At 69.6% G+C, this 54,881-nt stretch carries 44 protein-coding genes, 1 tRNA gene and 5 pseudogenes; 25 read left to right on the forward strand and 25 right to left on the reverse strand.

Annotated elements, in window-relative coordinates:
• Positions 1 to 325: 325 nt before the first annotated feature.
• Together ACFVV1_RS38205 and ACFVV1_RS38210 are read right to left on the reverse strand one after the other, a co-directional pair.
• Complete coding sequence (locus tag ACFVV1_RS38205; protein WP_389999498.1) at positions 326 to 610, reverse strand: WYL domain-containing protein; 285 nt, start codon at positions 608 to 610, stop codon at positions 326 to 328.
• A 43-nt stretch (positions 611 to 653) separates the two neighbouring features.
• Positions 654 to 881 (reverse strand): annotated as a pseudogene (locus ACFVV1_RS38210) (alpha/beta hydrolase); the annotation flags it as partial.
• A 389-nt stretch (positions 882 to 1,270) separates the two neighbouring features.
• Between ACFVV1_RS38210 and ACFVV1_RS38215 the strand changes: the two are divergent.
• The 5 genes from ACFVV1_RS38215 to ACFVV1_RS38235 all read left to right on the forward strand — a co-directional run bounded on the left by ACFVV1_RS38215 (position 1,271) and on the right by ACFVV1_RS38235 (position 5,521).
• Entirely contained in the window at positions 1,271 to 3,238 is a 1,968-nt protein-coding gene (locus ACFVV1_RS38215; protein ID WP_389999501.1) for an ATP-binding protein, read from the forward strand.
• 7 nt (positions 3,239 to 3,245) lie between these two features.
• Positions 3,246 to 3,680, forward strand: coding sequence for a roadblock/LC7 domain-containing protein (locus ACFVV1_RS38220; protein WP_389999504.1), 435 nt, complete (start codon positions 3,246 to 3,248; stop codon positions 3,678 to 3,680).
• A 2-nt stretch (positions 3,681 to 3,682) separates the two neighbouring features.
• Positions 3,683 to 4,054: a DUF742 domain-containing protein gene (locus ACFVV1_RS38225; protein WP_389999507.1), complete on the forward strand. Its 372-nt coding sequence runs from the start codon at positions 3,683 to 3,685 to the stop codon at positions 4,052 to 4,054.
• A 322-nt stretch (positions 4,055 to 4,376) separates the two neighbouring features.
• Positions 4,377 to 4,937 (forward strand): ATP/GTP-binding protein, encoded by a 561-nt coding sequence (locus ACFVV1_RS38230; protein WP_389999595.1) that lies wholly within the window; start codon positions 4,377 to 4,379, stop codon positions 4,935 to 4,937.
• Complete coding sequence (locus ACFVV1_RS38235) at positions 4,934 to 5,521, forward strand: GAF domain-containing protein (protein WP_389999510.1); 588 nt, start codon at positions 4,934 to 4,936, stop codon at positions 5,519 to 5,521. Before ACFVV1_RS38230 ends, ACFVV1_RS38235 begins: the two co-directional genes overlap by 4 nt.
• A 6-nt stretch (positions 5,522 to 5,527) precedes the next feature.
• Here ACFVV1_RS38235 and ACFVV1_RS38240 read toward each other — a convergent pair whose 3' ends face one another.
• The 5 genes from ACFVV1_RS38240 to ACFVV1_RS38260 all read right to left on the reverse strand — a co-directional run bounded on the left by ACFVV1_RS38240 (position 5,528) and on the right by ACFVV1_RS38260 (position 13,799).
• Positions 5,528 to 7,438 carry a DUF2264 domain-containing protein gene (locus tag ACFVV1_RS38240; protein WP_389999512.1) on the reverse strand — a complete coding sequence of 637 codons (1,911 nt, stop codon included), beginning with the start codon at positions 7,436 to 7,438 and terminating at the stop codon, positions 5,528 to 5,530.
• A 39-nt stretch (positions 7,439 to 7,477) separates the two neighbouring features.
• Positions 7,478 to 9,910, reverse strand: a complete 2,433-nt coding sequence (locus ACFVV1_RS38245) for a polysaccharide lyase 8 family protein (RefSeq protein WP_389999514.1) — start codon at positions 9,908 to 9,910, stop codon at positions 7,478 to 7,480.
• 22 nt (positions 9,911 to 9,932) lie between these two features.
• The gene (locus tag ACFVV1_RS38250) at positions 9,933 to 11,333 is read right to left on the reverse strand and encodes a M60 family metallopeptidase (RefSeq protein ID WP_389999597.1); all 1,401 of its coding nucleotides are present in this window, start codon (positions 11,331 to 11,333) and stop codon (positions 9,933 to 9,935) included.
• Positions 11,334 to 11,494: 161 nt separating this feature from the next.
• Positions 11,495 to 12,589: a LacI family DNA-binding transcriptional regulator gene (locus ACFVV1_RS38255; RefSeq protein WP_389999516.1), complete on the reverse strand. Its 1,095-nt coding sequence runs from the start codon at positions 12,587 to 12,589 to the stop codon at positions 11,495 to 11,497.
• A gap of 223 nt (positions 12,590 to 12,812) precedes the next feature.
• Positions 12,813 to 13,799, reverse strand: coding sequence for a hydroxyacid dehydrogenase (locus ACFVV1_RS38260; RefSeq protein ID WP_389999518.1), 987 nt, complete (start codon positions 13,797 to 13,799; stop codon positions 12,813 to 12,815).
• Positions 13,800 to 14,138: 339 nt separating this feature from the next.
• On the opposite strand from ACFVV1_RS38260, the gene ACFVV1_RS38265 reads away from it, so the two are divergent.
• The 5 genes from ACFVV1_RS38265 to ACFVV1_RS38285 all read left to right on the forward strand — a co-directional run bounded on the left by ACFVV1_RS38265 (position 14,139) and on the right by ACFVV1_RS38285 (position 21,493).
• Complete coding sequence (locus ACFVV1_RS38265; RefSeq protein ID WP_389999520.1) at positions 14,139 to 15,152, forward strand: ABC transporter permease; 1,014 nt, start codon at positions 14,139 to 14,141, stop codon at positions 15,150 to 15,152.
• Positions 15,153 to 15,234: 82 nt separating this feature from the next.
• A complete protein-coding gene (locus ACFVV1_RS38270) occupies positions 15,235 to 16,095 on the forward strand; it encodes a carbohydrate ABC transporter permease (protein ID WP_389999599.1) in 861 nt (286 codons plus the stop codon).
• 48 nt (positions 16,096 to 16,143) lie between these two features.
• Positions 16,144 to 17,817: a hypothetical protein gene (locus tag ACFVV1_RS38275; protein ID WP_389999523.1), complete on the forward strand. Its 1,674-nt coding sequence runs from the start codon at positions 16,144 to 16,146 to the stop codon at positions 17,815 to 17,817.
• The gene (locus tag ACFVV1_RS38280; protein WP_389999526.1) at positions 17,814 to 19,280 is read left to right on the forward strand and encodes a M1 family metallopeptidase; all 1,467 of its coding nucleotides are present in this window, start codon (positions 17,814 to 17,816) and stop codon (positions 19,278 to 19,280) included. Before ACFVV1_RS38275 ends, ACFVV1_RS38280 begins: the two co-directional genes overlap by 4 nt.
• Positions 19,277 to 21,493 carry a right-handed parallel beta-helix repeat-containing protein gene (locus tag ACFVV1_RS38285; RefSeq protein ID WP_389999528.1) on the forward strand — a complete coding sequence of 739 codons (2,217 nt, stop codon included), beginning with the start codon at positions 19,277 to 19,279 and terminating at the stop codon, positions 21,491 to 21,493. Before ACFVV1_RS38280 ends, ACFVV1_RS38285 begins: the two co-directional genes overlap by 4 nt.
• 45 nt (positions 21,494 to 21,538) lie before the next feature.
• Here the strand turns inward: ACFVV1_RS38285 and ACFVV1_RS38290 are convergent, their stop codons facing one another.
• Complete coding sequence (locus ACFVV1_RS38290) at positions 21,539 to 22,561, reverse strand: LacI family DNA-binding transcriptional regulator (protein ID WP_389999530.1); 1,023 nt, start codon at positions 22,559 to 22,561, stop codon at positions 21,539 to 21,541.
• Between the two features lie 273 nt (positions 22,562 to 22,834).
• Here ACFVV1_RS38290 and ACFVV1_RS38295 point away from each other — a divergent pair, with 273 nt between their 5' ends.
• Genes ACFVV1_RS38295 through ACFVV1_RS38305 form a run of 3 tightly spaced genes read left to right on the forward strand, consistent with a single transcriptional unit; the run spans position 22,835 to position 25,593 of the window.
• On the forward strand, positions 22,835 to 23,698 hold the full coding sequence (locus ACFVV1_RS38295; protein ID WP_389999533.1) for an ABC transporter permease: 864 nt from the start codon (positions 22,835 to 22,837) through the stop codon (positions 23,696 to 23,698).
• 48 nt (positions 23,699 to 23,746) lie between these two features.
• On the forward strand, positions 23,747 to 24,766 hold the full coding sequence (locus tag ACFVV1_RS38300; protein WP_389999536.1) for an ABC transporter substrate-binding protein: 1,020 nt from the start codon (positions 23,747 to 23,749) through the stop codon (positions 24,764 to 24,766).
• Entirely contained in the window at positions 24,763 to 25,593 is an 831-nt protein-coding gene (locus ACFVV1_RS38305; RefSeq protein ID WP_389999539.1) for an ABC transporter ATP-binding protein, read from the forward strand. Before ACFVV1_RS38300 ends, ACFVV1_RS38305 begins: the two co-directional genes overlap by 4 nt.
• A gap of 80 nt (positions 25,594 to 25,673) precedes the next feature.
• On the opposite strand, the gene ACFVV1_RS38310 is transcribed toward ACFVV1_RS38305, so the two are convergent.
• The 4 genes from ACFVV1_RS38310 to ACFVV1_RS38325 form a co-directional block, all read right to left on the reverse strand.
• The gene (locus tag ACFVV1_RS38310) at positions 25,674 to 26,531 is read right to left on the reverse strand and encodes a sugar phosphate isomerase/epimerase family protein (protein ID WP_389999542.1); all 858 of its coding nucleotides are present in this window, start codon (positions 26,529 to 26,531) and stop codon (positions 25,674 to 25,676) included.
• 15 nt (positions 26,532 to 26,546) lie between these two features.
• Positions 26,547 to 30,038 (reverse strand): ThuA domain-containing protein, encoded by a 3,492-nt coding sequence (locus ACFVV1_RS38315; protein WP_389999544.1) that lies wholly within the window; start codon positions 30,036 to 30,038, stop codon positions 26,547 to 26,549.
• A 226-nt stretch (positions 30,039 to 30,264) separates the two neighbouring features.
• On the reverse strand, positions 30,265 to 31,167 hold the full coding sequence (locus tag ACFVV1_RS38320) for a transketolase family protein (protein WP_389999547.1): 903 nt from the start codon (positions 31,165 to 31,167) through the stop codon (positions 30,265 to 30,267).
• Positions 31,168 to 31,202: 35 nt separating this feature from the next.
• Positions 31,203 to 31,904, reverse strand: coding sequence for a transketolase (locus ACFVV1_RS38325; RefSeq protein ID WP_389999550.1), 702 nt, complete (start codon positions 31,902 to 31,904; stop codon positions 31,203 to 31,205).
• Between the two features lie 128 nt (positions 31,905 to 32,032).
• Between ACFVV1_RS38325 and ACFVV1_RS38330 the strand changes: the two genes are divergently transcribed.
• Positions 32,033 to 32,106 (forward strand) — tRNA-Pro (locus tag ACFVV1_RS38330).
• 101 nt (positions 32,107 to 32,207) lie between these two features.
• Here ACFVV1_RS38330 and ACFVV1_RS38335 read toward each other — a convergent pair.
• A pseudogene (locus tag ACFVV1_RS38335) lies at positions 32,208 to 32,692 on the reverse strand (tyrosine-type recombinase/integrase); the annotation flags it as partial.
• A 353-nt stretch (positions 32,693 to 33,045) separates the two neighbouring features.
• On the opposite strand from ACFVV1_RS38335, the gene ACFVV1_RS38340 reads away from it, so the two are divergent.
• Entirely contained in the window at positions 33,046 to 34,686 is a 1,641-nt protein-coding gene (locus ACFVV1_RS38340) for a cytochrome bc complex cytochrome b subunit (protein ID WP_389999553.1), read from the forward strand.
• 9 nt (positions 34,687 to 34,695) lie between these two features.
• Here ACFVV1_RS38340 and ACFVV1_RS38345 read toward each other — a convergent pair whose 3' ends face one another.
• Together ACFVV1_RS38345 and ctaD are read right to left on the reverse strand one after the other, a co-directional pair.
• Positions 34,696 to 35,085 (reverse strand): cytochrome c oxidase subunit 4, encoded by a 390-nt coding sequence (locus tag ACFVV1_RS38345; RefSeq protein WP_389999556.1) that lies wholly within the window; start codon positions 35,083 to 35,085, stop codon positions 34,696 to 34,698.
• On the reverse strand, positions 35,082 to 36,725 hold the full coding sequence (ctaD, locus tag ACFVV1_RS38350; RefSeq protein ID WP_389999601.1) for a cytochrome c oxidase subunit I: 1,644 nt from the start codon (positions 36,723 to 36,725) through the stop codon (positions 35,082 to 35,084). The genes ACFVV1_RS38345 and ctaD overlap by 4 nt, the downstream gene beginning before the upstream one ends.
• Positions 36,726 to 37,243: 518 nt before the next feature.
• Between ctaD and ACFVV1_RS38355 the strand changes: the two genes are divergently transcribed.
• On the forward strand, positions 37,244 to 37,501 hold the full coding sequence (locus ACFVV1_RS38355; protein ID WP_389999559.1) for a hypothetical protein: 258 nt from the start codon (positions 37,244 to 37,246) through the stop codon (positions 37,499 to 37,501).
• A 286-nt stretch (positions 37,502 to 37,787) separates the two neighbouring features.
• Here the strand turns inward: ACFVV1_RS38355 and ACFVV1_RS38360 are convergent, their stop codons facing one another.
• Complete coding sequence (locus tag ACFVV1_RS38360; protein ID WP_389999561.1) at positions 37,788 to 38,567, reverse strand: hypothetical protein; 780 nt, start codon at positions 38,565 to 38,567, stop codon at positions 37,788 to 37,790.
• A 182-nt stretch (positions 38,568 to 38,749) separates the two neighbouring features.
• On the opposite strand from ACFVV1_RS38360, the gene ACFVV1_RS38365 reads away from it, so the two are divergent.
• Together ACFVV1_RS38365 and ACFVV1_RS38370 are read left to right on the forward strand one after the other, a co-directional pair.
• On the forward strand, positions 38,750 to 40,096 hold the full coding sequence (locus tag ACFVV1_RS38365) for a hypothetical protein (protein ID WP_389999564.1): 1,347 nt from the start codon (positions 38,750 to 38,752) through the stop codon (positions 40,094 to 40,096).
• 74 nt (positions 40,097 to 40,170) lie between these two features.
• Positions 40,171 to 40,332, forward strand: coding sequence for a hypothetical protein (locus ACFVV1_RS38370; protein WP_389999566.1), 162 nt, complete (start codon positions 40,171 to 40,173; stop codon positions 40,330 to 40,332).
• Between the two features lie 221 nt (positions 40,333 to 40,553).
• Here the strand turns inward: ACFVV1_RS38370 and ACFVV1_RS38375 are convergent.
• Both ACFVV1_RS38375 and ACFVV1_RS38380 read right to left on the reverse strand, forming a co-directional pair.
• A pseudogene (locus tag ACFVV1_RS38375) lies at positions 40,554 to 40,856 on the reverse strand (TerD family protein); the annotation flags it as partial.
• A 108-nt stretch (positions 40,857 to 40,964) separates the two neighbouring features.
• Positions 40,965 to 41,207: a hypothetical protein gene (locus tag ACFVV1_RS38380; RefSeq protein WP_389999568.1), complete on the reverse strand. Its 243-nt coding sequence runs from the start codon at positions 41,205 to 41,207 to the stop codon at positions 40,965 to 40,967.
• Between the two features lie 473 nt (positions 41,208 to 41,680).
• Between ACFVV1_RS38380 and ACFVV1_RS38385 the strand changes: the two genes are divergently transcribed.
• Both ACFVV1_RS38385 and ACFVV1_RS38390 read left to right on the forward strand, forming a co-directional pair.
• Positions 41,681 to 42,964, forward strand: coding sequence for a phosphatase PAP2 family protein (locus ACFVV1_RS38385; protein ID WP_389999571.1), 1,284 nt, complete (start codon positions 41,681 to 41,683; stop codon positions 42,962 to 42,964).
• 528 nt (positions 42,965 to 43,492) lie between these two features.
• Positions 43,493 to 43,850: pseudogene (locus tag ACFVV1_RS38390) on the forward strand (transposase); the annotation flags it as partial.
• Between the two features lie 181 nt (positions 43,851 to 44,031).
• Here ACFVV1_RS38390 and ACFVV1_RS38395 read toward each other — a convergent pair.
• Positions 44,032 to 44,436, reverse strand: a complete 405-nt coding sequence (locus tag ACFVV1_RS38395) for a nuclear transport factor 2 family protein (protein ID WP_389999573.1) — start codon at positions 44,434 to 44,436, stop codon at positions 44,032 to 44,034.
• Between the two features lie 425 nt (positions 44,437 to 44,861).
• Positions 44,862 to 45,041 (reverse strand): annotated as a pseudogene (locus ACFVV1_RS38400) (transposase); the annotation flags it as partial.
• Positions 45,042 to 45,370: 329 nt separating this feature from the next.
• Here ACFVV1_RS38400 and ACFVV1_RS38405 point away from each other — a divergent pair.
• Positions 45,371 to 45,820 (forward strand): hypothetical protein, encoded by a 450-nt coding sequence (locus ACFVV1_RS38405; RefSeq protein WP_389999603.1) that lies wholly within the window; start codon positions 45,371 to 45,373, stop codon positions 45,818 to 45,820.
• A gap of 154 nt (positions 45,821 to 45,974) precedes the next feature.
• Here ACFVV1_RS38405 and ACFVV1_RS38410 read toward each other — a convergent pair whose 3' ends face one another.
• The 5 genes from ACFVV1_RS38410 to ACFVV1_RS38430 form a co-directional block, all read right to left on the reverse strand.
• Positions 45,975 to 46,760 carry an SDR family oxidoreductase gene (locus ACFVV1_RS38410; RefSeq protein ID WP_389999576.1) on the reverse strand — a complete coding sequence of 262 codons (786 nt, stop codon included), beginning with the start codon at positions 46,758 to 46,760 and terminating at the stop codon, positions 45,975 to 45,977.
• A gap of 88 nt (positions 46,761 to 46,848) precedes the next feature.
• Positions 46,849 to 47,922 (reverse strand): acyl-CoA dehydrogenase family protein, encoded by a 1,074-nt coding sequence (locus tag ACFVV1_RS38415; protein ID WP_389999578.1) that lies wholly within the window; start codon positions 47,920 to 47,922, stop codon positions 46,849 to 46,851.
• Positions 47,919 to 48,914, reverse strand: coding sequence for an acyl-CoA dehydrogenase family protein (locus ACFVV1_RS38420; protein ID WP_389999581.1), 996 nt, complete (start codon positions 48,912 to 48,914; stop codon positions 47,919 to 47,921). The genes ACFVV1_RS38415 and ACFVV1_RS38420 overlap by 4 nt, the downstream gene beginning before the upstream one ends.
• A complete protein-coding gene (locus tag ACFVV1_RS38425; RefSeq protein ID WP_389999584.1) occupies positions 48,914 to 50,083 on the reverse strand; it encodes an acyl-CoA dehydrogenase family protein in 1,170 nt (389 codons plus the stop codon). Before ACFVV1_RS38425 ends, ACFVV1_RS38420 begins: the two co-directional genes overlap by 1 nt.
• Positions 50,083 to 50,931 (reverse strand): enoyl-CoA hydratase, encoded by an 849-nt coding sequence (locus ACFVV1_RS38430; RefSeq protein ID WP_389999586.1) that lies wholly within the window; start codon positions 50,929 to 50,931, stop codon positions 50,083 to 50,085. Before ACFVV1_RS38430 ends, ACFVV1_RS38425 begins: the two co-directional genes overlap by 1 nt.
• Positions 50,932 to 50,979: 48 nt before the next feature.
• On the opposite strand from ACFVV1_RS38430, the gene ACFVV1_RS38435 reads away from it, so the two are divergent.
• The 4 genes from ACFVV1_RS38435 to ACFVV1_RS38450 are packed head-to-tail and all read left to right on the forward strand — an operon-like array spanning position 50,980 to position 54,763.
• Positions 50,980 to 52,146 (forward strand): acyl-CoA dehydrogenase family protein, encoded by a 1,167-nt coding sequence (locus ACFVV1_RS38435; protein WP_389999589.1) that lies wholly within the window; start codon positions 50,980 to 50,982, stop codon positions 52,144 to 52,146.
• Positions 52,143 to 52,928 carry an SDR family oxidoreductase gene (locus tag ACFVV1_RS38440; RefSeq protein WP_389999591.1) on the forward strand — a complete coding sequence of 262 codons (786 nt, stop codon included), beginning with the start codon at positions 52,143 to 52,145 and terminating at the stop codon, positions 52,926 to 52,928. Before ACFVV1_RS38435 ends, ACFVV1_RS38440 begins: the two co-directional genes overlap by 4 nt.
• Before the next feature lie 56 nt (positions 52,929 to 52,984).
• Complete coding sequence (locus ACFVV1_RS38445; RefSeq protein ID WP_389999606.1) at positions 52,985 to 53,572, forward strand: TetR/AcrR family transcriptional regulator; 588 nt, start codon at positions 52,985 to 52,987, stop codon at positions 53,570 to 53,572.
• Between the two features lie 33 nt (positions 53,573 to 53,605).
• Positions 53,606 to 54,763: an acetyl-CoA C-acetyltransferase gene (locus ACFVV1_RS38450; protein WP_389999593.1), complete on the forward strand. Its 1,158-nt coding sequence runs from the start codon at positions 53,606 to 53,608 to the stop codon at positions 54,761 to 54,763.
• Positions 54,764 to 54,881: the final 118 nt, after the last annotated feature.

Consider the following 54,881-nt stretch of genomic DNA (forward strand, 5'->3'; position numbering starts at 1 on the left):
TGCGGTGGAGCCATGAATCCCACCGCAAGACCGCACGAGCCAACACCGTCGAGGACTACATCGCAGCGTAATCAACCGGCCACCCGACAGGCTCTTAGGCGGGGATTCCGGCTGACGGCCCCGAGTGCCTGCCGGCCCGGGGTATTTCGACGTCAAGGCGGCCAATCACTTTGCGGGCGGCTTCCGCGAGTTCGGGCGGGCCTTCGACGGTGAAACGGCAGTTGAAGGTGACCAGGAAGCCGATGAGCGCCGACCACGACCAGGCGCCCATCTGAATCCGGGTGATCCGCTCGTCGATCGCTTCGAAACGTGCCGCGCCCGGAGCTCATTTCGCCACCAGTGTCGCGGGACACTCCATCAGTACGGTGCCCCAGCAGGGCCAGGCGTCGGGGGTATCACCGCGATCGGTTTGGCTGTGGACGAAGCGGGTGATGTCCGCCTCGGGAACCTCCCGCTGGCCGAATCGCCAAGCGGTGAGGACCAGGTGTCTGATGCGGTCGAGCCGGTAGCTATGCCAGGAGTTCCTGTGCTGGTCGTAGGCCACCATGTACCAGCGTCCGGACCAGACGACGAGCCGGTGGGGTTCGGCCAGGACCTCGCTGTCCTCCACCGGGTCGAGGTTGATGGACCGCCGACTTGGTCAGCGGCATGTGGAGGCTGGGGCCGGCGGGTCCGCCGTCGTTGAGCAGCAGCGGGCCGACGCGGTGGGCGGTGTCGGTGGCCCTCAGGCGAGATATGGCGACGGTGATGGTGCGACCGCCGGGGGCGGCGCAGTCAAGCGGCACGGTGATGTCGGCACAGTCGGCGCCGGCGGCGTCCAGCTTCTGGCCGAGCTCGTCGCCGGCGCCGAGGGCGCAGGCGGCCCGGTGCGCCGTACGCACCAACACACGGGGAACACGCGGACAACCGCACCCGCGGAGCCTGCGGAACATGTCTGACGGCTCGGCCCGTCCGGTACGACCGGACGGGCCGAGCCGTTCGCTGCGCTCAGGAGCCGCTGCCGTAGGCCGTTCGGGTGTTCGCCGACCAGGTGTCAATGTGGCGTAATCGGTCTCTCGTACGAGAGGTCATACCAAAGCGGGACGAATGGTGGGCAAGTTCGACAACTGCCCGTCGCGCCTGCGTGATGGACGACTACCGTGTGTGCCCGGCGGTCAACGGTGGGCTCATGCCTTGCGAGCCTGCCGGACCGATGAACCGAGCCTGACCAAAACCGTAGGTGCCACCGCATGAACGCCGATTCCTGGTGCGCCACGTACCGAGGACACTGATGTCTCAACTTCGCGCACCCGAAGAGCGACCGGAACGCCGAGAGGGCGGCCGGCACGGCCGACCGGGTGCCCGTTCCCACTCGGCCACGGCCAGGCCGCGCGCCGCCCAGCCGTCCCCCGAGGCGCGTATACGCCCCCAACTCCTGCGCACCGCGGTGCTGCCGGCCGTCGCCACGGCGCTGAGCGGAGCCGCAGCGGTCATCTTCACCGTCCGCTCCACCGGAGCCCGGCCGTCCACCGAACTGTGGATCGGGCTGGGCGGGGCCGGCGCGCTGGCCCTCGCCGCCGTGCTGGCCGCGTATCTCGCGGCCAACCGCGTCGCCACCACCGTCTTCGGCCGCTGTCTGGCGCTCCGCCGCGCCAGCGCCCGCGGCCAGGCCGAACTGCAACGGGTGGTGGAACAGCTCCGCAACGGCGAACCCGTGCCCGCACGGCGGCCCGCGCAGCCCGCCGTTCCCGGCAGCGACTCCTTCGAGCTGCTCGCGCAGGAACTCGACCGCCAGCAGGAAGTCGCCGTGGCCGCGGTCGTGCAGGCGTCCCGGCTCTGCGACCACACCGGCGAGGACCAGAAGGTCGAGGTCTTCGTCAACCTCGCCCGCAGGCTCCAGTCGCTCGTCCACCGCGAGATCCAGCTGCTCGACGAGCTGGAGCACGAGGTCGAGGACCCCGATCTGCTCAAGGGCCTCTTCCACGTCGACCATCTCGCCACCCGCATCCGCAGGCACGCGGAGAATCTCGCCGTCCTCGGTGGCGCCGTCTCCCGGCGGCAGTGGAGCAACCCGGTCACCATGACCGAGGTCCTGCGCTCGGCGATCGCCGAGGTCGAGCAGTACCCGCGGGTCAAACTGGTACCGCCGATCGACGGCACACTGCGCGGACACGCCGTAGCCGATGTGATCCATCTGCTGGCCGAACTGGTCGAGAACGCCACGGTGTTCTCGGCCCCGCACACCCAAGTGCTGCTGCGCGCCCAGCAGGTCACCGCCGGGCTGGCCCTGGAGGTCGAGGACCGGGGCCTCGGCATGCCGGGCAATGAGCAGAAGCGGATGAACGCCCTGCTCGCCGACCCCGACCAGGTCAACGTGGCCCATCTGCTCCAGGACGGGCGGATCGGCCTGTTCGTCGTCGCGTCGCTGGCCCGGCGGCACGGCATCGCGGTCCGGCTGCAGAGCAACATCTATGGCGGCACGCAGGCCGTACTCGTCCTCCCGCAGTCCCTCCTGGGCCTGGACGGTGACGTTCCGGCCGGGGGCGACGCGGCCCCCGTCCCGCCCCCCGGTCCCGTGTACCGGCCACCGGCCGAGGGCGCCACCGGCGGCCACCGCAGGCCGAACCCGGACCGGGGTCTCGGTCCCGGGCCCGACCGGGGTTCCGCCCCGAGTCCGCAGCCGAGCACCGACCGCCAGCCCTACGTCCCCAGCCAGCCGCTGCGCCTGCATCAGCCGGCCCAGCAGGCAGGACGCCAGGGCGAAGCCCCACCGCTCCCGTTGCGTGCGGAGCGCCTCGACCGCCCCGCCCCGGCCGAGGCCGGTCCCGGGAACCGGGGCACCGACGACGCACCCGAGGCACTTCACCCCGAGCCCGGCGTGGTACGCGGCACCATGGCCCGCCCCCAACTCCCGAGGCGGGCCCACCAGGAGCACCTCGTCCCACAACTCAGGGAGGCACCGGCCCCACGCAGCGAGGACGAACAGGCCCTGCACGACCCGGGAATCATGGCGGCCTTCCGGCGCGGCATCGAACTCGCGGAGGCCCGTACCGAATCCGAGGCGGACACCGCCCAGGCGGCGGACACGAGCCCCGGAACGGCGCCTGCCCCGCAGGCCAGGCAGCCCCGGGCCCCGCTCGAACCGCTGCCGGTACGCGGACTCACGGCAACCGTCGCCCCGTACCCCCGGGCCCAGGCCCCGGACACGAACGCGGCCGGGACCAGCGACCCCCTCGAAACGAACACCTCCAAGGAGTAGATGCACCATGGCGACCGATATGCCGTCCGGTCAGGTCTCGGACCTCGACTGGCTGCTGAGCGGACTGGTCCAGCGCGTCCCGTACACACGCAGCGCAGTCCTTCTCTCCGCCGACGGGCTGGTGAAATCCCTCCACGGCATGGACGCCGACAGCGCCGACCACATGGCGGCGCTGGCCGCCGGCCTGTACTCGCTCGGCCGTAGCGCCGGCGCGCGCTTCGGTGACAGCGGCGACGTACGCCAGGTGGTCGTCGAGCTCGACTCGACGCTGCTGTTCGTCTCCACCGCGGGCTCGGGCACCTGCCTCGCCGTCCTCGCCGGCCGTGAGGCGGACGCGGCGGTGCTGGGCTACGAGATGACGATGCTGGTCAAGAGCGTCCGGCCCTACCTGATGACTCCGGCGAGACAGACGGCCGGGGCCCCGAGCACCACGGGGCTGTGAGGGTGTCGGTTCCGCAGGACACGCCGTTGCTCGACGACGCGGCCGGCCGGCTCATCCGCCCGTACACCGTGAGCAACGGCCGGACCCGTCCGACGGCCGTGCTCGATCTGCTCTCCCTGGTGATGGCTACGGGGACCGAGCCACAGGTCCCTCTCGGTCCCGAACACTCCGTCGCGCTGGGGCTGTGCGGCGGCCCCACCTCGGTGGCCGAGATCGCCGCCCATCTGCGGCTGCCCGCAGTCGTCGCCAAGGTGCTCGTCTCCGACCTGGTGGACTGCGGAGCAGTCACCGCGCACCCGCCCGCCTTCCATGACATGCCCACCGACCGATCTCTGCTGGAGGCAGTGCTCGATGGCTTACGACGACAGCTCTGACGGCTTCGGCAGCCCAGCCGCGTACGAGAACAGCGCACGCCCCGAAGGCTTCGGAAGTCTCGGAAGCCATGGAGACCACGGAAGCCACGGGAGCCGTGGAAACCACGGCTGTCCGGAAGGCTATGGCGGTTCCGGCGGTACGTACGGCTCCGACAGTTCCTATGACTCCGACGGTTCCTACGGCTCCGATGGTTCTTATGACGCGGGCGGTTCCTACGGCTCCGGCGGTTCCTACGGCTCCGGCGGTTCCTATGACGTCGTCGGCGGCGGCCATGACTCCGCCGGGCCCGACGTCTCCGAGGGCTTTCCCGTCGCGCTCAAGGTGCTGGTGGCAGGCGGGTTCGGTGTCGGCAAGACGACCTTCGTCGGCGCGGTCAGCGAAATCGCGCCGCTCAGCACGGAAGAGCTGCTGACCCAGGTCAGCGCCGCGACCGACAGCCTCGACGGCATCGAGTCCAAGACCTCCACCACCGTGGCGATGGACTTCGGCCGCATCACCCTCGACGAGAAGCATGTGCTCTATCTGTTCGGCACCCCCGGCCAGGAACGCTTCTGGTTCATGTGGGACGAGCTCTCCCAGGGCGCGCTGGGAGCGGTCGTGATCGCGGACACCCGCAGGCTCGCGGAGTGCTTCGCCGCCGTCGACTTCTTCGAGCGGCGCGGCATCGGTTTCATCGTCGCGGTGAACGAGTTCGACGGCGCCTACCGTTACGGCCCCGAGGAGGTACGGGCCGCACTCGATCTGGGACCGGACGTGCCGGTCGTGCTCTGCGACGCCCGGATCGCCAGCTCCGGCACCGGGGCCCTGGTCACATTGGTCCAGCACCTGATCAACGTCACTTCCGCCCCGGCCCCGTTGACCGCCTTCGGAGCCCGCACGTGACCCGGCATGCCGCCGGCCGGCTGCTGCTCACGCCCGTCGACCGCGACGCCCTCGTCCGTACCCAACGGCTTCGGACCCTGGGCCTGGTGGAACGTGCCGACGCCTCGTTCGACAACTTCGATGCCTTCGCCGACCGGGTCGCCGAAGTGACCGACGTGCCCTTCTCGATGGTCAACTTCATCGACGGGAACCGGCAGTTCTTCGCCGGACTGCACACCCCGGCCGGCACGCACAGGGGCTCCCACCTGGGCGCCACGGCCGCGGGCAGTGGCCGCGCCGGCCGGTACGTGGCCCTCGACCGCGGCTACTGCCCGCATGTCGTCGTACGGCGCAAGGCGCTCGTCCTGGAGGACGTCTGCGACTACCCGCGGTTCGCGGGGAATCCGGTGGTCGACGACATAGGCATCCGCTCCTATCTCGGCGCGCCCCTCATCGATCGCACGGGCATCGCCCTGGGCGCCGTATGCGCGGTCGACACCGTGCCCCGCCCGTGGGGCAGGGCGGGGCTCGACACGATCAAGTCCCTGGCGCGGGAACTCGTCGGGCACATCGACCGGCGGGAGGGGTACAGCATCGGCAGCTGACCGCGGTCAGACCTCGACCGTCGTACCGTCCAGGAACGTCAGTACCACCGACTCCGACCCCGCCCGCACCCGCACCGAGTCGCGCAGTGCCGCCGGATGCACGGTGTCCCGGGAGAGGGCGACCAGCGAGACATGGATGCTCCGCCCGCCCGGGTGCGGTCGGCTGCGCAGATACGGGATCGCGGAGCGCGGACCGTACGCGTTGGACTGGACGTCACGCGCCACAGCGGCCCCTTCGGCACCACCGTCCCAGCCGTACAGCGCGACCAGGGCGCTGCTCAGACCGTCGGCGGTACGGGCCAGCGCCCAGTCGGGACCCGACAGGGCGAACGGACTCTCCGCGTGAGCGACCGCGTGACCGCCCTCCCGCACCACCGCACCCTCGGGCGCCTCGACCCGGTGCACCCGGATCTCCCACGGGCCGTGCAGCACACTCGTCGTCTCGATCCGGTACGGATGATCGTCGCCGGGCAGCCGGGCCGCGTACCAGGAGGCGGCGACGCGGTCCTCGCAGCGCAGCGGATGGATCCGGCGGCGCAGCGACGGGGTGCCGTCCGGGGCCACAAGTGCCAGATGGCCGTCGATGGAGCGTGCCACGGCGTGCGGAGCGGCTTCGGGGGCCGTCGCCGTCGAGTAGGCGAACTTCGCGTAGTGCGGGTCCTCCGCGCCCTCGGACGGGTCGGCCGTCTCGTCGTACGGCGGATTGTGGTCGCTGCCGTGATTGATCAGCCGCACGATGCCGTCGTCACGGGTGCCGTGCAGCAGCCAGCCGGGGGCCGGCAGCGCGGTGAACCGGTCGGACTCCTCGATGGGCAACGGGAGTTCACGCGACGTCCACACCGGATGGCTCGCCGGGAGCAGCAGCCCGAGGAAACCCTTGCTCGCCCAGTACGGCGAGGCGGGACCGGAGTACGGCTGGGTGCTCGGCAGGAACGTGTCGTACCAGCCGAGAGTCAGCAGCCCCCGCTCGTCCGGCACACCGCGCTCCGCGAAGTGCCGCATCGTGCCCGAGGCGAGCCGGCGCGTCAGCCCCGGCGCGAGCGGGGTGCAGTCGGCCAGCGCCCCCATCCACACCGGTGCGAGCGCGGCGAACCGGTACGTCAGTGAGCGGCCCTGATGGACCGGCGCCCCGTCGGAGCCGAAGAAGTGCGGATAGTCCTCCAGGAACCGGCTGAGCCGCTGCCGGTAGACCTCGGTGCGGCCTCCGTCGTCGGGACCCGCGATCCGGGACCACAGCAGCGGGTACAGATGCATGGCCCAGCCGATGTAGTAGTCGAAGTTCCGGCCGTCCCCGTCGGTGTACCAGCCGTCACCGACGTACCAGTCCTCGATCCTGTCCAGATTGCTCTCGATGTCCTCGCGGCTGTACGGGGCGCCGACCGAGGCGAGGAACTGCTCGGACACCACCTGGAAGAGCCGCCAGTTGTTGTCCCAGGTACGCCCGCCGACGAACCCGGAGAACCAGTCGACGACCCGCTCCTGCACCCGGGCGTCCAGCCGGTCCCAGATCCACGGCCGGGTCTCGTGCAGCGCGACCGCGACCGATGCCGCCTCCACCATCTGCTGCGAACAGTCCGTCAGCCGCGGCCACGCCTCCCCGCTCCCGGGATCCGTGCCCGCGGCCAGGCCCACCGTGTACCGCTCGATCAGTGCGGGGTCGACCGCCCCGCCCGCGCCCGCTATCCGGCAGGCGGCGAGCAGGAACGACCGGGCGAACCCTTCGAGACCGTCCGAGACGACGCCCGACCAGCTGGTGCGGCCCGGCAGCCGGTACTGCGCGAAGCCGGGTGTCGCGTACGGCACCAGCGCGTCCAGCATCCGGTCGGCCGTCGCCTCCCAGTGGGCCCGGGTCCAGCCGGTACGGGACGACAGGACCCGGTCGGGCGGCGGCAGTTGCAGATGCGGTGCGACGGACATGGTGGTGCTGCTCCTCGAAGGGGGTATGCAGGGGTGGGGTTACTGGGTGAGTTCGGCGCGGTGGGTGTGGCCGCGCGAGCCACCGACGGCGACGGTGAGGACGGGCCTCGGGCCCGGGACGAGGCTCACCGAGTCATCGGCGTCCACCACCGACCGTACGCGGAACGGCAGCTCGACCGAGAGCGTGGTGAGCGTCCGTCCCGGGTCGGCGACCGCGACGCTGACGCGCGCGCCGTGGCGCCGCACGAGCACCGACGCGGGGCCCGACGCGGTGATCCCGGCCGCTGTCCCGGCGCCCCAGAAGTTCACCGCGGTCAGTCCCGCCCGGCGTACCTCCACGGCCTGCGCGGTGGCGTCGTTGGCGACGATCCGGACGGGCCCGGACCGCGACCAGGCGGCGGTCGCCGCCGCCGACGCGCCGGGCAGCAGCACGTAGGCGTAGTGGGCGTCGGCGGGGGAGGAGCCGTGGTCCACCCAGAGCGTCAGATAGCGGCGGGTGACGGGATCGGCGCTGCCGCCCGTGTCCGACCCGGAGCCGATGTCCTGCCAGGTGCCGGTGCGCTGTTCACGCAGGGCGTGCAGGGCGGTCCCGCCGGGGAACACATAGCCGCCCACGCCGTCCGCGTGCGCCCACCGGGCTCCGTCGAACTCGTGGGTCCAGCCCTGATCGACGGGCTGCCGGACGCCGTCGACCAGCAGCCGGTGGCTGCCGTCGGCGCCCAGGTTGCGGTTCTCCACGATCGTCTCGACCCGGCGGCCGTCGCTCGCGGTGATGCCGGCACCGAGCGCGATCACCGCGTTGTCCAGCAGGAACCACGACTTCCTGGTCCGCAGGGTGGTGCCCTGGGCGCCGATCACCTCCATCGCGGCCGCCACGTACCTGCCGTCCAGCACGGCACCGCCCGCGACGGCATTGGACGGACGGTAGGTGGACGTGCCCGCGCTCGTGCCGAGATCGGTGCGCTGCCGGGTGTCGACCGTGGTGCCGGGGAGCCGGTACGGATCGACGGTCGGCCAGAAACCGTCGTTGAACTGCCGCAGATCGTCGCCGTCGTACAGATACGTCATGCCGTCGCCGGTGTACCAGCCGTGCAGGTTCTCGCCGTTGCCCGCCTCGTACGCCGAGACCCGCTTCGACGACAGCGACAGCGCGCAGGCCCAGCCGGGGCGGCGGTGCACCACACGGTCCATGTCGGCGAAGACGAAACTGCCGGTCGTACGCGCCTCGGCGGGAACGGTCCCGTCGTTCAGGACGGCCTTGGCCAGGGCCAGTTGGGGCAGTTTCGCGAGGGTCTCGAAGGGGGTGGTGCGGTTGCGGGTCAGCCAGCCCTTGACCAGTGCCCGCCAGCGCCCCGCGTACTCGGCGGGTGCACCGGACGCGAGGAGCAGGATCGCCGCGACGGCCGCCGCGCCGTCGCGGTGGTCACCGGCGGCTTCCCGGGAGATCGCCCGGCCGCGCACCGAGTCCATCATCAGTCCGTCGAAGATCACCGGGGTGAAGGACCGCTCGACGGCCTCGTACACCACCGACACCTTCGGATCGGCCACTGCCCACTCGGAGCCCGCCAGCAGCGCCAGCAGATAGGCGGTGCCGCTGAGCAGCACGACGCCGTACGTACCGGTGTAGGCGACCACATCGTGCTGGATGAACGACCCGTCCTGGTAGAAGCCGTCACCCGACGTCGTGTACCGGAAGAGGCTGTTGCGACCGGAGTCGCGTACGTCGGAGAGTGCGTCACGGGCCGAGACCAGCTTGGCGGCGTCCCGCCCCAGCAGCCCGCGCAGCGCCACGATGACGGCCTTGTCGGTGCGGTTCGCGCCGGTCTCGGACAGCGTGGGGGAGTTGGTACGACGGTCCGCGTTCGGGCAGAACCGGTCGACGACCGCGAGATAGTCCGTCAGATCGGCTGCGGGAAGCCGGTCGCGCAGGATGACGGCGCAGTCCATCAGCGCACGCGGAGCACCGATCTCCCAGAACCACCAGTTGCCCGTCTCGCGCTTGGCCGGGTTGTACGCGGTGTCGTGGCTGAAGCGCAGCGCGGCGACGAGGGCGTCCGCCACCTGTGTGCTCCCGGTGAGGGAGGTGCCCTCGGTGGCCCAGGCGGTCGCGAGGGTGCGCAGCCGCGTATAGCTCTGGCCGAAGTTGCCCGGGTCGGTGAGGGGCGAGAGGTCGGACCAGAGCGCCGTGCGTCCGGCGCTGCGGTCGAGGGTGTCCCACAGGCCCTTGGCCGTGGCGTCCAGTGCCGCGACAGCGGCCGTGAAGTCGGTGTCGGCGGGGTCGAACCCGCCGCCGGTGAGCAGCGTTTCGGCCCGCTGGAGCAGAGTGCCGAAGTCGGCGGTGGCCGCGGCTTCGGCCGATGCGGCCGCGACCGGACGGGCCTGCGCGGCGCCGGCCGATGTCAGGAGCGTCGTCGCGGCCGTGACGGCGGTGGCGCTGCTCGCCGCGAGGAGGGTTCTTCTGCTGAGGTTCACGGTGAACTCCCTTTCGTTGCGGTCAGTCGGCCAGCGCGGACGGATCGACGGGCGGCTTCGGCAGGTTCAGCGCGGCCAGCTCGGCCTTGCCGGTGGCATCGATCGGGAACGCCCAGGTGTTCACGAAGAAGTCCGTGAGGTCGTAGCCCGCGACACGGCTGGAGTACGTGGCGAGGGCCCGGTAGCGCTTGTCGTTCTCCGTGTACTGGGACTGCGGGTTCTCCTCGCGGACCAGCTTGTGCAGCCGGGGCCAGAAGTCGTCGCCGAAGGCCAGCTCCAACTGGCGCAGGGGGACGAGTTTCTCGTACGCACCGAAGGACTTCTCGTACGTCAGCCCGGCCGTGCCGAACTTGCGCTGCGCGGACTGGAAGTAGGTGAGCCCCGTCTTCGGATCGACCGTGAGGAGGTTGGACGGCTGGTTCAGGGTGCGCTGCGCGGCCAGCGAGTAGATGTTGACCGTGACCTCGGTCAGTCCGCCCGGCTTGTAGGCGAACTGCTGGTGCAGATGGCCGAGTTCGTGGTAGAGCCCCCAGCCGCGGGTCCGCAGCCCCTCCACCGTCGTGGCCCGGTCGAGATAGGCCCGCGGGAAGCCGTTGTAGCCGTGTGTGGCGTAGGCGCCGACACCGGCCGGGACCTTGCTGACCTCGGTGAAGTGGTACGGGCCCGCCTTGCGCCGGTGCACCGGCTTCGAACCGTCCAGACCGCTGATCCGGGCGTGCGAGTCGATGATCGTCTCGACCAGCCCGAGCAGCGCCGCATGGTCCTCACTGCGGTGGAGCAGCGCGCCGTCGCGAGTGAGCGTCATGATCGTGTGCGGTGCGTGGAGTTCGACGTACGGCGATGCGGTGAGCGTGTCCAGCTGCCGCTGGTAGTCGGCCTCCGTGGTGCGACCGAGCGCGAAGACCGGCATGGGGACGGCGCCGGAGCGGACCAGCACACCCGCGCGCTCACCGCGGCCCGTCAGGGTGAGGTAGACCGGGCCGCCGTGCGGGTCCGTCACCGTGTTCGCACCCGCGGTCAGCGGATAGCTGCGGGGCTCGGTGACCTCGCCGTAGTAGTCCCAGGCACCGATCCAGAGGGTGGGCAGCAGGTCGTCGTACGGCTGGACGGTGAGGGAGAGCGGGGCGCCCGCCGGAACGTACAGGCCGGTGGGCTGGAACTCCGAGCCGCGCAGGGCCTGTCCGAGCCGCAGCCGCTCGGCCTCGGCGGCGGGCCGGGCCGTCAGGGTCACCTCGACCGGGCGGGCACCCGGCGAGGCGGCGACACCGGCCGTCGCGGCCCGGGCCGGGCCGGTACCGGCGCCGAGGGCGAGCGCCGCTCCGGCTCCGGCCGCGGCGGCGAGAACGGAACGCCTGCCGACGGGGGAGGCGTTGGCGGAGCGGGTGGTGGAGGAGCCGGCGGAGTCTGCGGAGTCGATGGGCATACGCATGCGGAACTCTCCCTGCAGAAACGAGTGAGGGGCGAAGCGTGCGGAACGGTGCTGCTCGGCGTCAGCATGTAAGCGGTTGCTATCGACCCGCAAGAGGAGTCGGGAAGTTACTGTGATTTTCTATGGCCAACTGCGGACAGGCGGGAAGCAACCGGTCACATGCGGGCGGGGCGTCCCGGCCGTGGTGCAACGGAATCGCGTACCACGATGTGCGTGCCGAGCCGCAGCGCACCTGTCGTCGGCTCGCGCCAGTCGTCCTCGTCGTCGCCGGTCACGGCGAGCCGTACCGCCTGGCGCCCCATCTCCTCCAGCGGAATGTGGACGGTGGTCAGCCGCGGCCGCAGCTCCTGGGCCACCGGGATGTCGTCGTACCCCACCAGGGACACGTCCTTCGGCACCCGGACCCCGGCCTCCTCCAGGGCCTGCGCGGCGCCCGCAGCCACCATGTCGTTGGCGGCGAAGACCGCGGTGAAGTCCGGCCCGTCCCGCAGCAGTTCGGCCATCCGCCGGTACCCGAAGTTACGGCTGAAGGCGCCGGGCTGGACCAGCTCGGGGTCCGGGGCGATGCCGCGCAGCCGCAGGGCCCGCTGGTGCCCGGCCAGCCGGTCGCGGGTGGTGGACAGCCTGGGCGGGCCGCCGAGATAGAGGATCCGCTCGTGCCCCTGCATCAGCAGGTGGTCGGTGATGGCGAAGGCGCCGCCCTCGTTGTCGTACTCGACCGCGACGGTCGGGGCCTGCTCGCCCAGCGGCGACCTGCCGCACAGCACCAGCTTCGATCCGCCCGCGTCCAGCTCTCGCGCCCGGCGGGCCAGCTCGGTGGTGTAGCCGCGGTCCGCGAGGGAACCGCCGACCACGACCACCGCGTCCGCCCTGCGCTCATGCATCAGATCGATGAACGCCAGCTCGCGCTGCGGGTCGCCCTGGGTGCAGCAGACCAGGCACAGCCGGCCGCTGAGCGCCGCCTCCCGCTCCACGCCGCGCGCGATGTACGCGTAGAACGGGTCGATGACCTCGTTGACGATGATGCCGACGGTGCGGTTGGACACCCCGGCCAGCGCACGGGCGTGGGCGTTGACGACATAGCCGAGCTCGCGCATCGCGCTCTCGACCCGCTCCCGAGTCGCTTCGGCGACCGGGTAGTTGCGGTTCAGTACGCGGGAGACCGTGGCCGTCGAGACGCCCGCGCGCCGCGCGACATCGGTGACCGTCGCGCGCCGTTGTCCGTCCGCGGCTGTGCTCTGCCGGCGCATCCGGCTCACCCCCTGGTGACTGTTGTGTGACGCCGAGCCTAGTGCCCCTCCCGGCAAGCTCTGCCCCGTCGCGCCGCCCATCACGCACGCTCGCGGCGTTGGCCAAAAGCCCTGGTAGCTCCGCTACAAAAGCTTCCGGCCGCCTTGCGATCGCACGCACTGGACGACGCTCCTTCCGGGCGGACATTGCCGGTCATGGCACCGGCCTGCGCCGGGAAGGGGCTCATGCGATCCTCCCCAGGTCGGCCCGGTGCACCGGGTGGTCGAACGGCGCGCCCCGCGCATACCGCGTCAGCTCATCCACTGCGAGCGCCCCGAGCCGTCCCACCTCGTTGCCCTGGGCGCCCGCGAGATGCGGGGTGAGGAAGACGTTCGGCAGGTCCCACAGGGGGTGACCGTCCGGCAGCGGCTCCGGCGAGGTCACGTCGAGGACGGCGTCCAGCCGCCCGCTGACCAGGTGGCCGGTAAGCGCCTCGGTGTCCACCAGGGGGCCCCGGGCCGTGTTGACGAGGAGGGTGCCGGGGCGCATCAGGCCGATCCGCCGGGCGTCGATGATTCCACGGGTCTCCGGTGTGTCGGGGGCGTGGACGGTCACCACATCGCTGGTCGCCACCAGGGTGTCCAGGTCGGTCGGGGTGACACCGAGCAGCTCCGCCTCGGCCGCGCCGACGTACGGGTCGTACAGCAGCACCTCGGCGTCGAGGACCCGGAGCAGTTCGATGACCCGGCGGCCGATCCGGGACGCCCCGACGACGCCGATGGTCAGGCCGTGCGTGCCGAGCCAGTGCTGGCGGTCGAGGTCGGCGCCGGTGCGGTGGGTGCGCCGGGTGCGGAAGAGCCCGGCCAGCGGAAAGACCCGCTTGGCGCCCATGATGATCGCCGCCAGGGTGAACTCGGCGACCGGTACGGCATTGGCGGCGGCGGCCGAGGAGACGACGATCCCGCGGTCGAACGCGGCCGGGGACAGAAACGTCTTCACCGTGCCGGCTGCATGGATCACGGCGCGCAGCGCGGGTGCCCGGTCCAGCAGCGCGACGTCGACGGGCGGGCAGCCCCAGCCGGTGAGCAGGACCTCGGCGGAACCCAGCGCCGCGGCGGCGTCCGGGGAGTCGAACTCGCTGATCACGGACGGGTTGAGGAGGTCGGCGGTCTCCTCGAGACGAGCCCGCACCGGTGGCGGAAAGACGTCGTCGAGCAGTCCGGGGCTCATGGCCAGGACCGTGCGCGGCCGTCGCGGGGGCGGTGCCGCAGCATCGCTACCGGAATGAGCCGGTGCCTCTTCGGTGGTTCGCACCCTGCCTCCGGATAGTAATCGCGTTCTATGGAATGACCGGCACGCTAAGGAGCGCGATGGCCGACCGTCAAGCTCGCGGCCGCCCCAACTGTCCATTTGGCGCGTATTTTTGTTGATTCGTTGGGCTGGTTTTGATGGTGAGGACATCGCGTCTCAACGACATTTGCCCGGATCTCTTGACGCTTGGGTTAACCGCTTACTAACTTGCGGCTCCAGAAGGCTCACCATGCGCCACCCAGCCGAACAGGACGCACCATGGCTGAAACAGCACCCCCGTTGCCGCGGGAGAAGCGGCGGCAGAAGGCTGAAGCACCCTCCCCGCCCGCTGCCCAGACCCTCGTCGCCCAGCACCGGCTGACGCTCCGGCAGCGGATCAAGCGGGACCGGGTGATGCTGCTGCTCACCCTGCCCGGCCTGCTGTATTTTGTCGTTTTCCACTACGTACCGCTGCTCGGGTACGTGGTGGCGTTCCAGGACTACCAGCCGTACCTCGGCTACATGCACAGCGTCTGGGTGGGGTTCGCCAACTTCTCCGCGGCGTTCGGTGAGCCGGCCTTCTGGTCCGCGACGTTCAACACCCTGGAGATCGCCCTCGTCCAGCTGGTGTTCTTCTTCCCGATCCCGGTCGCCCTGGCCCTGCTGCTCAACAGCATCGCCAGCGACCGCATCAGGCGCTTCGTGCAGAGCGTCGTCTATCTGCCGCACTTCATCGGCTGGGTCATCATCGTCTCGATCTTCCAGCAGATCCTGGGCGGTGCGGGTCTCCTGCCCGACGTACTCGGCGGCCTGGGGCTGCCGCGATACGACATGATGAGCGACCCCAACGCCTTCCCCTGGCTGCTGACCCTCCAGGTGGCCTGGAAGGACGCCGGCTGGGGCACGATCATCATCCTTGCCGCGCTGCTGAACATCGACAAGCAGCAGTACGAGGCCGCCGCGATCGACGGCGCGGGCCCCCGGCGCCGCTTCTGGCACGTGACCCTGCCCGGCATCGCCCCGGTACTCATCCTGCTGCTGATCCTCAACCTCGGGCAGATCCTCTCCGTCGGCTTCGAGCAGATCCTGCTCCAGCGCGACGCGGTCGGCCCGGACGCCGGTGAGGTCCTCGACACCTACGTCTACTACCACGGCATCAAGGACAACGACTGGGGCGTCGCCGCCGCCGTCGGACTCGTCAAGGCGGTCATCGGCACCGCACTCGTCCTGGGCGCCAACAAGTTCGCCCACCGACTCGGCCACGAAGGGGTGTACCGCGGTGCTGACCGCTGAGAAAACGCGCGCCACAAGCGAATCCACCGCACCGGCGCCCCGCCCCGCCCCTGCCCGGAAGTCCGACGGCCGGCCCCCGTGGATGGAGCGGCCGACCCGCATCGGGCAGACCGCCAAGGCGATCGCCATCGTCGTGGTCGTCCTCGCCGTCGCCTACCCGCTGGCCGGCGTCATCGGTACGAGCTTCGCCTCGCAGACCGACATCATCAAGAGCTCCGGCCTCGTCCTGTGGCCGGACCACCCCACCCTGGACGCCTACCGCACCATCTTCACCGGCGGAGTCGTCACCCGGGCGCTGATCGTCTCCGTCGGCATCACCGTATTCGGCACCCTCGCCAGCCTGCTCGTCACCGTCGGCATGGCGTACGGACTCTCCCGCCGCGATGTCACGGGCTCCCGCTTCATCCTGATGACGGCCCTGTTCACGATGCTCTTCAACGCGGGCATCATCCCGAACTTCCTGCTGGTCAAGGGACTCGGCCTGTACGACACCTACGCGGCGCTCGTCATGCCCACCCTGGTCAGCGCCTTCAACCTCGTCGTCCTGCGGTCCTTCTTCATGAACCTGCCGGAGGAGCTGTACGACGCCGCGAAGGTCGACGGCGCCGGTGACTTCCGCATCCTGGTACGGATCGTCCTGCCGCTGTCCAAGGCCGTCCTCGCAGTGATCAGCCTCTTCTATGCGGTGACGTACTGGAACGCCTTCTTCAACTCGCTCCTGTACCTCAACGACTCCGACAAGTGGCCGCTGCCGATGGTGCTGCGCACCTACGTCCTGCAGGGCCAGAGCCTGAACGCCGCCTCGGCCGGCGAGGTCCTCGCCCCGCAGCAGGCCGTCCAGATGGCGGTTCTTGTGATCGCCGTCGTGCCGATCCTCTGTGTCTACCCGTTCCTCCAGCGCTACTTCACCAAGGGCGTACTCACAGGCGCCGTCAAGGGCTGAGCGCAGCCACCCCCCACTCCTTCCTTCCCCTCTCTCAAGGAGATTCAGGTGTCGAGCTCCACCCCCATCAACCGCAGAGCACTGTTCCGCATGGGTGCGGGCGTCGGTCTGGGACTGGCCGCCGCCCCGCTGCTCGCCGCTTGCGGCGACGGCGGCACGACCGCGAAGGCGGAGGCGAAGAGCGCCTCGCTGCTCCCGGACACCGCGGTCCGCAACATCGGTCTCAAGCCCGACCTGGCGGGCACCGCCGCCGGTGTTCCGCAGGGCTACTTCAGCTACCCGGCCAAGCCGCTGCGGGCCACGAAGGGCACGCCGCTCAAGGGTGCCAAGCCGATCAGCGCGACGATGGAGACCTTCTCCCCGCCGCCGCCCGCCCGCGGGAAGAACGCAGCCTGGCAGGAGATCGAGAAGCTCCTCGGCGGCCAGGTGAACATCACCGCCGTCCCCGCAGACGACTACGGCACCAAGTTCTCCACCATGGTCGCGAGCGACAGCCTGCCCGATCTCTTCATGTATCCCGAGGTCGGGGGCGTCGACAACAAGGCGGCCTTCCTCCAGGCCAAGTGCGCCGACCTGACTCCGTATCTCGCGGGGGACAAGGCCAAGGACTACCCGAACCTGGCCGCGATCCCGCAGGGCGCCTGGCAGGCCGCCATTTTCGGCGGAAAGCTGTACGGCATCCCGATCGCCCGCACCGGTACCGGCGGCGCCGGCTTCTACCGCCACGACCTGTTCGAAGAAGTCGGTGTCACCAGCCTCGACCAGATCACAGACCTCGACAGGTTCGTCGAGGTCTGCAAGGAGCTCACCCGGCCCAAGAAGGACCAGTACGCGATCATCGCGGGCGCCACCACCATGCTTGCGATGTCCGCGGGCGCGCCCTACTACTGGCGGATCGACGCCAAGACGGGCAAGTTCACCACCGACCTGGAGACCCCGGAGTACCGCAAGGCAGTGGAGACGGCCCGGCTGCTGTACAAGGCGGGCTGTTTCTATCCGGGCACGCTTCAGATGTCCGGGGCGCAGAAGGCCCAGTACACGGACATGTTCAAGAACGGCAAGGGCGCCTACGTCTACGACGGCATGCCCACCTACCTGGCACCCGGCGTCGGCTACATCGCCTCCATGCAGGCGATCGACAAGAAGTACGACCCGCGCCCCTTCGTCCCGTTCGGCAAGGACGCCATCGCCTGGATGGACAACGTCAAGCTGGAGAACACCCATGTGAAGAAGGCGTCCGGCGACCGGGTCAAGGAGATCCTGGCACTCGCCGACTTCGCCGCCTCCCCGTTCGGCAGCCAGGAGTACACGCTCATCAACTACGGCGCCGAAGGCACGGACTTCACCCGGGACGCCAAGGGCAACCCGGCCCTCACCAAGCAGGGCACCCAGGACGTCACCGTGCCGTGGAAGTTCATGGCCTCCGCCGTCCCCGCCGTCTTCAGCGCCGACTCGGAACAGGGCGTCCGCCACGTCCACGACGCCTTCACCAAGATGATTCCGATCATGGAGCAGGACCCGACGCTGCAGTACTCCTCGCCCACCTGGGACTCGAAGGGATCCGGCAGCCTCTACACGTTCAAGCAGGACGCGCTCAAGGACATCATCGCGGGCCGTAAGCCCATGTCCGCCTACGACCAACTCGTCAAGGACTACCTGGCCAAGGGCGGCGAGCAGGCCCGCGGCGAGTTCGAGGACGCCTTCCAGAAGGGGAAGAAGTGACGACGCGACGCTCGGCCCTCAGACTCGGCGGCGCGGCGGTCGCCGCAGCTGTCGCCGTACCCGCACTCGGCTCGCCCGCCATCGCGCAGCCGCACGGCTTCGACCCGAAGCCCGGCTCCGACGGCGTCGGCGACCCGCTCTTCCCGACCCTCGGCAACGGCGGCTACCAGGTCGTCCACTACGACCTCACCTTCGATTTCACCCCGGTGACCTACGACTTCACCGCCCTCGTGAAGATCAACGCCAAGGCCACCCAGGACCTCTCCGCCTTCAACCTGGACACCGACGGCCACACCATCGACTCCGTCAGCGTCGCCGGCCGCCCCGCCGGCTGGGAGCTCTCGCCCGGCAAGAGCGGCCAGGAGTTCACCATCACCCCCGCCCGTCCGCTCCACAACGGGCAGGCATTCGCCGTCGAGGTGCGCTACCGGGGCAACGGCAAGGCGCCCCGACTCGGTCTGACCGGCTGGAAGTTCGGCACCGACGGCGGCTTCGCCTCCGCCGCCCAGTCCTCCCGCGCCGACACCTTCCTGCCCTGCAACGACACCCCGTCCGACAAGGCGACGTGGACCTTCCACATCAGCGCACCGCAGGGCTATGTCGCCGCCGCCAACGGCGAACTGCTCCACAAGACCCCGCGCGCCGACGGCTCCACCGTCTGGCACTTCGCGCTGCGCGAGCGCATGGCGACCGAACTCATCGGCATCGCCGTCGTCAAGGGCACCTATCTGTACGGCACCAGCCACCGCGGACTGCCGCTGCGGCACATCGTCCCGCAGGGCCAGGAGGACAAGTACGGTCCGATCGTCGCCCGTACCGCGGACCATCTGGCCTGGCTGGAGGCGAAGTTCGGCCGCTACCCATTCTCCGTCTACGGTGTCCACATCTACGACGGCTACACCGACGCCCTGGAGAACCAGACCCTCTCCCTGTTCTCCACCAACTGGTTCAAGCTCAACGCCAACGGCCAGCCCGGCTACGAGACCACCATGGTCCACGAGCTCGTCCACCAGTGGTTCGGTGACTCCGTCACCCCGAACGACTGGCAGCAGGCCTGGCTCAACGAGGGCCCCGCCGTGTACTACGCCGGCCTGTACGGCGAGGAGCGCGGCTGGTCGGTCTTCGAGGACAAGATGAAGGCCACTTACGAGAAGCTCGACGCCGTCCGCGCCACCGACGGCCCGCCCGGACTCCCGAAGGCGCTCGGCGGCACCAATATCTATGACGGTGGAGCACTCGTCCTGTACGCCCTCAGCCTTCAGATCGGTCAGCGGCAGTTCGACCGGGTCATGCGTGAGTGGGTGAAGCGCTTCAAGGACTCCACGTACACCAGCGAGGCCTTCATCCGGCACACCGTCGACGTCACCGGCGACCCGTCCCTCGACCCGTTCCTGCGCGACTGGCTCTTCGGAGCCGTGAACCCGCCCATGCCCGGCCACCCCGACTGGAAGGCCTCCGCATGAACCGCCGAACCCTGAACGTCGTACGAGGAACCGCCGCTGCCGCCACCGCCGGCTTCCTGGCCGCGCTTCTCGCCGCCCCGAGCGCCCAGGCCGCGCCCGGCGTCCGCACCCTGTACGCGGCCCCGGACGGCGACGGCACCTCCTGTACGGTCGCCCGCCCCTGCACCCTGGAAGGCGCCCGGGACCAGGCCCGCACCGAGACCGGGCGAGACGTCCGCGTGCTCCTGAAGAACGGTACGTACCAGCGCGACGAGCCCCTGAAGCTCGGCGCCGCGGACTCCGGGAAGGACGGCCGCACGGTCACCTGGACCGCGGCCCCCGGCGCCCGCCCCGTCCTCTCCGGCGGACGGGACATCACCGGCTGGCGGCAGAACACCGACGGCACCTGGACCGCCGACGTCCCGTCCGGCGTCACCCCCCGCCAGCTCTTCATCGACGGCAGGCGCGCGACCCGCGCCCGCGGCGAGGCCTGCGCGGCGAGCACCTGCGACGCCACGAAGACCGGCATGACCGGCGCCACCGCCACCGGGATCGCCCGGTGGCAGCGCCCCACCGACGCCGAAGCCGTCATCCGGGTCCGCTGGCGCAACTACCATTGCCGGATCGCGGGCGTCAACGGCGACATCATGACGTTCGCCCAGCCCTGCTGGACGAACTCGGCGAGCGGTACCGACCGCACCGGGCCCGCCTGGGACACGACCACCGTCGACTCCACCCGCTACAGCGGCGTCGCCTACTTCGAGAACGCCCCCGAACTCCTGGACCAGCCGGGCGAGTTCGTGTGGAACTCGAAGGGCCGCTCCGTCACCTACCTGCCGCGCAAGGGCGAGAACATGCGCCACGCGCGGGCCATCACCCCGCACACCGAACAGCTGCTCGTCGTCGACGGTGCCCACGACGTCACCGTCAGCGGGATCGGCTTCGCGTACGCGGCGTACCGCCGGCCCGGCACCGACGAGGGCTACGCGGGCATGCAGGCCGGTCTCACCCTGACCGGAGCCACCGGCCCCGTCGACCACGCGGGCCGCTACTACACCAAGCCGTCCGCCGCGGTCACCGTCCGCGGCGGACAGCACATCAGCATCGACAACGCCCGGTTCAGCCGGCTCGGCGGGGCGGGCGCGATCCTCGAAGCGGGCACCAAGGACAGCTCCCTGACCCACTCCACCTTCACCGACCTGTCCTCGGGCGGCGTGTACGTCGGAGACACCGAACCGATGCCCGGCGCGGCGCTCGCGGGGGAGCGGAACACCATCGCGTACAACACCCTCACCCGCACCGGCGTCGAATACACCGACGCGGTGGGCATCTGGGCCGGTTACGAAGCCGAGCTGAGCATCGACCACAACAGCCTCGACCACCTTCCGTACTCCGGGATCTCGGTCGGCTGGGGCTGGAACCAGCCCGAGGCCCACAAGTCCGTCCTGCGCGACAACAAGGTGACCGGCAACCGCATCACCAACGTCATGGAAGTCGCACAACAGCAGCACGACGGCGGCGCGATCTACACCCAGGGCGCACAGCCGGGCACGGTCGTCTCCGGCAACTACATCAACCGCTCCGCCTTCGGCAACACCGAGCGCGACGGCAATGGCATCTACCTCGACGAGCAGTCCTCGCACATCGTCGTCGAGCACAACGTCATCACCCGCATCGGCTACAAGTGGGTCTCCAACTGGGCGGATTACGGTATCCAGAACACCGCCCGGGGCAACTGGACCGACACCGCCGCGCCCGCCCTCGGCGGCACGGGCTCGGTCATGACGGACAACCTCACCGGCCTGGACCGGCTGCCGGCCAAGGCCCTCGCCGTCGCCGCCCGGGCAGGCGCCCACGGTGGCCCGGTCGAGCAGCTGCGGACCGACCTGGCCCGCACCGGCACGGCCACCCAGTCCTCCACCGAGGGCACGGCGGCCGCGGCGCTCGCCCTGGACGCCGACACCAACACCGACACCCGCACGCTGTCCGAGGCGGGCGCCTGGTGGCAGGTCGACCTGGGCGGCGAACAGCACATCCGCCAGATCGAGATCTGGAACAACTCCGCCACCACCACGGCCGACTTCGATGTCGTCACGGACGACGCGACGGTCCACATCAGCGGGAAGGCACTGCGCCCGACCGTCCTGAACCTGGACAGCCGGACCCGCACGGTGAAGATCGTGACCTCGGGCACGGGACGCGTGGCACTGTCCCAGGTGCTCGTCCACCCGTAGGGCAGCTCCCCAGGGCCCCTCGGCCCCAGCCCCGGACGCCGCCGGTCATCCGACCGGCGGCGTTCCCGTGCTCGCCCGGACCACTACCTCGCCCGCCACCCGCACGACCCGGGCTCGCTGCCCCGCGGACCGCTCCCGCAGCGCCAGCGCGATCACGTCCTCGCCCATCGAGGTCAGTGGCAGTGCCACCGTGGTGAGCGCCGGTGACAACTCCCGTACCAGCGGGATGTCGTCGAAGCCCGCGAGCGAGATGTCCTCCGGCACCCGCAGCCCCTCCTGCCGCAGCGCGGCGAGCGCACCGACCGCCATCACATCGGTGACCGCGAACACACAGGTCGGCCGCGGCCGGCCGCGGGCCAGCAGCCGGCGGGCCGCCGCGTACCCGCCGTCGCGGGTGAACGCGCCCTCCACGACCAGGTCGAGTCCGATCCCCGCCTCCGCGAGCCCTTCCCGGAAGCCCGCGAGCCGGTCGGAGACCGTGGTCAGCGCGGGCGGCCCGGTGAGCACCGCGAACGTCCGGTGCCCGAGCCGCACCAGCGTCCGGGCGAGCGCGGCCGCCCCCGCCCGGTTCTCCGGCTGTACGGTGTCCACCCGCAGGCTGCGGTGCCGGCTGACGACCGCGACCCGCCCGCCGCCCCGTACGTACGGCGCCAGTTCGGCATCCATGGCCCGCTCCCACGCCCGGTCCTGGAACCCGGAGCCGATGAGCAGGATCGCCCGGGCGCGCTGGGCCCGCAGCATCGAGACGTAGGCGATCTCCCGGGCGGGCTCCCGGAACGTGGAGGCCAGCATCACCAGCAGATCCTGTTCGGCGGCGGCCCGCATCACACCACTGGAAACGGCGGCGAAGTAGGGGTCGCTGACGTCATGGCAGATCACGCCCACCGTACGGTTGTTGGTGGCGTTCGCGAGTGCCTGTGCGTGCGCGTTGGGGATGTAGCCGAGCCGGTCCGCCGCCGCCCGTACCCGCTCGCGCAGATCGTCGCGCACCCTGGCCGTGCCATTGAGAGCGCGCGAGGCGGTGGCGGGGGAGACGCCGGCCTCCCGGGCCACGGCGTCGAGCGTCACATGCGCCGCCGCGCGAGGGGCGTGGCGCGGTCCGCGGTGGTGCGGTTCCGGGTGGTGCGGTGTTCCCCATTCACTCAAGTCGACCCCCAAGGGCGCGGTGGTGGAAGGCGCGAAACTTGTCGACGACCTATTGACCGTGCGTGCAGGCAGTCATTAGCGTGGCCAAAACCTTATCAGAAAGCGCTTTCTGAAAGCGTCTTCTGAAAGGGCCTTCTCGTCATCGCAGGATCGTACAGGTCTCCACAACTGCCCCAGAAGTGCAGGGAGTTCACAGTGAGTCAGAGTGTGTTGGCCAAAAGCCCACCCGAAGCGGCGGGAGTCGTCCGGCGGGCCGGGCCCTCGGCGGGGGAGCGGTTCGCACGGGCGGCCGAGCAGAGCTGGCGGCCCCTTGCCCTGCTGCTGGCCTGTTTCGCCGTCTGGTGGGTGATCTCGGCGGCGGAGCTGGTGAAGCCCTACCTCGTACCGTCGCCCGGGGCGACCCTCGATGTCCTCACCGGCAAGGCGGGCTATCTCTGGCAGCACACCTGGGTGACCACGTACGAGACGCTGCTCGGCTTCCTGATCGCCGTGGCCGTCGGTGTCCTCGCGGCGGTCGTCATGGTGTACTCCTCGACCGTCGAGCGCACGCTCTATCCGATCCTGCTGTTCGCCCAGGTCGTACCGAAGATCGCGATCGCGCCGCTGTTCGTCGTCTGGCTCGGCTTCGGAATCGGACCGAAGATCCTCATCGCCGTGCTCATCGCCTTCTTCCCCGTGGTGATCTCCATGGTCACGGGCCTCAAGGCGGTCGACCCGGAGATGCTCCAGCTCTCGGCGACGATGGGCGCCAAGCCCTGGCAGACCTTTCTCAAGATCCGCTTCCCGGCCTCGCTCCCGCATCTCTTCTCGGGACTCAAGGTCGCCGTCACCCTCGCGGTGACCGGCGCGGTCGTCGGCGAGTTCGTCGGCGCCAACGAGGGCCTGGGCTATGTGATCCTCCAGGCCAACGGCAACCTCGACACCCCGATGCTCTTCGCCGGGCTGCTCGTCATGTCACTCATCGGCGTCGTCCTCTTCGTCGCCGTCGAGATCGCGGAAATTATGCTGCTCCCGTGGCACGCCAGCCGCCGGGACACCTCCGCCACCACCACGTACTGATTCCGTCCGACCGACTCCTTTTTACTTCGTCGCGGGAAGGCCCAGCCCATGTATGCGCGCAGACTCCTGATCGGTGTCGTACCTCTCGTCCTGGTGGCCACGGCCTGCGGTGGCAATGACCCGTCGACCACCACGAGCGACTCGGGCAAGAAGCTGGACAAGGTCACGCTGACCCTCAACTGGTATCCGTACGGCGAACACGCGCCGTTCTACTACGGCAAGCAGCAGAAGATCTTCGAGAAGCACGGCATCGACCTGAAGATCCAGGCGGGCCAGGGCTCGCAGAAGACGGTGCAGGCCACCGCGGCGGGCCAGACCGACTTCGGCTGGGCCGACACCCCGGCGCTGCTTGCCGGTGTCGACCAGGGCGTTCAGGTGAAAAGCCTCGGAGTCTTCCTCCAGACCACCCCGGCGTCGGTGCAGTCCTTCGACGCCGCGGGCATCCGATCGCCCGCCGACCTCAAGGGCAAGACCATCGCGGGGACCGCGGGGGACGCGCTCTCCAAGACCTTCCCGATCTTCCTGAAGAAGAACGGCCTGGCCGATTCGGACGTCAAGGTGCAGAACACCGACCCGGCGGGCAAGATCGCCGCGGTGATCTCCGGGAAGACCGACGGACTGCTCGGCTACGCCAGCGACCAGGGCCCCACCATGCAGGACAAGGCGAAGAAGCCCGTCTCGTACCTGCGCTTCTCCGAGAACGGGCTGAACTTCTACTCCAACGGTCTGCTCGCCGGCCAGCAGATCCTCTCCTCGAAGTCCGAACTCGCCGAACGCATGGTGCGGGCGGTCAGCGAGTCGTGGGCGGCCGCCGAGAAGGCCCCCGGACCGGCGGTCGCGGCGATGGACGGAGCCTCGGAGCAACTGCCGCCGGCCACGGTCCTGGCCGAGCAGTTCAAGACGACCCTCACCCTGCTGCACACCACCTCGACCCAGGGCAAAGCGCCCGGCGTGAACGACGAGGCCGACTGGCAGCAGACCATCGACGTCTTCGCCGAGGCCGGCATGGTGAGCAAGCCGAAGGCCGTCGCCGAGTACTGGGACGAGAAGACGGCACTGAAGGGATGACCATGCCGAAGCAGGACACGACGCGGACCGGGGCGCCGGTCCCCGCCGCCACGGCGGCAGCAGCGGTCGAACTGTCGGACGTGGCGGTCCGGTTCCGCAGCAAGAAGCGCGATGTCACCGCGTTGCGCGAGGTGTCGCTCGATGTGGCTCCCGGTGAGTTCGTGGCCATCGTCGGACCGTCCGGATGCGGCAAGTCGACCCTGCTCAAACTGGTCGCGGGACTGCTGAAGCCGTCCGCGGGCGAGGTCCGGCTCGGTGGCGAGCAGGTCAACGGGGTGCGCCACGACATCGGTTACGTGTTCCAGCGCGCCGCCCTCCTGGAGTGGCGCTCGGCGCGCCGCAACATCCTGCTCCAGGCCGAGATCCGGAAGATGCCTCCCGCGCAGGCGCGCGGCCGGGCCGACGAACTGATCCGGATGACGGGACTGGGCGGCTTCGAGGAGGCGTATCCGCACGAACTGTCCGGCGGAATGCAACAGCGTGTGGCGCTGTGCCGGGCGCTGCTGCACGAACCGCCGGTGCTGTTGATGGACGAGCCGTTCGGCGCGCTCGACGCCCTCACCCGCGAGCAGATGAACATGGAGCTGAACCGCATCTGGCGGGAGACCCGCAACACCGTCCTGCTGGTCACCCACTCCATCTCGGAGGCCGTCTATCTGGCCGACCGGGTGGTGGTGATGAGCCCGCGCCCCGGCACGGTCTCCGAGATCATCGAGGTGGGGCTGGGCGCGGAACGGGAGTACGGCGAGACGCTCGGCCGCCCGGAGTTCCGGGAGGCGGCCGCCCGTATCCGCGACCTGCTGGGGGCGGCGTCGGCGCACGACTGAAGGTGTCGCCGGCCGCTGGGAACGCAACGGCCCCGGGCTGCGGTTCACGCAACCCGGGGCCGCTCCACGCACCCGCCCGGTCAGTACCGCAGCTGGGACAGATACGTATAGCTCGCCAGCGCGGAGGCGAACGGATCAGCGGGTGAGTCGTGCTCCACCAGCCACTGCTTCACACCGCCCCGCCGCGCCGTGTCGAACATCGCCGGGAAGTCCAGTACCCCCGAACCGACATCCGCGAAGTCCCCGTTCGCCGCCATGTCCTTCACATGGAGCGCGGGGAAGCGCCGCGGATGGCGTACGAAGAGCTCGCCCGGCGCCGAGGCGCCGCCGTTGGCCGCCCAGTACAGATCCAGTTCGAAACCGACCAGTTCCGGGTCGGTCTCGGCGAGCAGGATGTCGTACAGGCTGACCCCGTCCACCACTTGATGGTCCAGGCCGTGATTGTGGTAGAGCAGCTTCAGTCCGGACTCGCGGGCGGCGAGACCCACCCGGTTGAACTCCCGGGCCACTTCCCGGTATCCGGCCGGACTGTGCAGCGAACCCGGCAGACTGGGTACGACGATCCATTTGCCGCCCAGCGTGTGGATGTCCTCCAGGGCCTGCGGAAGCCCGGCCCCTCTCACGATGTCGTAGCCGACGTGTTCGAGGACGGCCCGCAGCCTCGTTTCGTCGAGCATCCGCCGGATGTCGGCTGCGCTGTGACCGTGCCGGCCGCTCACCCCGACCGTGGCGTAGCCGATCTTCGCCAGCCGCTCCAGGGTGCCCCTGAAGTCCTTCGCCAGCGGCGTGCGCATGGTGTAGAGGTGCATGCCGATCCCGGACGGCGGGATGCGCCGGCGGCGGTCGGCCCCGGCGGCGGTGGCGGTGGCGGTGGCGAGCCCTGTGGCTGCCGCGGCGCCCACGGCCGTGGCCAGGAAGGTGCGTCGTGTGCGGTCCATGCGGGTCTTCCCTTCTCAACTCACGTCGATGCGTACAGAGCCGGTGCTGGTGTCGCCCTTGTCGTCGGTGACCGTGAGGTGCGCGGTGTACTCACCCTTGCGGCCGTAGGTGTGCGTGGCCGTCGCACCGTCCCCGGTGGTGTTGTCGCCGAAGTTCCAGTGGTACGAGGCGATCGTGCGTCCGGCCACCGGCTCGACCGCACTGCTCAGTGCCACGGCGAGCGGTGCGGAGCCCGTCGCCGGAGCGGCCCGCACCGTGACCTTCGTACCGGGCCGCTTCTCGACGCCGGGACCGTTGAAGTGCAGCCAGTCGACCGCGAACAGATCGGCCTTGTCGCCGCTCCACTCCGGGTTGCTGAACACCGCGTACAGCTTGAAGCTGCCGCCGGGATCCGTCAGGGCCGTCGTCGGAGAGACCACCTTGCCCCAGTCGCCGGTGTTCGGCACGGTCACCTTGCCGAGCAGCGGGCCCGTCGGCGACCCGGCCCGGAATTCGACGCTCCCGCCGATCCCGCCGGAGGCCGCACCGACGGTCACCGAGTCGATGTTCTTCAGGTTCACCGGATCGAAGGCGATCCAGTCACCGTCCTCGATCTCGGTCAGCCGCTTCCCGCCGGAGGCATCGGCCCGGTTCCCGATCACCGCACCGCCGTGCGTGCCGCCGGTCGCCGTGAAGTGCTCGGCCTCGCGGAAGGCGGTGCGCAGGGTGAGCGAGGTGGAACCGGTGAGCGCGGGTGCGTCCGGTGCGCCCTTGTCCTGGTACTGGGCGGTGATTCCGTAGTAGAGGTTCTGTCCCGGGCCGTGGCTGTCCCCGGCATCCGTGACGATCTCCCCCGTGCAGCCGGTGTAGTTGTCGAGCGGGTGCAGATGTGTGTCATGACCGAGCTGCGACTGCACGACCACCCGTGAACAGTCGATCGGCCCGCCCTTCCCGTCCTCCTTGTCCTTGACCTTCACGGTGAAGGGAATGGTGTCGCCGAAGCTGAACATCCCGCCGTTCGGCGGCTGTTTGATGGTGACCTCCGGGCGGGAGTTGCCGACGGTGATGTCCTGCACGGCCTGCGCCGTCAGACCGCCGGGCCCGGTGACCGTGAGCCGCGCGGTGACCAGCCCTTTCGTGCGATACGTGTACGAGGGGTTGGCGTCCGTCGAGTCCGTGGTGCCGTCCCCGTCGAAGTCCCAGGCGTACGAGACCGGTTGACCGCCGGGCACGCCGGAGCCGGCACTGGAGAACGAGACGGTGAGAGGAGCCGGTCCGTTGTCCCGGCTCGCGGTGATCTTCGCGTCGGGCAGCCGGCCGTCACCGACGTAGTCGATCCGGTAGATGCCCGCGCCCTCGTTGCTGCCGCCGCGGCCCGTACCGCTGCCGAGCCCGAAGTCGATGACGTACAGCGCCCCGTCGGGACCGAAGTCCGCGTCGAAGGGCTGGTTCCACTGCATGTCCTGGAAGATTCCGTTGATGGACTGGAGTTCACCGGCCTTGACGGGCGCGAACCGCGGATCGTCGAACGTCTGGTCCTTCTGCTGGAAGGAGAACGTCTTGAACCAGCGGCGGGTCAGCTCGTAGTTGATCCACTTCCCCTCGAAGTACTCCGGGAACTTGGTGCGGTAGGTGTTGTCCGGGTCGTAGTCGTACACGGGACCGCTCATCGGGCCGCCGCCTCCCGTGCCGAGCTCCGGGAATTCGGCGGACGCGGAGTACGCGTACCAGACCGTGGCGGGTTGGGCGGGCGGCAGCTCCCGCAACCCGGTGTTGTTCGGCGAGTCATTGACGAGCGCCGCGCAGTCGAACTTCGGCCCCGGCTTCTTCGTCGTGAAGTCGTAGTCGTTGAACGGGGTGTTGTTGCCGATGCAGTACGGCCAGCCGAAGTTCCCCGCCTTCGTGATGCGGGTGTACTCGACCGTGCCCTCGGGTCCGCGGTCGGCGACCGCCGCCTTGGCGTCCGGACCGTAGTCGGCGACCAGCAGCGCGCCGCTCAGCGGATCGGTGGTGATCCGGAAGGGATTGCGCATCCCCATCGCGTAGACCTCCGGACGGGTCTTCTCCGTACCGGGTGCGAAGAGATTCCCCTCGGGAACGGTGTATGTACCGTCGTCCTTCGGTGTGATGCGCAGGATCTTGCCGCGCAGATCGTTCGTATTGCCCGCCGTGCCCTGGGCGTCCCAGGCGCGGCGGCCCGCGCCCTCGTCGATCGGGGTGAAGCCGTCCGAGGCGAACGGATCAGTGTTGTCACCGGTCGCCGCGTACAGGTTGCCGGCCTTGTCGAAGGCGAGCGAACCGGCCATGTGGGAATTGGCCCGCCCCTCGCCCCGCCAGGTCCCAATGGTCAGCAACCGCTTCTGCGAGGCCGGGTCGACCGTGTTGCCGGTGACCGTGAACCGGGAGAGAACGAGTTGCTTCTCGGTCTTGTCGGAGTGCAGGAGATAGAGCCAGTTGTTGTCCGCGAAGCCCGGGTCGAGGGCGAGGCCGAGCAGCCCGTCGGACTGACTGGTCATCTCCGGTGTGTACGCGAAGTCCAGCGCGGTCGACACCTTCATCGTCCGCTGGTCGATGACCTTCAGCTTTCCGGTGCGCTGGGCGAAGAACACCCGCCGGTCGGGCGCCACGGCCAGCTCGAACGGGTCGGCGAGATCGCTGGTGGCCAGCGCGGTCCGCTGGAACGAACCGGTCCGCGTCGCCGTGCAGTCGCCCGGCTTCGCACCCGCGGCCCACTCGATGCCGCCGAGGAGGTGCTGGACGAAGCCCTCTTCCTGGAACGCCGAGGACGCATGCCCGCCCGCGGTGAACCAGGAGCGGCCGCCGTCGTAGTTCTGGCACCAGGACCATGGATGGTCCACACCCTCGTCGAGGCCGGTGATGCCGTCGCGCACCTTGATCTGCGCGAGGGTGTGCACCTTGGAGGTCGGATTGGTGCGCCAGTTGTACCACTCCTCCGTACGCTCCCAGAGATCCGGAAGTCCCTTCGTGGAGGGGTGCGCGTGGTCGAGGACCTTGATCCGGCCGGTCTGTACGGCCGGGTGCTGGTCGAAGATCGCACCGACAAGACCCTCGTACCAGTCCCAGTCGCGCTCACTCGCGGACGCGGCGTGCAGACCGACCCAGCCGCCTCCCGCACGGATGTACTTCTGCAGGGCCGCCCGCTCGTCGGCGTTCAGCAAGTCACCTCTCTCCGGAGTGGAGTTGGTGTTGTTGAACACGACTGCCTGGAAGCGGGCGAGATCGGTGTCATTGAAGACGGCGGAGTCGTCGGTCGCCTCGACCTCGAATCCGTTCTCGGCGCCGAGCTTCTTGATCGCCTCGATTCCGGCGGGAATCGAGTCATGCCTGAAGTTGGTGACCTCGGAGTAGACCAGGACCCGGAAGGAAGCCGCGTGGGCCCGGGGCGGGGAGGCCACCAGGAAGCCGACGATCAACGCGAGAAGTGCGGTGAGGGCGACGATCGGCGACGGAAGCCGATGAGCGGGTAACGGTCGACGGTGCGAAGGGTGATGACTCGGATGACTCATGGGCGCTCCCTGTGCGGTAGATGCCGACTGCGGGATTTAGAAAGCGCTTTCTGAAGTGCATCGTTCAGCGTAGGTTCAGGTTTTGATGGGGTCAATGGGTCGGGAGCGCACTCTGTGGGTTCTCTGTGACGTCACGTGTTCCCGGTGCCGCTGTCGGGGGAGAGCGGTTGCCCCCGGCGCGAGGGTTCCCGCTCCGCTCGGCGACGGAGGAACGCGCCGATGCGCTTCAGCCGCCGAGCAACGCACCGATGCGCTCCCGCAGCCCCGGCGGATCCAGGCCGTGGGCGGTGAGGTGCTCGTCGATCTCCCCGTACTTGCGCAGCTCGGCCCGCCCCACCCCGAGGCCCAGCACACGGTGCGGCACTTCGGTGAGCGCGTCATTGGCGACTGCCGTGGACATGCCCGCCAGGTAGGGCTCGACGATCACCACATCGGCGGCCCCGCTGCCACCGACCGCCCGCCGCAGGCCGGCCCGGTCGAACGGGCGCACCGTCGTCGCGTACAGCACGGTCACATCGAGGCCGGCGGTCGCCGCGAGGACGTTGTCGAGCATCGGTCCGACCGCGATCACCACCCCGCCCTTCCCCTCCCGCACCACGGTGAACCCGGTCCCCGTGCCGACCGGCCGCGCCCGCGTGTTCGACTGGAGCGACAGCCGTACGTACACCCGGCCGTCCCCGGCCGAGGCCTGCCGCAGCAGCACCTCTGCCTCGTCGGGGTGGCCCGGCACATGGATCGTCCAGTCGTCGAGGGTGTCCATGAGGGCGACATCGCCCGGCGACATGTGGGTGAAGCCGCCGGCGGGCCAGTCGTACGAGCCTCCGGCGCTCACCAGCACCCCGCCCACCCCCTGATGGCCGAAGTCCAGCTTGACCTGCTCGAACGGCCGCTCCACCAGAAAGCTGGCGAAGGTGTGCACGACCGGCCGCAGTCCGGCGAGCGCCATCCCGGCGCCCGCGCCGATCAGCAGCTGTTCCCTGATCCCCACATTGACGACGCGGTCCGGATGGGCCAGCGCGGCCCGTTCGAAACCGTCCCGGCTGATCTCGGCCAGCACCAGAGCGAGGCGGGGGTCCTCGTCCAGCAGCTGCGACGTGGTCGAGATGAAGCGGTCACGCATCGTGTCCATGTGTCTCTCTCCGTTTCGTGGTCTCTGTCCGTGGGTCAGTGCTTCGGGGCTACGTGCGCGATCACGGCGCGCGGGCGTCCGGCGTGCGGAGCCGTGAAGGCCGCGTACAACGCCTCGTGGTCCCGTCCGTCGACGGAGGCGACCGACCAGCCGGCGGTCTCGAACCGGGCCGCGATCCCGCCGGGCCGGCCGTGCGAGGCCGACGCGTTGTCGATCACCACGGTGTGCAGCTGCTCCAGCCCGGCCGGGCCCGCGTAGGCGAGCGCCTCGTGATTGCTGCCCTCGTCCAGCTCGGCATCCCCGATCAGCACCCATACCCTCGGGTCGGTCAGCCCCCGCGCCCGCAGACCGAGCGCGGTCCCCACGGCCAGCGGCAGCCCGTGCCCCAGCGACCCGCTGCCGATCTCGACCCCCGGCACCAGCGTCCGGTCCGGGTGGTGCCCGAGCGGGGAGTCGTACGCGCCGAACCCCGACAGCAGCTCCTCGCCGAAGAAGCCGTGCGCGGCCAGGACCGCGTAGTACGCCATCGGCCCGTGCCCCTTGGACAGCAGGAACCGGTCGCGGTCGGGCGCGTCCATGGTGCCGGGTGTCACCCGCAGCACCCGGTCGTACAGCACCCAGAGGGCATCCAGCGTGGAGGTCGCGGCGGGACCGTGCTTCTCGTCCCCCGTCATCAGGCTCATCAGCCGGTTCATGTCGCGGTAGCCGCCCGTCGGCGCGGCAGTCGTGTTCGTCATGAACCCAGCGTTGAACATCAAGTTTGGTTGAGGTCAAGTCACGGGAAAGGCGTTCGTGACCACCCGTCCAAGTGCGGTATTGTTCTCATGCGCGTTCGGCCAGGGGAAACCCCAGGTCAGGCGAGCATCGGGACGTGGCGCAGCTTGGTAGCGCACTTGACTGGGGGTCAAGGGGTCGCAGGTTCAAATCCTGTCGTCCCGACTCATAGGAGTCGCAGATCAGGGGCCGTTTCAGAGCAATCTGAAACGGCCCTTTGATCGTTTTTGGGGACCAGCCGGGGACCAATTCCCTCGACCGTGTCGGCGGGCGACCACGATCGGGCTCGGCAGGGAGCGAGGGGCGCTCGGCACGCTGAGGTGTGCCGAGCGAACGGCGCCGGCGGCGGTGATCTTGTGTACGTCGGGTGCGGATACCTTTGGGTGGCGGTCAGCGAGCCGTGCCCGGCGATCTTGCGCAGGACGTGCACCTGGACCCCGGCATCGGCGAACCAGGTGAGTCCCGCGTGCCGGAGGTCATGGCGGCGCGGGTGCTCGTACCCGAGCTTGGTGACGACGTCGCCCCAGTGGGTGGCGTCACGCAGGACCGCGGTGGAGATACGGCCGCCCCGAGGCCCGGTGAACATGCGGGCGTCCGGATCGGGGCCGGCGGCCAGAACGCGCTGGGCGACGAGTGGGCGGATCTCCTCGGTGATCGGGACCTGGCGAGCCCGCTTGCCCTTGGTCCCCTTGCCGACGAGGTCACCGGGAGCCGGGGTGGTCTGACGCCGGACAGTCCAGATCCAGCTCGTGATATGGGGCTGTTGTGCGGGGTGAGTTGGGACAGCTCCGGGACGTTTTCGCGCTCCACAGCCTCCGCCGGTCCTCCTTGCGGCAGATCGGCAGCAGCGCGGGGGAGCAGGGAAGTACCGGACGTTCGGCACCGGTCAGCAAGTCGGTGTCTGTTGAACATGGCCGGCGCCGAACAGCCGCGCGGGCTCGGTGCGCGTCGCGGCCTCACCCGGCACGTTCAGGGTCAGGTCGGCCGATCAGGTGCCGATACCGCGATTCTGCGTAGTCCCTTCGAGTAATGCGTTACCCATAAAGGGCGAACCGTGACAATAAGGGGCGGGGGGTGGAAGGAAGATCGACGGGAGAGTGGTGCATGCCCCTGCGGAGACGTAAGGCGCAGCTGAAGGCCCGGGCTGGGAAGACGGCGGTCAGTGGTTACGGCGCGGTGGATGGGCGCCTGCCCGTCAGCGAGCTGGCCAGGCAGTTGCTGCGCAAGGCCTTTCCCGACCACTGGTCCTTTCTCCTCGGCGAGATCGCCCTCTACTCCTTCGTGGTCCTGCTCCTCACCGGCGTGTACCTCACTCTGTTCTTCGACCCGAGCATGATGGAGAGCGTCTACACCGGTTCCTATGTGCCCCTTCAGGGGGTGAGGATGACGCGGGCCTACACCACCACCCTCGACATCAGCTTCGCCGTGCGCGGAGGCCTGCTGATCCGTCAGATCCACCACTGGGCGGCACTCGTGTTCGTCGCCGCGATCGCCGTCCATATGCTGCGGATCTTCTTCACCGGCGCCTTCCGTAAACCGCGGGAGGCCAACTGGATCGTGGGCGTGACACTGTTCGTACTCGCGCTTCTCGAAGGCTTCGCGGGCTACTCGCTGCCCGACGACCTGCTGTCCGGTACGGGCCTGAGGACGGCGGCCACCATTGTGGGGTCGATCCCTGTCGTCGGAACGTACCTGGAGCTGTTTGTCTTCGGCGGACAGTTCCCGGGCGATGCCGTGATCCCCCGTCTGTACCCCGTGCATGTCCTGCTCGTGCCCGGCCTGATCGTGGCGCTGATCACCGCTCATCTCATCCTGGTGGTCTATCTCAAACACACCCACTGGGCGGGTCAGGGGAAGACCAACGGAAACGCCGTCGGCTCACCGGCGTTTCCTCACTTCACCGCGAAGACCACAGGTTTTTTCCTCATGGTGTTCGGCGTACTGACCTTGCTGGGCGCGCTCGCCCAGATCAACCCCGTATGGAACTACGGCCCCTACCGCGCCAACCAGGTCTCCGGTAACGCACAGCCGGACTGGTATGTCGGATTCCTGGAGGGCGCGCTCCGGCTGATGCCACCATGGGAGACCGACATTGCGGGCCACACCATCATGTGGAATGTGTTCATTCCGGCGATCGTGCTGCCAGGCGTGGTCTTCACAGTGCTGTTCCTCTATCCCTTTTTCGAGAAATGGGTGACGGGCGACCGCAGGGAACACCATCTGTGCGACCGGCCGCGCAACCGGCCGACCCGTACGGGGCTCGGCGTGGCGGCCATCGTCTTCTACGCCGTTCTCCTGGTCTCCGGCGGCAACGACGTCGTCGCCTTCTCGTTCAGGGTTTCGGTCGAGGCCATGACCTGGATCCTCAGAACCGCGCTGATCGCCGCCCCACTCCTGGCCTTCGCGCTGACCAAACGCCTTTGCCTCGCTCTTCAGATGCGGGACCGCCGCCGACTGACCGAAGGCGAGGAGACCGGCCAGGTGACACAGTCGGTGGACGGCGATCTCACGGAGAGCCGCCGTGGCCTGAGCCCGACAGCCCGCTACCGGATCCTGATGCGTGATGTCCCGACGCCCCTGGAGCTCCCCGGGGAGGGCCCGATCTCGAGTCGGCGACGGCTTCGGACCGTACTGAGCGGCTGGTACTACGGGGACCGCGTGGAACTGCCCGCCACGGATGAGCAACGGTCCCGGATCGCCGAGCGGACCGCGCCGCCGGAGCCGGTCCGCGAACGCGAGGACTGAGAACCGCCCTCAGTCCCGGGCGGGCGCGTATTGGAAGACCATTCCGAACACCCCTGCCAGGACCACGCCCAGCCCGATCAGGAAGAGCCACAGACCGAACACCACACCGAGGGCGAGCAGGGCCATCCCCGCGGCTGTCAGTGACGGCCAGATGCTGTGCGGAGGAAAGAAGTCCACCGGACCGGACCGCTCATGGATGTGCCCGTCCCCGCGGTCCTCGGGGCGCAGGCCCTTCCTCCGGTAGTTGGTGGCGAAGAAGAACGTGACCAGCAACGCCATGAGGAACGAGACGGTGAGAGCCGCCGTGCCTGTCGGATCACGGGACCACACGGCGTAGAGAACATCGGTCACGAGGAAGAACCCCGCGACTCCGGCGAAGAGAATGGCCTCGGTCTTCATTCGCCCGACTCCTCTTCAGCGCCCGATGCGGAGCGGGACCCGCCTCGGCCGAGGCCCGGCTTCTGCTTCTCCGGCGTGAGGGGGTGGTGCAGGTCGAAGGCCGGCGAGTCGGAACGTACGCGGGGCAAGGCCCGGAAATTGTGCCTCGGGGGCGGACAGGAGGTCGCCCACTCCAGGGAACGGCCGAACCCCCACGGGTCGTCCACATCGACCTTGGGCGCGTAACGGCTGGTGCGCCACACGTTGTACAGGAACGGCAGTGTCGACAGGCCCAGCAGAAAGGAGCCGACGGACGAGATCGTATTGAGCAAGGTGAAGCCGTCCGCCGCGAGATAGTCGGCGTAACGCCGGGGCATTCCGGCCTCCCCCAGCCAGTGCTGGACCAGGAAGGTCAGCTGAAAGCCGATGAACAAGGTCCAGAAATGGATACGTCCGATGCGTTCGTCCAGCATGCGTCCGGTCAACTTGGGCCACCAGAAGTAGAAGCCGCCGAACATCGCGAAGACCACTGTTCCGAAGAGCACGTAATGGAGGTGGGCGACGATGAAGTACGAATCGGTGAGATGGAAGTCCAGCGGGGGTGAGGCGATCAGCACTCCACTGAGGCCGCCGAGGAGAAAAGTCACGAGGAAGCCGATCGCCCAGAGCATGGGTGTCTCGAACGAGATATTTCCGTGCCACATGGTGCCGATCCAGTTGAAGAACTTGACACCGGTGGGCACGGCGATGATGAACGACATGGCGGAGAAGAAGGGCAGGAGAACGGCTCCTGTCGCGAACATGTGGTGGGCCCAGACAACCGCCGAGAGCATGGTGATGCTGATCGTGGCCATCACCATTCCGAAATACCCGAACATCGGCTTCCGGCTGAACGCGGGAATGATCTCGCTCACCACTCCGAAGAAGGGCAGCGCGACAATGTAGACCTCGGGATGGCCGAAGAACCAGAACAGGTGCTGCCACAGCAGCGCCCCGCCGTTCGCAGCGTCGTAAACATGGGCCCCGAACTTCCGGTCGGCTTCGAGGGCGAGCAGGGTGGCGGCGAGTACCGGAAACGAGAGCAGCGCGAGGATCGAGGTGAACAGTACGTTCCAGGTGAAGATCGGCATCCGGAACATGGTCATACCCGGCGCACGCAGACAGACGATCGTAGTGATGAAATTGACCGATGCCAGGGTCGTACTGATCCCCGACAGCACGAGGCCCATGGTCCAGAGGTCTCCGCCGGCGCCGGGCGAGAAGACGGCACTGTTCAGCGGTGCGTAGGCGAACCAGCCGAAGTGCGCCGCGCCGCCGGGCACCACGAATCCGGACACCACGATGATTCCGCCGAAGAGGAAGAGCCAGTAGGTGAGCGCGTTGAGGCGAGGGAAGGCGACGTCGGGCGCGCCGATCTGAAGCGGCATGATGGCGTTCGCGAAGCCGCCGAACATCGGCGTGGCGAACAGCAGCATCATGATGGTGCCGTGGATGGTGAACAGCTGGTTGTACTGTTCCGTGCCGACGATCTGCAGTCCTGGCCGGGCCAGCTCCGCTCGCATGAGCATGGCCAGCACTCCGGCCAGCAGGAAGAACCCGAACGCGGTGACCATGTAGAGATTGCCGATGACCTTGTGGTCGGTGGTCGTCAGCCAGCCCATGATTCTCACACCGGCATTGATGCGCTTGTTGGCCACCGGCTCGGCCGGCGCGGCTTCCTGCAGATCCTGCGCCATCGGTTCTCCGTCCCTCCCGGTTGACTCGATGGTGGAGCCTGCCACCGTGGACGGCCCGTACGACTGGCGGTGACACCTCGAATTTCACCAGTTCACCGATGCTCCGATCGGGTGTCCCAGGGGCCCGCCGCGTCCAGGATGCCCGGCGGTCATGAGCCGGAACGTCGTCACGTCCGGCGCGAGCGCCGGGGGTCGACCGGCTGACGGCGCGTCTGTTCGGGTGGGCACGCGCGACTGTGCTCTGACAGCGGACCAGCCGTTCCGGCCCCGCGCTCGCACACAGGGGCGCGTAATGGGCGCGGGGCGGCACCTCCTGATCTTCCCCCCTACTGTCCACCCCGCCCCGTATGCCCGGCCCCGATACGGTCGGGGCCCGGGCCTTGAGGGCGAAGTACGCGTGTCTGCCGCCTACGTCCAGCCTCAGCGGCTGCGCCCTGGCTCTGTTGGCCCTCGACGCCGGCTGCGGACTGGCACGCCGCGAGGTGCCGGCCACCCGCGGCACCGACATCACCGTGCCGGCGTCGGAGGCGGTGGTCGTAGCAGTTCCAGGCAGCGACCGGCTGGTGGTCTGCCGGGCAATGCGGGAGGAAGACCTCGCCGCAAGAGCGTGTGCCGCCGGCGACGGATACCTGTTCCTGCCCCGGCGCAAGGTCGCCGACCCTAACCTCGGGCTTTCACGAGGTGGGCTGTCCGAAGCGTGATCGAAAACGCGAGAAGTGCTTCTGACCTGCAACGATAGGACTTGTCGAGGGTGGGTCTGCTGCTCCGTCTCGACTCGGCGGATCGGGTGGATCCTGAGCGGTGGGCTTTCCCTGCCGGGCCGACGGGGTGCGGCCCCTCAAGGAACGCTTCATCCTTATGCTTCTACAGGCGTGTAGAAAACGCGAGGGGCGGCCCGGATGTTCCCGGGCGGCCCGTGAAGGCGGCGCATTTCGCAGGGAGGAGCGCGGCACGATGAGCGGCGGGCCGGGCTTCGTCCCGGTGTGATCAGTCCGCTCCGGGCAGCTCAGGGCCAGTGAAGTCGGGACCCGAGAAGTCGGGACTCGAAAATTCGGGAGCGCTGAAACCCGGCCCCCTTCGCGGCTCCGGAACCCTCTTCGAGCCGCCTGTCGCACGTGACGTGGCCGTCGCATCCGGGCGGCCGGCGTTCTCAGGTCTCACGGCCTGGAGCGAGTTGGACAGGAAGGGCAGGATCCCGCGTTCGAGCAGTGCCTCCTGCCACGCGTCTCGCGCGTGGTCCACCTCGGGATCCGTACCACCCGCCGTCGAGCGATTACGCGCCGCTGCCACCAGCATCCAGACGAGACCGGCCAGCACTGTCACTACCGCGACCCCTGCCGCAGCCAGACCGGCGAGGAGCATGACGTCGGCGAGATGTGAGTGCATGTCAACAGCCCGGAAGCCGAAGCCGATCAAGCCGAAGACTGCGGCAGCCGTGGCGGACAGCCCCGGTACCAGTACGGCCACCGCATGCAGCGTGCTGCTTGCGTCGGCCGCCGCGCCGTCGGACTCGCGCCGTGCGGGACGACGTGCCGCGCCCGACGAGGCCGAGGCGGAGAGCAGCTGACGGTAGGCGCGGTATTCGGAAGCGGCCGAAGCGGCGATGGCGGTGCGCGCGCCGAGTGCCCGGGTGCGCAGTTGTTCGTTGTTGAGAGCCTTGGGGGTGCGGTGCCTCCCCTCCTGGATCGTAGGTGAGTTCAGTGCGTGATCCAGGATGCGCTCGAATGCGGGCAGATCCTCTGCCCGTAGGTGATCCGGACGGTCCACGAGTCTTCCTTGGTCGATGGAATGCGCTCAACGTGTCCTCACGGTGGTTCCCGGATTGCGCAATCCCTGAAGCATGACAGTGCAGCCACCGCGATCGAGCGGGTGCCCCTCCGTGAGACTTGCTATATTACGCAACTGAGCAACCGTGAGTGTTTCAATTCATCACAGGAAGAGGAACTGCCATGACTGTCGTCCGTCGGGTGCTGCCACGGCTCGGCCCGGTCCTGGCCGTCCTGGCTCTGATGGTCTGCGCGATGTTTACGCCCGTCCCCGCGCACGCCGCGGGGGCGGGCCTCGACAGCGTGGCCGAGGCACTGAAAAAGAGCCCCGTGTACGTTGATCCACGCGCCCGTCACCAGCTCTCCGAGGCCGACGCCGAAGACCTCGCGAAGAAGATCGAGGGCGCGGGCAAGCCTGTCTTCGTCGCGGTATTGCCCGAGGCCGCCGAGTTCCCTCCCGCGACCCTGATGCGGGACCTGCGCACCCAGGTCGGCATCGCCGGGGTGTACGCCGTCCGCCTCGGCGACGGTTTCCACGCGAACGCGGACTCCTCGGTGATGTCCCGCAACGCGGTCGGCAATCTCACCGGCGCCGTCAAGCGCTCCCACTCCGGGGACCCCGAAGGGCTCCTGACCGCCTTCGTCGACCAGGCCACCGAGCAGGCCAAGGGACAGGCCCCGGCTGCCTGGAGCGGCTCCGAGGACGATGAAGGGAGCGGCGGCGCGGCAGTACTGCTCACCATCGGCGCGGTCGCGGCGGCCGGCGGCGGTGGGTACGCCTTGTACCGCCGCTCGAAGAAGAAGCGCGAGCGCGCCGATCTGGACGCCCTGCGCGTCGTCGTCGACGAGGACATCACCGCCTTCGGCGAGGAACTGGACCGACTCGACTTCCACCCGTCGGAGCCCGGGGTCGACGACGCGATGCGGCAGGACTACACCCACGCGCTGGACACGTACGACAAGGCCAAAGAACTGATGGCCATGGCTGCCAAACCGCAGGACGTCCAGCCGGTGACCGCAGCCCTCGAAGAGGGCCGGTTCGCGCTCGCCACCCTGGCCGCGCGCCGCGCCGGCGCCCCGGTGCCCGAGCGTCGCGCTCCCTGCTTCTTCGACCCTCGCCACGGCCCGTCGGCCATCGACGTGATGTGGGCCCCGCCCCGCGGCATGCCGCGCAGCGTTCCGGCGTGTGAGGCTGATGCCGACCTCCTGGCGGCCGGGCAGGAGCCGATGGCCCGGCAGGTGCAGACCGCCCATGGTTCCCAGTCCTACTGGAATGCCGGGCCCGCATACGCACCTTGGGCGGGCGGCTACTTCGGCGGCACGGGCAGCATGCTCGGCGGCCTGCTCGTGGGCACGATGCTGGGCTCGGTCTTCAGCGCATCCTCCGCCTTCGCCGACACAGCGCCCGACGACAGCGCTCCAGGTGGCGGGGAGTTCACCGGCGCCGACTTCAACCCAGGCGACTTCGGCGGTGGTTTCGAAGGCGGCGGCTTCGAGGGCGGAGGCGACTTCGGCGGTGGAGACTGGTGATCCCGGTGGCTGGCAGGCCACAGGAGAGGACCTGCGCACAACTCGTCGTCGGCGGAGCGAGCATCGTTGCCTCGATGAGGTTCGCCCCGGACGCGTTCATGGGTGTGAGGCACAGCTCTACCCAATTCCCCCGCGCCCAGCGGCGTATGCGCGAGCTCTGCCGACAGGTCCACACGTGCGACATCGTTCGCATGCCCGCCCGTACGGTCGATGCCATGGTCGACAACCAGGCGTGACGGCGGCGATTCCCGCCTACGCAGCGGCGCAGTTCACCAATGTCGATGCGCTCGGCGTGGGCCCCTTTCACGGGTACCGGTCGGTGCATACGCCGCCGCTATTGCCCGAGGCGAGGGGAAGGGCAAGCAGTGTCGATGACGGCCGCGGGAAGGGGGCCGCCCGGCCTGGGAAACCGGGCAGCGCCGTGCTTGCGCTGCCTCGGTCCGGGCGGTTTCCCGGGTCAGACGTTGACGCCGTGGTCGGATGCGATGCCGGCCGGGCCGGAGACGTAGCCCTGGCCGACCGCGCGGAACTTCCACTCGCCTCCGTGCCGGTAGAGCTCGCCGAAGACCACCGCCGTCTCGGTGGAGGCGTCCTCGGACAGGTCGTAGCGCGCGAGTTCGAGGTTGTTGGCGCGGTTGATCACGCGGATGAAGGCGTTACTGACCTGTCCAAAGCTCTGACCGCGACTGTCGGCCTCGTGGATGGAGACCGGAAAGACGATCTTCGCGATCCCGGCGGGGACGGTGGCAAGGTCGACCAGCCAGGTCAGGCCGATGACGCCGTCGGGAGCGGGCCTCGGGCGGCGCCCGGCAAGCCGGATGCGCAGGAACATGAATCGGGAGGTCGTCGCGGCTTTGGAGCCCTTGTGTCAGGTTCGGTCGGTTTGGTCAGGCCGCGAGTAGTTCATGCAGGCGCTCGGCCGGGGTTTCCCGGTCGAGCGTTTTGGGTGGGCGGCCGTTGAGTTCGACGGCGACGGCTCGAGGTGGTCGCGGGTGTGGACCGAGAGGTCGGTGCTCTTGAGGAACTGGTCGCGATGCAGTAGCCGGTCGACGACGCACAGCCGCTGCCTGTCGGGGCCGGACAGCCGGGCGTTGTGACCGAGGACGAACATGCCGACGGCCCCAGTCGACGTGACCGTTGTCCCAGGCTTCGTCGCCAAGGGAGAACTGATCGCTGTGGGCGGCGTGTTGGCGGTATGTCAACGTCCGTGCCCAGGCCGCCAGTTCACGGCCCGTTGCACATGTTTTGGAGCCACTGGGTAACCCGTGTCGCCCTCGATGCCCGCCGGACGTCGAGAGTTTCGTGTTCATTTCCGAGACGCTGGACCATCGAGCCAGGCTCGACCGACCTTCGCACCACCCATGACCGGCGAACCCATCCGCACCCTCCGATAGCATGATCGCATTAATGGCGATCGCCCTCATCGCCCGCCCTTCACCGGAAAACCGTGCTGTCCGGCACGAAGAGTGACCTACTTAACCAACATCTAACAAATCGGCCAAACAATTGATATCTATAGCATCGCGGGTGTTTTCGCGAATAAACTGCAGAATTACGTTCGCCGCGTGGCGTCAACCACGGGCGATGCTGTGGGCCACGGCGGCGGTGGCGGCCCTCGGATTCCTCATCGCGCTGGAGATCGCCGCGCGTCGCTACGGCCTACCGGGGCCGATCACCACCCAGGCGCAAGAGGTGGTATTCGCCCCCAAATCGGGTTTCCTGTTGTACGCCAGTATGGCGTTGATGATGGTGGTGCTCACCTGGCGGCAACGGTTCATCGCGGCTGGTGCCGCGATCGGCATCGACGTCACCTTCTTGCTGGTGCGGTGGGTGGCCGACGCCGAGGTCACCGAAGGCCACCCCTTCGGCAACGGCGCGTTGTGGGTGATTTTGGGCTATGCGGTCATCGCTGTCACGTGCCGCACAGGCCGGGAACGTGTCCTGCTGCTGAAGGGCGTCGGGCTGGGCCTGCTGCTGGTGGCCGGCCGCAAGACTGGCGATACCTGGCTACTCATCACGTCGAAGACCCGCCCGGCGGTGCTCGACCAGTACGTGGCGACCGCCGATCACGCGCTGGGCAACCCGTCGTGGCTGGTAGGCCGGATTGTCACGGCCACCGGCCCGATCGGTGCCCGTTTTCTCGACTACGTCTACACTCAGCTTGCGGTGGCCGCGGTCATCTTCGCGCTGTACCAGCTACGTAACGTGGCGGTCGAGCGTCGCTTCCCGGGTCATCATCTGGTGCGCACCTTTCTGGTCATCGGCCTCCTCGGGCCGGGCATCTACATGATCTTCCCGGTGGTCGGACCGATCTTCGCCTACGGCGCCGACGGCGGGCACTGGGCGGTGGCCGACATGTGGCCGGGCACGCCGCCGCCGATCAATACCCCGCACCCCATGCCATTCGACGAGATCACCCCACGCAACTGCATGCCCAGCCTGCACACAGCGTGGGCTACCGCGATCTTCATTCATTCCCGCAAGGGCCCACGGATTCTGCAATTCGCAGGCGCGTTCTGGCTGATTGCTACGCTCGGCGCAACGCTGGGCTTCGGCTACCACTACGGCGCGGATCTCGTTGCCGGCGTGGTGTTCACGCTCACGATCGAAGCAGCGCTGCGCTCGCTCGAACGTGGCTGGGACCGGTCAGGAATCCAGCTGGTCACCTACGGTGCAACGGTCTTCGCTGCGCTCTTGGTGTCGTATCGCTATCTGCCGATGGAGATGGCCAAACATCCGTGGGTGTTTGGACCGCTTCTCATTCTGGCGATGACCTCAGTGATCCACGGCTACGTACGGACCACCAAACTGTGGGAACCGAAGGCCGCACCAGCGCGACAACCGGAACCGCAACCCGAACTGGTTTGAGCCATGTTGCATCAGGAGGCGTGCGAGCTCCAGGCGCGACTCGTAGATCACGTGACTTTGCGTCGTCGCCAACCAGTAGGTCCCCGAGTAGTGCTTCTGACCCTTGTACCAGCGGAACGTCCGCCACGGAGCAGCCACGGGATCTGAGATCCCGCACCTCATGCAGGGTCTCGCGGCTCGTGTCGGGCGCCGTCGTCCTGATCTGCGGCTTCTCCCGCCGTCTCACGACTTGTCGGATGCCGGCGTCTCATCCTTGTGTCGTTTGCTCGAGGGTCCGCGCTGATCGGGGTGAACCGTCGGGCCTGTCCTGCCGCAGCTCAATTGGCAGGAGTCACGATGCCGGCCTGCGCTGTTGCCATGTCGTTTGAGAACCTCGGGCTCACAGGTCTCAAACGACATGGCTTTCGCGGAAGAGGTGGAAACTCCGCCCTCACCGGCCGTGGTTGAGGGGGCGTCGCCGAGTCGAACGCTGAGCTGGATACCCAGTTCCTGGTACCCCAGAGCTACAGCCACACGCTGTGATGGATAGGCCGGCAACTCGCCGACCTGGAGCTCCGCCACGGCCGCCGGGCCCGCGCCGAGGACCGCATCCGGGCCGCCCGCGACACCGGCCTGCGCAACCTGCCCCTCCACGGCGCCGCCCACAACCAGGTCTGGCTGCAGGTCGTCTCCCTCGCCTTGGATCTTCTCGCCTGGCTGCCCATGCCGGCGCTCGAGGGACCTGCCCGCCGCTGGGAGCCCAAGACCCTCCGCCCGAGACTGTTCTCCGCAGCCGTCCGCCTGACCACCACAGGTCGACGCACCTACCTGCACTTCGCCCGCCACTGGCCCTGGGCCCTCATCCAGTGCCCTCGCTCGGCTCCAGGTCCTACCGGCGCCGGACTGACCAGACCACCCCGCCCGTTCCGACGAACGCATCACCCCGGCGCCGTGAAACTCCGCGCCCACCCGAGGTGACACTCGGGCCCTCGCCACACCCACAAGACAGAACACGCCCGTCCACAAAAGCCCGGAGCCCGCGTCAGCAAGCTGACACAGGCTCATGAACGATCGAGGCCGGCCCTGGGTCAGGCCCTGGCGATATTCCTGCCCGGCATTGGCTCCGCGAGTGCTGTCCGCCATTCAGGCGCACCGAAGGCGTCCGCGAAGTACTGCGTCTCGTGCACCACATATCCGTGGGCAAATTCCATGATGCTCACTGAGTAGGTGGGCGCCCGGTCGTACGTGATGACACACTCGCTCACCCACAGATCCCCGCCGCCAACGATCCGGTGGACGGTGAAGTGCCGACTGGCAGGGTGCCCGCCACGTTGCGCCGAAATCGTCGCGCGGCCCCGGAATCGTTCACCCGACTGGGGGTAGTCGAGGATCGCGTCCGCATCGTAGATGGCGTGCTCGGCTTCGGTATCCCCACGTTCCGATGCCCGCCAGTGTTCCTCGAGTGCGGCCCTGGTCCGGATATCAGGATCCATCGCATTGTCCCTTCTGCAGACGGCCGGAGCGATCCGGGGACCTGGGAACGCTTCAAGGCTTCCTCCCAGGACGCTGGGCCGTTGAACGTTATGGGCAACGGTGACAGCGTAGACCGCCCAACGCAGCGACTCGGCTTCAGGACGGCTGCGGATCAAGATCGGACAACTTGTGATGCGTGGAAATGCTTGGTGACCAGTCCGGCGACACGTTCAGGTGAGAATGCTTCCGCGGCATGGGGCCGAGCGGTACCTTCTGCGCTGCTTGGCCTCGATCTTTCGTGATGGTCTGCCGACTCTGTCGGCAGACCATCACGCGTTCTGTGGCTGCTGTCGGGCAGGCCGGTGGCCCGGCTGTCGCGTCGGGTGGGCACCGGGTTCCGCGGCTCCGGTCGGGGGCGCTGCTCGCAGGGGCGGGAACGCGCTGGTCAACCGGGATTCGGGAGAGCTTCGAGTTGTGCCAGGGCGCCTGTGATCACGTCGGTCCATGGCCAGTGGGATGCGAATCTCAGGTGTCGGTGGCGGGCGGTCGTGACGATTTGGGCGGCGGCTGAGAAGAGGCGGAGCCTCAGGCGGCGGGGCTCCCACCTGCGGGTCTTGCCGGTCACCGGCTGCTCGTCACCGACCGCGCGGGCCCCGCACTGCTCGACGGCCTGGACACCGGCGCGGACCGAGACCGGATCCTGATCGTCGACGAGCCGGGATTCGCGCAGCGGTCGGCCGCGCACGCCGCCGACCCGGCCCGGGACCCCGCCGTCACCCCGGACACCCGGATGCTGCTGCTGTTCACCTCCGGTACGACGGGCGCCTCCAAGGCGGCGATCTGCGCGCAGGGCCGCAGGCGCAGCTGAGTGGGCCCGGCCAGAAGGTCAACCCCGGGCCGCTGTACCGGCTGCCGTTCGGGGCCGTCTTCACCAGTGCGGTCATCGCTCCGGTCATCGGCGCCGTGGCAGGCGGCTACGACTCGTACATCTCCTTGATGAAGGAGCGGGTCCGGCTCAGCCTGGGCGGCGGCAGGTTCGTCGAAGACCCCTTCGCCCAGGTCGCGATCGCGCGGGCGGCCTCCGACATCGACGCGACGCTGCTGCAGATGGACCGCAACCTGCGTGAGCTGTCGGCCCTGGCGGAGGAGGGGCGCGAGATCCCCATGGAGCTGCGCCTGCGCACGCGCCGGGACCAGGTGCGGGGCACCGTGCGGGCCGTCGCCGCGATCGACCTGCTGTTCAAGACGGCGGGCGGCAACTCACTGCGCCGGGGCAACCCGATCGAGCGCGCCTGGCGGGACGCCCACGCCGGCAGCGTGCACGTGGCCAACGACGTCGAACGGGCGCTGGCGATGTACGGCCGTGGCGCTTTCGGGCTCACCGTCGAGGACAACCTGGTCTGAGCGGGCCGGGGCCGCTGACGGACTCCGGCAGCGGCCCCGGGGACCGGCCACGGCGATACGGAAAGGAAACGGCCGCGCGGTACCCGCGCGGCCGTTTCCGTGCGGGCCCCCACAGGGACCCGCACACAGACCTCTGCCGTTACATCCACGGGCCTCACCCCGGGGCGCCGGACTTCACGGCGAGATAGCGGGCGGGGAACTCGCCTCCACCGTGCACCGCCAGGTCCGCGCCGTTGACGTAGGAGGCGAGGCCACCGGCGAGGTACAGACAGGCGTCCGCGACGTCCTGCGGGACGGCCATCCGCTCCATCGGGACGACCCGCGCCACCGCGGCCCCGCCGTCCTCGCCGTAGACGGCCGCGGCGCTCTCGGTGCGGATCAGACCGGTGGTGATGTGGTTGACCCGCACCTTCGGCGCCCACTCCAGGGCCAGTGCCCTGGTCAGGGTGAGCAGACCGGCCTTGGCGGCCGAGTAGGCGGCCGTGCCGGGCTGCGGGTCGTGGGCGGAGACGCTGCCGATGTTGATGACCGAGCCACCACCGCTCTGGGTCCGCATGACCCGGTTGGCGGCCTGGGCCACGTAGAACGGGGCCAGCAGATTGAGGGCGACGATCTTCTCGACGAACCGCGGGGAGACCGTGGCCGCTTCGGCGTCGGGAGAGCCGCCCGCGTTGTTCACGAGGACGTCCAGCCGGCCGAAGCGGTCCACAGTGCCGTCGACGAGCCGCGCCGCCGCCGCGGGGTCGCGGACATCGGCCGGGAGGAACACGGCGTGCCGTCCGTTCGCGCCGGGCAGCGACCGCGGTTCGTTGCGGCCGCAGACGACGACATCCGCGCCCGCGCCGAGGAACGCCTCGGCGATCGTCGCACCGATGCCCTTGGTGCCCCCGGTGACCACCACGACTCGTCCGGTGAAGTCCATCGGGTTGTTGCTGTCCATGCTCCCGCCTTCTGTCAGGCTCCGGTACGGCTCACTGGAATCCGTGGCGGAACCACGGACATGGGTGACCGGGCTTGTGCCCGGCCGGTCACGCCGGGGTCAGCCCCAGGCCGGCGGCGAGCCGGTCCCGGTGCCACGATGGCGTGCCGAAGAGCCGGCCGGAGCCGTGCGCGCGTTTGAAGTAGCGGTGGGCGGTGTGTTCCCAGGTGATGCCGATACCGCCGTGCAGCTGGATCATCTCGCCCGCCACCGCGGAGAACGCCTCCGAGCAGGCGGACTTGGCGACGGCCGCGGACCGGCTCAGCTCCGATGAGCCCTCGACGGCCGCGAAGGCCGCGCCGAGTGCGGCCGAGCGCGCCGACTCCACCAGCACGTACGCGTCCGCGAGCCGGTGCTTCACCGCCTGGAAGGAACCGATGGGCCGGCCGAACTGGACGCGGTCCTTGGCATACGCGACCGTGAGTTCGAGACAGCGTTCGGCCGCGCCGACCTGCTCCGCGGCGAGCGCCGCGCAGGCCAGGTCCAGTACGTGCCGCAGCACCCGGTCGCCCTCGCCGTCGGTGCCGATGAGCCGGCCCTCGGCGCCGTCGAGGACCACGCGCGCCTGTGGCCGCGTCAGGTCCATCGTCACCACCGCCTCGCGGCGTACTCCCGCACCGTCCACGGCCACCTCGAAGAGCGAGACCCCGGCCGCCGTGCGGGCCGCCACGAGCAGCACATCGGCCTCGGCGCCGTCCAGCACGTGCTCCTTGGTTCCGGTGATCCGCCAGGTGCCGCCGTCCCCGGGCCCGGCGACGGCCCGGATCGCCGCCGGGTCCCAGGAACCCCGCTCGGCCCACGCCAGGGTCCCCACCGCGTGTCCCTCGGCGAGTCGCGGCAGCAACCCGGTGCAGGCCGCCGCGTCACCGGAGGCGAGCAGCGCCTGCACCACGAGCACCGCGGAGCCGAGACAGGGGACCGGGCTCAGCTCCCGCCCCAACTCCTCCATCACGACGTGGACTTCCGCCGCTCCGCAGCCCGCGCCGCCGTACTCCTCGGGGACGGCGAGCCCCGCGATGCCGATCTGCCCGGTCAGCGGACGCCAGGCCGCCGCACCCTCGTAACGTGCGAGCAACGACCGTACGGCGGACCGCAGTTCCTGCTGTTCCTCCGTCAGTCTCATATGTCTGTTCCCTGGAGAACGCGGGCCCGGCACGCGGCGGGGGTGCCCCAGGCGTCGCGCAGGGGGCGGGCCTTGCGGATCCACAAGGACAGGTCGAGTTCGTCGGTGTAGCCGAGGGCGCCGTGCAGTTGCAGGGCCGTGCGGGACGCGGCGTACGCGGCCTCGCCCGCCGTGACCTTGGCCGCCGCGATCTCGCGGGCCGACGCCCGGCCGGAGGCAAGGGCCAGGGCGGCCGAGTGGACCAGCGGCTGGGCGAATTCGAGGGCGAGGAGGGTGTCCGCCAGCCGGTGCTTCACCGCCTGGAAGGAACCGATGGCCACCCCGAACTGGGTGCGCTGCCGGACGTATTCGACCGTACGTGCCAGCAGGGCGCGGCCCAGCCCGAGGGCCTGGGCGGCCGTGGCCAGCGCCGCGACGTCGGCGGCGTACGCGGCCGCGGCGACCACCTCGGGCCCCCGCGCCAGCACGGTTCCCCCGACCGGCCGGGCCGGCCGTCGGGCCGGGTCGGCGGACGGCTGGACGGGGCCCGCCGACTCCGCCAGGCGCAGGGTGTCGCCGTCCACGACGAAGACGGCGTCGGCGGCGTCGGCGTCCAGGGCGTAGGGGCTGTCGGGGGAGAGCAGACAGAGCGAGGCGACCGTCTTTCCGGAGGCGATGACGGGCAGCCATGCGGCGGCAGCGGCCTCGTCGCCGAGCCGGTCCAGGAGCACGGCGGCGGCGACGGTCTCGACCAGCGGTCCGGGGACGGCGTGCCGGCCCAGTTCGGTGAAGGCGACGGCCAGTTCGAGCGGGAGCGGGCCGAGGCCGTCGTGCTGCTCCGGTACGGCGAGGGCGAAGACCCCGGCCTGCCCGAGCCGGTCCCACAGGGCGCGCCCGGGGCCGTGGTCGCCGGACGCCCAGGCCCGTACGGCACCCGTGGTGTCGTACGAGCCGAGCATGCCGTCCAGGGTGCGGGCGAACTCCCGCTGTTCGTCGTCCAGGAGGAACCGCATCACCGGCGTCCCTTCGGCAGGCCGAGCAGCCGCTCGGCGATGATGTCGCGCTGGATCTCGTTCGTGCCGGCGTAGATCGGCCCGGCGAGGGAGAAGGTGTAGCCCTCGGCCCAACTGCCGTGCCCGGGCGCCTCGTCGGCGCCGTCGGCCAGCTCACCGTACGGACCGAGGAGGTCCAGGGCGGTTTCGTGCAGGGCGATGTCGAGCTCGGACCAGAAGATCTTGTTGAGGCTGGACTCGGCGCCGATCGAGCCGCCGCCGGCCAGGCGCGAGGCGCCCGCGTAGGTGAACAGCTGGTAGGCGCGGGCGCCGATCACCGCATCGGCGACCCGGTCGCGCAGAGCCGTGTCGGCGGGGTCGGCCCGCTCCCGCCACAGCGCGGTCAGGCGGTCGGCGGCCGCGGTGAAGCGGCCGGGGCTGCGCAGGGTCAGGCCGCGCTCGTTGCCCGCGGTGCTCATCGCCACCCGCCAGCCCTGCCCGGGCTCGCCGATGACGTCCTCGTCGGGCACGAACACGTCGTCGAGGAAGAGTTCGGCGAAGGCGGGCTTGCCGTCGAGCCGGCCGATGGGCCGTACGGTCACGCCGTCGGCGTCCAGCGGGAACATCAGATACGTCAGGCCCTGGTGCGGCCTGCCGGCATCCGGGTCGCTGCGGAAGAGGCCGAAGGCCCGGTCGGCGAAGGCGGCCCGCGAGGACCAGGTCTTCTGCCCGTTGAGCAGCCACCCGCCGTCGGTGCGCACGGCCGTCGAGCTCAGGGAGGCGAGGTCGGAGCCGGACTCCGGCTCCGACCAGGCCTGGGCCCAGATGACCTCGCCGCTCGCCATGCGGGGCAGGATGCGGGTGCGCTGCTCCTGCGTACCGTGCTCGAAGAGGGTGGGGGCGAGCAGGTTGATGCCGTTCTGGCTGACCCGGCCGGGCGCGCCGGCCGCGTAGTACTCCTCCTCGAAGATCAGCCATCGAAGGATCGAACTGCCGCGTCCGCCGTACTCCTTTGGCCAGGAGACCACCGACCAGCGGTCCGCGAAGAGGGTGCGTTCCCAGTGCCGGTGGGCGGTGAAGCCTTCGGCGGTCTCCAGGGAGGGCAGCGGGGCGCCGGGGGCGTGCGCGGCGAGCCAGGCCCTGGCCTCGGCGCGGAAGGCGTCCTCCTGCTCGGTGAAGTCGAGGTCCATCAGGATCCCGCCTTCTTCATCGCGCGGATGTCCATGCCGCCCAGTGCGTCGGGGGCGGTTTCGGCGTTGTGCGCGTGTGCGAGGTGGTGCAGCCCGAAGACCGCGTCCATGCCGGTGTGCAGACCCTGCAGGTCCTCGGCCTGGTTGACCGCGCGTTTGGTCAGGGCGAGCCCCATCCGCGGCATCTCGGCGATCCGGGCCGCCAACTCCGTGACGCGTTCGGTCAGTTCCGCGCGCGGGACGACGCGGTTGACCATGCCGACCTCGTATGCCCGCTGTGCGCTCATCCGGTCGCCGGTGTACAGGAACTCCTTGGCGATGCGCGGCGGCATCACCCAGGGGTGCGCGAAGTACTCGACGCCCGGGATGCCCATGCGGACCACCGGGTCGGCGAAGAACGCGTCGTCGGAGGCGATGATCAGGTCGCAGATCCAGGCGAGCATCAGGCCCCCCGCGACGCAGGCGCCCTGCACCGAGGCGACGACGGGCTTGGGCAGTTCGCGCCAGCGGCGGCACATGCCCAGGTAGACCTCGGACTCGCGGGCGAAGCGGCTTTCCGCGCCGGCCTTGTCCGAGTGGTCCCACCACAGTCCGGCCTTGCGGTCGAACGGCAGGTGGGCGTCCCGTTCCGGCGTGCCGATGTCGTGGCCCGCGGAGAAGTGCTTCCCCGCTCCGGCCAGGACGACGACCTTGACCTCGTCGTCGTCGGCGGCGCGGTAGAAGGCCCGGTCCAGGGCGTAGGTCATCGCGGAGTTCTGGGCGTTGCGGTAGTCGGGCCGGTTCATGGTGACGGTCGCGACCGGGCCTCGCCTCCCGTAGCGCACCGGTTCGTCGTGGGCAGCGGTCATCGGACCCCCTCCTTCCCTAACAAGTGTTTGGTAGACTACCGTACGGCCATGAGCAGCGTCGAGGAGTTCCGCACCGAGTTCCGCAACTGGCTGGCCGCCCACCTCACCGGAGAGTTCGCGAGCCTGCGCGGCCGCGGCGGCCCGGGCCGGGAGCACGAGGCATTCGCCGAACGGCTCGCCTGGGAACGGCACATGGCGGCTGCCGGCTGGACCTGCGCGGGCTGGCCGCAGGAGTACGGCGGCCGGGGCGCGACGCTGGAGCAACAGGTCGCCCTCCACGAGGAGTACGCCCTGGCCGACGCCCCCGCCCGGGTGGGCCACATCGGGGAACAGCTGCTCGGCCCCACCCTCATCGCCTTCGGCACACCGCAGCAGCAGAAACGATTCCTGCCGCCGATCGTCGAGGCCCGGGAGCTGTGGTGCCAGGGGTACAGCGAGCCGGACGCCGGTTCCGACCTGGCGAACGTACGGACCCGCGCCGAGCGGGACGGCGAGGAGTGGGTCGTCACCGGGCAGAAGATCTGGACCTCACTGGCCCACGAGTCCGACTGGTGCTTCGTCGTCGCCCGCACCGAAGCCGGATCGACCCGCCACCAGGGCCTGTCCTACCTCCTGGTGCCGCTGGACCAGCCCGGCGTCGAGATCCGGCCGATCAACCAGCTGACCGGCACCTCGGAGTTCAACGAGGTGTTCTTCGACGGTGCGCGCACCCGCGCCGGACACGTCGTCGGCGCCCCCGGAGAGGGCTGGAAGGTGGCCATGGCCACCCTCGGCTTCGAGCGCGGGGTCTCCACCCTCGGCCAGCAGGTCGGCTTCCGCCGCGAACTGGAGTCCCTCATCGAACTGGCCCGGCGCAACGGCGCGGCCGACGACCCGCTGATCCGCGACCGGCTCGCCCGCGCCTGGGTCGGCCTGGAGACCATCCGCTGCAACGCCCTGCGGATGCTCGACCAGGTGGCCGCGGGCGCCCCGGGCCCCGAGGCATCCATCGGCAAGATCTTCTGGGCGACCTGGCACCGGGAGCTGGGCGAGCTCGCCATGGACGTCTGCGGCGCCGACGGCATGCTGGCCGCCGGTCAGCCGTACGACCTCACCGACTGGCAGCGGCTGTTCCTCTTCTCCCGCTCCGACACCATCTACGCCGGCTCCAACGAGATCCAGCGCAACATCATCGCCGAGCGCGTCCTCGGCCTGCCCAAGGAGGCCCGCCCATGACCACACCGCCGCCCTACGTGCCCGGCCACGCACTGCTCGACGGCCGCACCGCCGTCATCACCGCCGCCGCCGGCGCGGGCATCGGCGGGGCCACCGCCCGTAGATTCTTGGAGGAGGGCGCCCGGATCGTCATCGGCGACGCCCACGCGCGCCGGCTGAAGGAGAGCACCGAAGCGCTCGCCGGGGAGTTCGGCGCCGACCGGGTCGCCGCACTGCCGTGCGACGTCACCGACGAGCAGCAGGTCGCGGCCCTCTTCGACCTCGCTCAGGAGCAGCACGGCCACCTCGACATCGTCGTCAACAACGCCGGACTCGGCGGCACCGCCGACCTGGTCGAGATGACCGACGAGCAGTGGTCCGCGGTTCTCGACGTCACTCTGAACGGCACCTTCCGCTGCACCCGCGCCGCGCTGCGACGGATGAAGGAGCGGGAGCGCGGGGGCGTCGTCGTCAACAACGCCTCGGTGATCGGCTGGCGCGCCCAGCGCGGCCAGGCGCACTACGCCGCCGCCAAGGCCGGCGTGATGGCGCTCACCCGCTGCGCGGCCGTCGAGGCCGCCGAGTACGGCGTGCGCGTCAACGCCGTCGCGCCGAGCCTCGCGATGCACCCGCACCTGGTGAAGGTGACCACCCCCGAACTGCTGGCCGAGCTCACCGAGCGCGAGGCGTTCGGCCGCTATGCCGAGCCCTGGGAGGTCGCGAACGTGATCGTCTTCCTGGCCAGCGGCTACTCCTCGTACATGACGGGCGAGACGGTCTCCGTCAGCAGCCAGCGGGCGTGACGAGTGTTGACCGGATACCGAAGCGCAGCGCGCCCGGCAAAGGCGAGAAGACCACGATGAGCCCGTCCCCCGAGCGGCACAGCGAACTCCTGGCCACCGCCGCCGAGGTGTTCGCCGCGCAGGGATACAACGCCACCACCGTCCGCAAGATCGCCGACGCCGCCGGAATGCTCGCGGGAAGCCTCTACTACCACTTCGACTCCAAGGAGTCGATGCTCGACGAGATCCTCTCCACCTTCCTGGACGAGCTGTGGGCCGGGTACGACGCCGTACTCGCCGCCGGACTCGGCCCGCGGGAGACCATCGAGGCCCTCGTCACCGAATCCTTCCGGGAGATCGACCGGCACCGTGCCGCGGTCGCCATCTATCAGAAGGAGTCCAAGCACCTCGCCTCCCAGCCCCGATTCCACTATCTCGCCGACTCGCAGGTGAAATTCGAGAAGGCGTGGCTGGCAACCCTGGAACGCGGCGTCGCCGCCGAGATCTTCCGTGCCGATCTGGACATCCGGCTCACCTACCGCTTCGTGCGCGACACCGTCTGGGTCGCCGCCTCGTGGTACCGGCCGGGCGGACAGCACAGCCCCGAGGAGATTGCCCGCCAGTACCTGTCCATGGTGCTGGAGGGCATCGCCCTGCGGGACTGACATGTCACTGTGAACACAGAACAAGGAGCAGTCATGGCCGAGGCCTATATCGTCGAAGCAGTCCGTACCCCGGTAGGCAGGCGGAACGGCGGGCTCGCCGCCGCGCACCCGGCCGACCTGGGGGCACACGTGCTCACCGCGCTCGTCGAGCGCACGGGCATCGACCCGGCGGCCGTCGAGGACGTCGTCTTCGGCTGCCTGGACACCGTCGGCCCGCAGGCCGGGGACATCGCCCGCACCTGCTGGCTGGCCGCCGGGCTGCCGGAGGAAGTGCCGGGCGTCACCGTGGACCGGCAGTGCGGTTCCTCCCAGCAGGCCGTGCACTTCGCGGCACAGGGGGTGCTCTCCGGTACCCAGGACCTGGTCGTCGCCGGCGGCACCCAGAACATGTCGCAGATCCCGATCGCCTTCGCCGGCCGCCAGGCCGCCGAACCGCTCGGACTCACCGACGGGCCGTACGCCGGCTCCGCGGGCTGGCGGGCGCGCTACGGAGACCAGCCGGTCAACCAGTTCCACGGCGCCGAGCTGATCGCCGAGAAGTGGGGCATCACCCGGGAGCAGATGGAGGAGTTCGCGCTGCGCTCGCACCGGCGGGCGATCCGGGCCATCGACGAGGGCCGCTTCGACCGGGAGATCGTCGCCTACGGAGACGTGATGAGCGACGAGGGCCCGCGCCGGGACACCTCGCTGGAGAAGATGGCAGGGCTGAAGCCGCTGGTCGAGGGCGGCCGGCTGACCGCCGCCGTCTCCTCGCAGGTCTCGGACGGCGCCGCCGCGATGCTCATCGCCTCCGAACGGGCCGTCCGCGAGCACGGTCTGACCCCGCGGGCCCGGATCCACCACCTCTCGGTGCGCGGCGAGGACCCGATCCGGATGCTGTCCGCGCCGATCCCGGCGACGGCGTACGCGCTGAAGAAGACCGGGCTCTGTCTCGACGACATCGACCTGGTCGAGATCAATGAGGCGTTCGCCTCGGTCGTCCTGGCCTGGCTGAAGGAGACCGGAGCCGACCCCGAGAAGGTCAATGTCAACGGCGGCGCCATCGCCCTCGGCCACCCCCTGGGCGCCACCGGCACCAAGCTGATGACCACGCTTCTGCACGAACTCGACCGCACCGGCGGCCGGTACGGCCTGCAGACCATGTGTGAGGGCGGCGGCCAGGCCAACGTCACCATCATCGAACGCCTCTGACGTATCGTCAGGCCAGCATCCGTGCGGGGTGCGGCTCCCGGTCCGGGACGCCGCATCCCGCACGGCGTCGCCCGGATGTCCGGCGCACCGAAGCGCGAGTGCCCGCGGCCGTCAAGGC

The sequence above is a fragment of the Streptomyces sp. NPDC058092 genome, from assembly GCF_042884935.1.
Classification (GTDB): domain Bacteria; phylum Actinomycetota; class Actinomycetes; order Streptomycetales; family Streptomycetaceae; genus Streptomyces.

Bases quoted from the DNA above. Each gene is read 5' to 3' on its own strand.
- ACFVV1_RS38300 (WP_389999536.1), top strand. From the start codon at position 23,747: ATGTATGCGCGCAGACTCCTGATCGGTGTCGTACCTCTCGTCCTGGTG.
- ACFVV1_RS38365 (WP_389999564.1), top strand. From the start codon at position 38,750: ATGACTGTCGTCCGTCGGGTGCTGCCACGGCTCGGCCCGGTCCTGGCC.
- ACFVV1_RS38380 (WP_389999568.1), bottom strand. From the start codon at position 41,207: ATGTTCGTCCTCGGTCACAACGCCCGGCTGTCCGGCCCCGACAGGCAG.
- ctaD (WP_389999601.1), bottom strand. From the start codon at position 36,725: ATGGGCTGGCTGACGACCACCGACCACAAGGTCATCGGCAATCTCTAC.
- ACFVV1_RS38220 (WP_389999504.1), top strand. From the start codon at position 3,246: ATGGCGACCGATATGCCGTCCGGTCAGGTCTCGGACCTCGACTGGCTG.
- ACFVV1_RS38265 (WP_389999520.1), top strand. From the start codon at position 14,139: ATGGCTGAAACAGCACCCCCGTTGCCGCGGGAGAAGCGGCGGCAGAAG.
- ACFVV1_RS38425 (WP_389999584.1), bottom strand. From the start codon at position 50,083: ATGGACCTCGACTTCACCGAGCAGGAGGACGCCTTCCGCGCCGAGGCC.
- ACFVV1_RS38395 (WP_389999573.1), bottom strand. From the start codon at position 44,436: ATGGATCCTGATATCCGGACCAGGGCCGCACTCGAGGAACACTGGCGG.
- ACFVV1_RS38435 (WP_389999589.1), top strand. From the start codon at position 50,980: ATGAGCAGCGTCGAGGAGTTCCGCACCGAGTTCCGCAACTGGCTGGCC.
- ACFVV1_RS38430 (WP_389999586.1), bottom strand. From the start codon at position 50,931: ATGACCGCTGCCCACGACGAACCGGTGCGCTACGGGAGGCGAGGCCCG.
- ACFVV1_RS38315 (WP_389999544.1), bottom strand. From the start codon at position 30,038: ATGAGTCATCCGAGTCATCACCCTTCGCACCGTCGACCGTTACCCGCT.
- ACFVV1_RS38420 (WP_389999581.1), bottom strand. From the start codon at position 48,914: ATGCGGTTCCTCCTGGACGACGAACAGCGGGAGTTCGCCCGCACCCTG.
- ACFVV1_RS38445 (WP_389999606.1), top strand. From the start codon at position 52,985: ATGAGCCCGTCCCCCGAGCGGCACAGCGAACTCCTGGCCACCGCCGCC.
- ACFVV1_RS38305 (WP_389999539.1), top strand. From the start codon at position 24,763: ATGACCATGCCGAAGCAGGACACGACGCGGACCGGGGCGCCGGTCCCC.
- ACFVV1_RS38320 (WP_389999547.1), bottom strand. From the start codon at position 31,167: ATGGACACGATGCGTGACCGCTTCATCTCGACCACGTCGCAGCTGCTG.
- ACFVV1_RS38215 (WP_389999501.1), top strand. From the start codon at position 1,271: ATGTCTCAACTTCGCGCACCCGAAGAGCGACCGGAACGCCGAGAGGGC.
- ACFVV1_RS38340 (WP_389999553.1), top strand. From the start codon at position 33,046: ATGCCCCTGCGGAGACGTAAGGCGCAGCTGAAGGCCCGGGCTGGGAAG.
- ACFVV1_RS38240 (WP_389999512.1), bottom strand. From the start codon at position 7,438: ATGTCCGTCGCACCGCATCTGCAACTGCCGCCGCCCGACCGGGTCCTG.
- ACFVV1_RS38415 (WP_389999578.1), bottom strand. From the start codon at position 47,922: ATGAGACTGACGGAGGAACAGCAGGAACTGCGGTCCGCCGTACGGTCG.
- ACFVV1_RS38270 (WP_389999599.1), top strand. From the start codon at position 15,235: ATGGAGCGGCCGACCCGCATCGGGCAGACCGCCAAGGCGATCGCCATC.
- ACFVV1_RS38325 (WP_389999550.1), bottom strand. From the start codon at position 31,904: ATGACGAACACGACTGCCGCGCCGACGGGCGGCTACCGCGACATGAAC.
- ACFVV1_RS38260 (WP_389999518.1), bottom strand. From the start codon at position 13,799: ATGAGCCCCGGACTGCTCGACGACGTCTTTCCGCCACCGGTGCGGGCT.
- ACFVV1_RS38410 (WP_389999576.1), bottom strand. From the start codon at position 46,760: ATGGACAGCAACAACCCGATGGACTTCACCGGACGAGTCGTGGTGGTC.
- ACFVV1_RS38285 (WP_389999528.1), top strand. From the start codon at position 19,277: ATGAACCGCCGAACCCTGAACGTCGTACGAGGAACCGCCGCTGCCGCC.
- ACFVV1_RS38250 (WP_389999597.1), bottom strand. From the start codon at position 11,333: ATGCCCATCGACTCCGCAGACTCCGCCGGCTCCTCCACCACCCGCTCC.
- ACFVV1_RS38370 (WP_389999566.1), top strand. From the start codon at position 40,171: ATGAGGTTCGCCCCGGACGCGTTCATGGGTGTGAGGCACAGCTCTACC.
- ACFVV1_RS38450 (WP_389999593.1), top strand. From the start codon at position 53,606: ATGGCCGAGGCCTATATCGTCGAAGCAGTCCGTACCCCGGTAGGCAGG.
- ACFVV1_RS38440 (WP_389999591.1), top strand. From the start codon at position 52,143: ATGACCACACCGCCGCCCTACGTGCCCGGCCACGCACTGCTCGACGGC.
- ACFVV1_RS38255 (WP_389999516.1), bottom strand. From the start codon at position 12,589: ATGCGCCGGCAGAGCACAGCCGCGGACGGACAACGGCGCGCGACGGTC.
- ACFVV1_RS38385 (WP_389999571.1), top strand. From the start codon at position 41,681: ATGCTGTGGGCCACGGCGGCGGTGGCGGCCCTCGGATTCCTCATCGCG.
- ACFVV1_RS38310 (WP_389999542.1), bottom strand. From the start codon at position 26,531: ATGGACCGCACACGACGCACCTTCCTGGCCACGGCCGTGGGCGCCGCG.
- ACFVV1_RS38345 (WP_389999556.1), bottom strand. From the start codon at position 35,085: ATGAAGACCGAGGCCATTCTCTTCGCCGGAGTCGCGGGGTTCTTCCTC.